The 56162-nt window shown below is 64.3% G+C and carries 54 protein-coding genes (2 of these 54 cut by a window edge); 36 read left to right on the forward strand and 18 right to left on the reverse strand.

The genetic code is table 11. The features are described from left to right. Both PSAL_RS14535 and rlmN read left to right on the forward strand, forming a co-directional pair. Positions 1-416: the 3' portion of an invasion associated locus B family protein gene (locus tag PSAL_RS14535; RefSeq protein WP_196222791.1), read on the forward strand. Its footprint begins 109 nt before the window's first position; the window shows 416 of its 525 coding nt (coding positions 110-525); the start codon falls outside the window, past its left edge; the stop codon is at positions 414-416. Positions 417-558: 142 nt separating this feature from the next. Continuing rightward, positions 559-1734 (forward strand): 23S rRNA (adenine(2503)-C(2))-methyltransferase RlmN, encoded by a 1176-nt coding sequence (gene rlmN / locus PSAL_RS14540; protein ID WP_119839441.1) that lies wholly within the window; start codon positions 559-561, stop codon positions 1732-1734. 108 nt (positions 1735-1842) lie between these two features. Here rlmN and PSAL_RS14545 read toward each other — a convergent pair whose 3' ends face one another. Then, on the reverse strand, positions 1843-2490 hold the full coding sequence (locus tag PSAL_RS14545; RefSeq protein WP_119839289.1) for a ChrR family anti-sigma-E factor: 648 nt from the start codon (positions 2488-2490) through the stop codon (positions 1843-1845). After that, on the reverse strand, positions 2487-3125 hold the full coding sequence (locus PSAL_RS14550) for a sigma-70 family RNA polymerase sigma factor (RefSeq protein WP_331274411.1): 639 nt from the start codon (positions 3123-3125) through the stop codon (positions 2487-2489). Before PSAL_RS14550 ends, PSAL_RS14545 begins: the two co-directional genes overlap by 4 nt. A gap of 175 nt (positions 3126-3300) precedes the next feature. Here PSAL_RS14550 and PSAL_RS14555 point away from each other — a divergent pair, with 175 nt between their 5' ends. From PSAL_RS14555 to PSAL_RS14570, 4 genes are all read left to right on the forward strand, one after another. Then, the gene (locus tag PSAL_RS14555) at positions 3301-4587 is read left to right on the forward strand and encodes an NAD(P)/FAD-dependent oxidoreductase (RefSeq protein WP_119839291.1); all 1287 of its coding nucleotides are present in this window, start codon (positions 3301-3303) and stop codon (positions 4585-4587) included. Beyond that, positions 4587-5345, forward strand: coding sequence for a DUF1365 domain-containing protein (locus tag PSAL_RS14560; protein ID WP_119839292.1), 759 nt, complete (start codon positions 4587-4589; stop codon positions 5343-5345). The genes PSAL_RS14555 and PSAL_RS14560 overlap by 1 nt, the downstream gene beginning before the upstream one ends. Continuing rightward, positions 5345-6502 carry an SAM-dependent methyltransferase gene (locus tag PSAL_RS14565; protein ID WP_119839293.1) on the forward strand — a complete coding sequence of 386 codons (1158 nt, stop codon included), beginning with the start codon at positions 5345-5347 and terminating at the stop codon, positions 6500-6502. The genes PSAL_RS14560 and PSAL_RS14565 overlap by 1 nt, the downstream gene beginning before the upstream one ends. A gap of 218 nt (positions 6503-6720) precedes the next feature. Continuing rightward, the gene (locus PSAL_RS14570) at positions 6721-7476 is read left to right on the forward strand and encodes an SDR family NAD(P)-dependent oxidoreductase (protein WP_119839294.1); all 756 of its coding nucleotides are present in this window, start codon (positions 6721-6723) and stop codon (positions 7474-7476) included. A 63-nt stretch (positions 7477-7539) separates the two neighbouring features. Here PSAL_RS14570 and PSAL_RS14575 read toward each other — a convergent pair whose 3' ends face one another. Next, the gene (locus PSAL_RS14575; RefSeq protein ID WP_196941863.1) at positions 7540-8241 is read right to left on the reverse strand and encodes a UTRA domain-containing protein; all 702 of its coding nucleotides are present in this window, start codon (positions 8239-8241) and stop codon (positions 7540-7542) included. After that, complete coding sequence (locus tag PSAL_RS14580) at positions 8238-9638, reverse strand: formimidoylglutamate deiminase (RefSeq protein WP_119839295.1); 1401 nt, start codon at positions 9636-9638, stop codon at positions 8238-8240. The genes PSAL_RS14575 and PSAL_RS14580 overlap by 4 nt, the downstream gene beginning before the upstream one ends. Positions 9639-9770: 132 nt before the next feature. On the opposite strand from PSAL_RS14580, the gene hutI reads away from it, so the two are divergent. The 15 genes from hutI (at position 9771) to PSAL_RS14655 (ending at position 24949) form a co-directional block, all read left to right on the forward strand. After that, positions 9771-10931 (forward strand): imidazolonepropionase, encoded by a 1161-nt coding sequence (gene hutI, locus PSAL_RS14585; protein ID WP_231388700.1) that lies wholly within the window; start codon positions 9771-9773, stop codon positions 10929-10931. Continuing rightward, positions 10928-12478: a histidine ammonia-lyase gene (hutH, locus tag PSAL_RS14590; protein WP_119839297.1), complete on the forward strand. Its 1551-nt coding sequence runs from the start codon at positions 10928-10930 to the stop codon at positions 12476-12478. The genes hutI and hutH overlap by 4 nt, the downstream gene beginning before the upstream one ends. Beyond that, positions 12465-13280, forward strand: a complete 816-nt coding sequence (hutG, locus tag PSAL_RS14595) for an N-formylglutamate deformylase (protein ID WP_119839298.1) — start codon at positions 12465-12467, stop codon at positions 13278-13280. Before hutH ends, hutG begins: the two co-directional genes overlap by 14 nt. Further along, the gene (hutU, locus tag PSAL_RS14600; protein WP_119839299.1) at positions 13273-14940 is read left to right on the forward strand and encodes a urocanate hydratase; all 1668 of its coding nucleotides are present in this window, start codon (positions 13273-13275) and stop codon (positions 14938-14940) included. The genes hutG and hutU overlap by 8 nt, the downstream gene beginning before the upstream one ends. A 79-nt stretch (positions 14941-15019) precedes the next feature. Then, complete coding sequence (locus PSAL_RS14605) at positions 15020-15835, forward strand: transporter substrate-binding domain-containing protein (protein WP_119839300.1); 816 nt, start codon at positions 15020-15022, stop codon at positions 15833-15835. A gap of 111 nt (positions 15836-15946) precedes the next feature. Continuing rightward, entirely contained in the window at positions 15947-16600 is a 654-nt protein-coding gene (locus PSAL_RS14610) for an amino acid ABC transporter permease (RefSeq protein ID WP_231388529.1), read from the forward strand. Beyond that, entirely contained in the window at positions 16600-17259 is a 660-nt protein-coding gene (locus PSAL_RS14615; protein ID WP_119839301.1) for an amino acid ABC transporter permease, read from the forward strand. The genes PSAL_RS14610 and PSAL_RS14615 overlap by 1 nt, the downstream gene beginning before the upstream one ends. An 11-nt stretch (positions 17260-17270) precedes the next feature. After that, positions 17271-18080, forward strand: a complete 810-nt coding sequence (locus tag PSAL_RS14620; RefSeq protein WP_119839302.1) for an amino acid ABC transporter ATP-binding protein — start codon at positions 17271-17273, stop codon at positions 18078-18080. Between the two features lie 284 nt (positions 18081-18364). Continuing rightward, entirely contained in the window at positions 18365-19474 is a 1110-nt protein-coding gene (locus PSAL_RS14625) for an isopenicillin N synthase family dioxygenase (RefSeq protein ID WP_196222792.1), read from the forward strand. A 164-nt stretch (positions 19475-19638) separates the two neighbouring features. Next, positions 19639-20718, forward strand: a complete 1080-nt coding sequence (locus PSAL_RS14630; RefSeq protein ID WP_119839444.1) for an ABC transporter substrate-binding protein — start codon at positions 19639-19641, stop codon at positions 20716-20718. Between the two features lie 2 nt (positions 20719-20720). Further along, positions 20721-21806: an ABC transporter ATP-binding protein gene (locus PSAL_RS14635; protein WP_119839304.1), complete on the forward strand. Its 1086-nt coding sequence runs from the start codon at positions 20721-20723 to the stop codon at positions 21804-21806. Next, complete coding sequence (locus PSAL_RS14640; RefSeq protein ID WP_119839305.1) at positions 21803-22777, forward strand: ABC transporter permease; 975 nt, start codon at positions 21803-21805, stop codon at positions 22775-22777. Before PSAL_RS14635 ends, PSAL_RS14640 begins: the two co-directional genes overlap by 4 nt. Further along, positions 22777-23580, forward strand: coding sequence for an ABC transporter permease (locus tag PSAL_RS14645; protein WP_119839306.1), 804 nt, complete (start codon positions 22777-22779; stop codon positions 23578-23580). The genes PSAL_RS14640 and PSAL_RS14645 overlap by 1 nt, the downstream gene beginning before the upstream one ends. A gap of 11 nt (positions 23581-23591) precedes the next feature. Continuing rightward, complete coding sequence (locus PSAL_RS14650; RefSeq protein WP_119839307.1) at positions 23592-24203, forward strand: cysteine hydrolase family protein; 612 nt, start codon at positions 23592-23594, stop codon at positions 24201-24203. Then, entirely contained in the window at positions 24200-24949 is a 750-nt protein-coding gene (locus PSAL_RS14655; protein WP_119839308.1) for a hypothetical protein, read from the forward strand. Before PSAL_RS14650 ends, PSAL_RS14655 begins: the two co-directional genes overlap by 4 nt. Here the strand turns inward: PSAL_RS14655 and PSAL_RS14660 are convergent. Next, a complete protein-coding gene (locus PSAL_RS14660) occupies positions 24942-25745 on the reverse strand; it encodes an MBL fold metallo-hydrolase (RefSeq protein ID WP_119839309.1) in 804 nt (267 codons plus the stop codon). The two genes, PSAL_RS14655 and PSAL_RS14660, sit on opposite strands and share 8 nt — an antisense overlap. 284 nt (positions 25746-26029) lie before the next feature. Between PSAL_RS14660 and PSAL_RS14665 the strand changes: the two genes are divergently transcribed. Genes PSAL_RS14665 through PSAL_RS14675 form a run of 3 tightly spaced genes read left to right on the forward strand, consistent with a single transcriptional unit; the run spans position 26030 to position 30086 of the window. Then, positions 26030-28279: a DegT/DnrJ/EryC1/StrS family aminotransferase gene (locus tag PSAL_RS14665; protein ID WP_119839310.1), complete on the forward strand. Its 2250-nt coding sequence runs from the start codon at positions 26030-26032 to the stop codon at positions 28277-28279. After that, positions 28276-29337, forward strand: a complete 1062-nt coding sequence (locus PSAL_RS14670) for a sulfotransferase family protein (RefSeq protein WP_119839311.1) — start codon at positions 28276-28278, stop codon at positions 29335-29337. The genes PSAL_RS14665 and PSAL_RS14670 overlap by 4 nt, the downstream gene beginning before the upstream one ends. Beyond that, positions 29334-30086 carry a WbqC family protein gene (locus tag PSAL_RS14675; RefSeq protein WP_119839312.1) on the forward strand — a complete coding sequence of 251 codons (753 nt, stop codon included), beginning with the start codon at positions 29334-29336 and terminating at the stop codon, positions 30084-30086. The genes PSAL_RS14670 and PSAL_RS14675 overlap by 4 nt, the downstream gene beginning before the upstream one ends. Here the strand turns inward: PSAL_RS14675 and PSAL_RS14680 are convergent. The 6 genes from PSAL_RS14680 to PSAL_RS14705 are packed head-to-tail and all read right to left on the reverse strand — an operon-like array spanning position 30083 to position 37478. Continuing rightward, on the reverse strand, positions 30083-32002 hold the full coding sequence (locus tag PSAL_RS14680) for a CocE/NonD family hydrolase (protein ID WP_231388530.1): 1920 nt from the start codon (positions 32000-32002) through the stop codon (positions 30083-30085). The genes PSAL_RS14675 and PSAL_RS14680 overlap by 4 nt on opposite strands. A 5-nt stretch (positions 32003-32007) precedes the next feature. Beyond that, positions 32008-33582: an ABC transporter substrate-binding protein gene (locus tag PSAL_RS14685; protein ID WP_119839313.1), complete on the reverse strand. Its 1575-nt coding sequence runs from the start codon at positions 33580-33582 to the stop codon at positions 32008-32010. Then, complete coding sequence (locus PSAL_RS14690) at positions 33579-34652, reverse strand: ABC transporter ATP-binding protein (protein ID WP_231388531.1); 1074 nt, start codon at positions 34650-34652, stop codon at positions 33579-33581. The genes PSAL_RS14685 and PSAL_RS14690 overlap by 4 nt, the downstream gene beginning before the upstream one ends. After that, a complete protein-coding gene (locus PSAL_RS14695; RefSeq protein WP_119839314.1) occupies positions 34649-35623 on the reverse strand; it encodes an ABC transporter ATP-binding protein in 975 nt (324 codons plus the stop codon). The genes PSAL_RS14690 and PSAL_RS14695 overlap by 4 nt, the downstream gene beginning before the upstream one ends. After that, a complete protein-coding gene (locus tag PSAL_RS14700) occupies positions 35620-36510 on the reverse strand; it encodes an ABC transporter permease (RefSeq protein ID WP_119839315.1) in 891 nt (296 codons plus the stop codon). The genes PSAL_RS14695 and PSAL_RS14700 overlap by 4 nt, the downstream gene beginning before the upstream one ends. Then, the gene (locus PSAL_RS14705; RefSeq protein ID WP_119839316.1) at positions 36507-37478 is read right to left on the reverse strand and encodes an ABC transporter permease; all 972 of its coding nucleotides are present in this window, start codon (positions 37476-37478) and stop codon (positions 36507-36509) included. The genes PSAL_RS14700 and PSAL_RS14705 overlap by 4 nt, the downstream gene beginning before the upstream one ends. Positions 37479-37650: 172 nt before the next feature. Here PSAL_RS14705 and PSAL_RS14710 point away from each other — a divergent pair, with 172 nt between their 5' ends. Beyond that, on the forward strand, positions 37651-38556 hold the full coding sequence (locus tag PSAL_RS14710; RefSeq protein WP_119839317.1) for a LysR family transcriptional regulator: 906 nt from the start codon (positions 37651-37653) through the stop codon (positions 38554-38556). Positions 38557-38581: 25 nt separating this feature from the next. On the opposite strand, the gene PSAL_RS14715 is transcribed toward PSAL_RS14710, so the two are convergent. Beyond that, on the reverse strand, positions 38582-39238 hold the full coding sequence (locus tag PSAL_RS14715; protein ID WP_119839318.1) for a TetR/AcrR family transcriptional regulator: 657 nt from the start codon (positions 39236-39238) through the stop codon (positions 38582-38584). Positions 39239-39489: 251 nt separating this feature from the next. Then, entirely contained in the window at positions 39490-39624 is a 135-nt protein-coding gene (locus PSAL_RS19320) for a hypothetical protein (RefSeq protein ID WP_269212580.1), read from the reverse strand. Positions 39625-39662: 38 nt separating this feature from the next. On the opposite strand from PSAL_RS19320, the gene PSAL_RS14720 reads away from it, so the two are divergent. From PSAL_RS14720 to PSAL_RS14735, 4 genes are all read left to right on the forward strand, one after another. After that, positions 39663-40766 (forward strand): ABC transporter ATP-binding protein, encoded by a 1104-nt coding sequence (locus tag PSAL_RS14720; RefSeq protein WP_119839319.1) that lies wholly within the window; start codon positions 39663-39665, stop codon positions 40764-40766. A gap of 119 nt (positions 40767-40885) precedes the next feature. Further along, a complete protein-coding gene (locus tag PSAL_RS14725) occupies positions 40886-41980 on the forward strand; it encodes an extracellular solute-binding protein (RefSeq protein ID WP_119839320.1) in 1095 nt (364 codons plus the stop codon). 93 nt (positions 41981-42073) lie between these two features. After that, entirely contained in the window at positions 42074-43774 is a 1701-nt protein-coding gene (locus tag PSAL_RS14730; protein ID WP_196222794.1) for an ABC transporter permease, read from the forward strand. A 3-nt stretch (positions 43775-43777) separates the two neighbouring features. Further along, positions 43778-44956, forward strand: coding sequence for an ABC transporter permease (locus PSAL_RS14735; RefSeq protein WP_119839322.1), 1179 nt, complete (start codon positions 43778-43780; stop codon positions 44954-44956). Positions 44957-45056: 100 nt separating this feature from the next. Here the strand turns inward: PSAL_RS14735 and PSAL_RS14740 are convergent, their stop codons facing one another. From PSAL_RS14740 to PSAL_RS14750, 3 genes are read right to left on the reverse strand one after another with little or no spacing between them, the layout of a single operon-like run. Next, on the reverse strand, positions 45057-45818 hold the full coding sequence (locus PSAL_RS14740; protein WP_119839323.1) for a LamB/YcsF family protein: 762 nt from the start codon (positions 45816-45818) through the stop codon (positions 45057-45059). 19 nt (positions 45819-45837) lie between these two features. Continuing rightward, positions 45838-46539, reverse strand: coding sequence for a hypothetical protein (locus PSAL_RS14745; protein WP_119839324.1), 702 nt, complete (start codon positions 46537-46539; stop codon positions 45838-45840). Beyond that, the gene (locus tag PSAL_RS14750; protein WP_119839325.1) at positions 46511-46801 is read right to left on the reverse strand and encodes a hypothetical protein; all 291 of its coding nucleotides are present in this window, start codon (positions 46799-46801) and stop codon (positions 46511-46513) included. Before PSAL_RS14750 ends, PSAL_RS14745 begins: the two co-directional genes overlap by 29 nt. A 200-nt stretch (positions 46802-47001) precedes the next feature. Here PSAL_RS14750 and PSAL_RS14755 point away from each other — a divergent pair, with 200 nt between their 5' ends. From PSAL_RS14755 to PSAL_RS14765, 3 genes are all read left to right on the forward strand, one after another. Next, on the forward strand, positions 47002-47355 hold the full coding sequence (locus PSAL_RS14755) for a hypothetical protein (protein ID WP_119839326.1): 354 nt from the start codon (positions 47002-47004) through the stop codon (positions 47353-47355). A gap of 61 nt (positions 47356-47416) precedes the next feature. Continuing rightward, positions 47417-48052 carry a ribonuclease HII gene (locus tag PSAL_RS14760; protein ID WP_119839327.1) on the forward strand — a complete coding sequence of 212 codons (636 nt, stop codon included), beginning with the start codon at positions 47417-47419 and terminating at the stop codon, positions 48050-48052. 102 nt (positions 48053-48154) lie between these two features. After that, positions 48155-49252 carry a site-specific DNA-methyltransferase gene (locus tag PSAL_RS14765; RefSeq protein ID WP_119839328.1) on the forward strand — a complete coding sequence of 366 codons (1098 nt, stop codon included), beginning with the start codon at positions 48155-48157 and terminating at the stop codon, positions 49250-49252. A 188-nt stretch (positions 49253-49440) separates the two neighbouring features. Here PSAL_RS14765 and PSAL_RS14770 read toward each other — a convergent pair whose 3' ends face one another. After that, on the reverse strand, positions 49441-50259 hold the full coding sequence (locus PSAL_RS14770) for a sulfotransferase family protein (protein ID WP_119839329.1): 819 nt from the start codon (positions 50257-50259) through the stop codon (positions 49441-49443). A gap of 143 nt (positions 50260-50402) precedes the next feature. On the opposite strand from PSAL_RS14770, the gene PSAL_RS14775 reads away from it, so the two are divergent. The 4 genes from PSAL_RS14775 (at position 50403) to polA (ending at position 55823) form a co-directional block, all read left to right on the forward strand. Then, the gene (locus PSAL_RS14775; RefSeq protein ID WP_119839330.1) at positions 50403-51980 is read left to right on the forward strand and encodes a DUF5928 domain-containing protein; all 1578 of its coding nucleotides are present in this window, start codon (positions 50403-50405) and stop codon (positions 51978-51980) included. Positions 51981-51990: 10 nt separating this feature from the next. Further along, positions 51991-52371, forward strand: coding sequence for an HIT domain-containing protein (locus PSAL_RS14780; protein ID WP_119839331.1), 381 nt, complete (start codon positions 51991-51993; stop codon positions 52369-52371). Positions 52372-52535: 164 nt separating this feature from the next. Continuing rightward, the gene (locus PSAL_RS14785; RefSeq protein WP_119839332.1) at positions 52536-52745 is read left to right on the forward strand and encodes a zinc-finger domain-containing protein; all 210 of its coding nucleotides are present in this window, start codon (positions 52536-52538) and stop codon (positions 52743-52745) included. A gap of 270 nt (positions 52746-53015) precedes the next feature. Continuing rightward, positions 53016-55823 (forward strand): DNA polymerase I, encoded by a 2808-nt coding sequence (gene polA, locus PSAL_RS14790; RefSeq protein WP_119839333.1) that lies wholly within the window; start codon positions 53016-53018, stop codon positions 55821-55823. A 227-nt stretch (positions 55824-56050) separates the two neighbouring features. On the opposite strand, the gene PSAL_RS14795 is transcribed toward polA, so the two are convergent. Further along, on the reverse strand, positions 56051-56162 hold the final stretch of the coding sequence (locus PSAL_RS14795; protein ID WP_119839334.1) for a hydroxypyruvate isomerase family protein. It continues 677 nt past the right edge of the window; only the last 112 of its 789 coding nucleotides appear in the window; its start codon lies beyond the right edge, outside the window; its stop codon occupies positions 56051-56053.

The raw sequence follows: 56162 nt of genomic DNA on the forward strand, positions 1-56162 counted from the left end.
GTGTTTTCGAGGAACCCGATCCCAAGGAATGCTGGGCTGTTTCCCAGCCCAAGGAAACAGTGAACACCCGCAACGGCCAGGTCGTTTCGGTCCGCCGGAGCGAGATCCGCTTGATGGCTTTCTTCCGACCAGGCGCGGAATTGGCCGGTCAGGTGGCCTTTACCGGCGGGTATCCCTTTGCGGATGGCTCCACGGTCAGCATGGCTGTGGATAACAAGACGTTCGAGCTTTACACGCAGGGTGAATGGGCTTGGCCGGCCAATGCCGGTGATGATGCGAGCATCCTTGCGGCGCTGAAAGCCGGCACCGATGCGGTGCTGACAGCGCGATCCGGGCGTGGCACGGTGACCAAGGATACCTTCTCGCTCATGGGGTTCACGGCAGCGGTCGAAGACAGCGCCTCGCGCTGCAAATAGGCCAGCGCGCCTTGCGGGTCGGAAAAGACGGGGCGTGCCGCAGGGCGCGCCCGCCTTTTCATGTGGAAAAGAATCCGGTATAGGCCATCCTTTCCCTCAACGGTCTTCCAGCAGGAGCCAGCAGATGAGCCAGGCCGACGGCATGGGCGCCAGCGCCCCGATCACGCAGGATGTCATGACGATCCCCCGGAAAGCTGCCGAGGGGCCGTTGAACCTTGTCGGTCTGACGCGGCCGGCATTGCTTGAGGCGCTGGTCGCGATCGGTACGCCGGAAAAGCAGGCCAGGATGCGGGTCAACCAGTTGTGGCAATGGATTTACCACTGGGGCGTGCGCGATTTTGCGCAAATGACCAACCTCGCCAAGGATTTCCGAGCCAAACTGGCCGAGAACTTCGTGATTGCCCTGCCCGAGATCGTGTCAAAGCAGGTCTCCGACGATAGTACGCGAAAATACCTTGTCCGCATCGCTGGTGGTCACGAGGTCGAGGTCGTCTATATCCCGGAGGCTGATCGCGGCACGCTTTGCATCTCGTCCCAGGTGGGCTGCACGCTGACCTGCTCCTTCTGTCACACCGGCACCCAGAAGCTGGTGCGCAACCTGACGGCAGGGGAAATCGTCGGCCAGGTGATGCTGGCACGCGATGACCTTGGCGAATGGCCGGTGCCCGGTGCGCCCAAGGATGAAACCCGCTTGCTGTCCAATGTCGTGCTGATGGGCATGGGCGAACCGCTCTACAATTTCGACAATGTCCGCGACGCGATGAAGATCGCCATGGACCCCGAGGGCATCTCGCTTTCGCGGCGCCGGATCACGCTGTCGACCTCGGGTGTCGTGCCCGAAATCGCCAAATGCGCCGAAGAAATCGGCTGCCTGCTGGCCGTCTCCTTCCACGCCACCACGGACGAGACCCGCGACAAGCTGGTTCCGATCAACAAGCGCTGGAACATCGAGACCTTGCTGAGCACGCTCAAGGAATATCCGCGCCTGTCCAACAGCGAACGGATCACCTTCGAATATGTCATGCTGAAGGATGTGAACGACAGCGATGCCGATGCCCGCCGGCTGGTCAAGCTGATCTCGGGCATCCCGGCCAAGATCAACCTGATCCCCTTCAACGAATGGCCCGGAGCGCCCTATCAGCGTTCGGACTGGACCCGGATCAAGGCTTTTGCGGATATCATCTACAAGGCAGGCTACGCCTCGCCCATCCGCACCCCGCGCGGCGAAGACATCATGGCCGCCTGCGGTCAGCTGAAGTCGGCCACTGAAAGGGCGCGTAAATCCCGTGCCCAGATCGCTGCCGAAACCGGCCTCTGACGCACCAGAGGTTTCCCTGTTTCAAATATCCCGGGGGGAGCGCCGCAGGCGCGGGGGGCAGCGCCCCCCTTTTCTGCGGCGCTTGTCGCGACCGCTCCCGCGCGGGACTCAGATCCGCAGGAACGGCTGGGCAAGCCGGGGCAGCAGCGAGGTAAAGCGCAGGCGTGCATCGGTCGCGGCAAGGCAGATACAGGCCGGACCAGGATCCGCAATCGGCGTATGTTCCAGAGATTCGTCGGCGATTTCCACGTCTCCGGGCCCGAAGTGTCCGGTTTCATCGTGGAAGGCGCCCTGAAGGACCATGGTCAGCTCGGTTCCGTTGTGGCCATGATCGGGCACGGCCATGCCGCCGGGAATATAAAGCAACCGGGCAGAACTCTTGCCGTTTTCGAACAGGATCGTCTGGCGCACACCCCCACCGGCGGCGCGCCAGCGCGGCGGTCTCTGCCCGAGCGCACGGGCCACGGGGCCGGGATAAATTCCCATGCGGCGATTGACCTGGGCCACTTCGTTGGGCGCCTCGGAGAGATTGTCGTCAAGCCGCGCCATCAGGGTGTCGAGCGCCCCTGCGGACAGGTCCTCGGTCTGGCCGGTCTCCAGCAAGGTGCCGCCAACGAATTGATGGGTTTCAAGCGCGGCGCGGCAGTGGTCGCACAGCGACACATGCGCGGCGACGACCATCTCGAACGCTTGCGGCAGCCGACCGGCGGCATAGGCGGCCAGCATGGAATCGTGGATATGATGGGTCACGGTCATGACCGCAGGTCCTTCAATTCGTGGCGCAACCGTTCCAGTCCAAGGCGGATGCGCGATTTGATCGTACCCATGGGCAGGCCGGTTGCGGCCTGAATCTCGCTATGGGTCAGGTCGCCCAGGTAGGCCCGCGCGATCATCTCGCGTTGCTCGGGACCCAGCCGCGCCAGGGCGTCACGCAGGCGCGCGCCTTCCTGTTGCAGACCCAGGATCTGGCCAGCATCGGCTTCGGGCGGGGTTTCGGTCTCGATTTCCTCGGGCAGAGGTCGCGCCGCCTTGCGGGCCAGGTCGACCTGCCGGTTGCGGGCGATGCGATAGATCCAGGCGGAAACCGGGGCGCGGGCAGGATCGAATTGCGCCGACTTGTTCCAGACCGCCAGCATCACGTCCTGAACCACGTCTTCGGCCGCAGCCCCGGACATGCCGGAGCGCATCAGCATCCCCTTGATCCGTGGCCCGAAAAAGCCGAACAGCCGGGCAAAGGCGGCACGGTCGCGGTCATCGCGCACGGCCAACATCCATTCGGTCTGTTCTGAACGCTCTATCTTGCGACCTCCGGCCTGGGGATTGCGGGCACAGGGCTGCGCGCCGGTCCGAAATTTCGGAGGCGCGACCCTTTCCAGCACTGTTGCAGGCATCTGACCGAGGTTCAACATGGTGAGGTTACGCGGGTCTGGCCGCCCCGGATCACATTTCGTCGGGATTTTTCTACCCAACGGGCCCGGCGACTGGCGGTGCGATTATTTCAACTTCGTGTGAACCGATCCGCGATACTTCCCGTATACACTCCGAAACCTGCGACAGGAGCCGCCCATGTCCTTCGATGCCCTTGCCTTCCGGCCCCAGCGTATCGCCATCATCGGCGGTGGCATTTCCGGCATGGCCTCGGCCTATATGCTGGCGCCGCATCACAAGGTGACACTGTTCGAAGCGGGGCCGACCCTTGGCGGTCACGCCCGCACGGTCACGGCGGGGCTGCATGGCGATCAGCCCGTGGATACCGGCTTTATCGTCTTCAATTATGCCAACTACCCGCATCTGACGTCGATGTTCCGCGACCTGCATGTGCCGGTGACCCGCAGCGACATGAGCTTTGGCGCCTCGATCGACGGGGGGCGGATCGAATACGGGCTGCGCAACCTCAGCGCTTTGATCGGGCAGAAACGCAACCTTCTACGCCCCGGTTTCGCCCGGATGGTGCGCGATATCCTGCGGTTCAACGCCCATGCGGAAACCGTGGCTAAGGATGACGAGACGACCGTGGCCGACCTGATGGAGACCCTGCAGCTTGGCCCCTGGTTCCGTGATTATTACCTGCGTCCGATCTGCGGGGCGATCTGGTCCACGCCCCCCGAAGGGATCGATGGGTTTCCGGCGCGTGCGCTGGTGCGCTTCTTCCGCAATCACGCGCTGCTTTCCGCCAGTGGTCAGCACCAGTGGTGGACGGTGCAGGGGGGCTCGGTCGAATATGTCCGGCGGTTGGAAACGCGGCTGCGCAGTCTTGGCTTGACGATCCGTACCCGCGCGCCCGTTGTCGGGTTGCACCGGGACGGACCGCTGCCGCGCCTCAGTCTGCCGGGCGCAGAGGACGAAACCTTCGATCAGGTGATCCTGGCCTGCCATTCGGATCAGGCGCTTCGGCTGCTGGCCCGCCCCCGGCCCGACGAAAAGGCCGCGTTGGCTGCCGTCGGTTATCAGGACAACCATGTGGTGCTGCACCGCGATGAACGCCAGATGCCGCGCCGCCGGGCCTGCTGGTCGTCCTGGGTTTACCGCGCTGACGAACAGGGCGGGGGGATCGGCGTGACCTACTGGATGAACAAGCTGCAAAATATCGATCCGTCCGACCCTCTGTTCGTCTCGCTGAATCCGCAGGAAGGCGGCATCGACGATGGCGCGATTTACGATCAGACGGTCTTTCGCCACCCTGTTTTCGACCGCGCCGCGCTGAAGGCGCAGGGGCAGATCGCCGCGATGCAGGGCCGCGATGCCACCTGGTACGCCGGGGCCTGGCTGCGTCACGGATTCCACGAAGACGGCTTCGCAAGCGCCGTGCGGGTTGCCCGCCAGCTTGATCCGCAACTGGTCGGGGCAGGCTGATGACGCGCATCCCGCAGATGGTCCGGGGCCAGACCACCCATTCCCGGCACGGTGCGGTGCAGCACAGCTTTCGCTATGGCGTGGATTATGTGCTGATCGACCCCGAAAACGACCGGACCCCCTGGCTGTTTTCGCGGCACGGGCGCAACCTCGCATCGGTCCGGGATCGCGACCATGGCGGCCCGCGCGGGCAGGGCCGGGGCGTGACCTGGTGCCGCGAGGTTCTCGCGGAGCGCGGGCTGACGGGCGAAGGGTTCGATCAGATCCTGCTGCTGACCCAGCCGGCCTTCTTCGGGGCGCTTTTCAATCCGGTGTCCTTCTGGCTGGTCTTTCGCGGCGAGGCCCTGATTGCCGCCATTGCCGAGGTCAACAATACCTTCGGGGATCGGCATAGCTATCTTTGCGCACATCCCGGTTTCATGCCTATCGACGCGCAGGATGATCTGCGTGCGCGCAAGGTTTTTCATGTTTCGCCCTTCCGCCAGATCTCGGGCGACTATCGGTTCCGGTTCAGCATCGGACTTGACCGGATCGCCATTCTGATCGCTCATGAGGACGGGTCCGAAGGCTTGCACGCCACCCTGACGGGTCGCCGCGAGCGCTTGACCAGCCGCGCCCTGCTGGCCAGCGCCCTGCTGCGCCGCCCGTTCGGGGCGCTGCGGACCATCGTCCTGATCTACCGGCAGGCGCTTGCCCTGCGTCTGAAGGGCGCGATTTATCGCCGCCGCCCGGCCCCGCCTGCAAAGGAGCTTTCCTGATGTCCTATCTTTCCGACCGCGTGAAACGCGATTTCCTGACCAGCTGCGAGGCCATCCAGACCGGCCGCCTGCGCCTTGTAACGCCCGAAGGCGTGACCCATCACTTCGGCGAGACAGGCGAAGAGGTCACGCTGATGATCCACGACTGGCAGGCAGTGACGGCCGCCCTGGCCCGTGGCGATGTCGGCTTCGGAGAGGCCTTCGTGCAGGGTCTCTGGGATACGAATTCGGTCGAGGGCCTGACCTGCCTGGCCCTGCAGAACCTGCGCCAGTTCGAGAAATTCGCCTATGCCAGCCCGCTGCAAAGCCTCAAGTTCCGGCTGGTCGACCGGGCGTTGCGGGCCAACTCCCGGCGTGGCGCGGGGCGCAACATCCGGGCGCATTACGACACTGGCAACGAATTCTTCCAGCTTTGGCTGGACCCGTCGATGACATATTCCTCGGCCCTGTTCGCGCCGGACGACGACGACCTGGGGCGCGCGCAGATGCGCAAGTACGACCGTATCCTCGACCGGGTCGGCGGCGGAGAGCGCCTGTTGGAAATCGGCTGCGGCTGGGGTGGGTTTGCCGAACGGGCGGCCGGGCAGGGGCGCGACGTGACCGCGCTGACGATTTCGCCGGCGCAGCGGGCCTATGCCGATGCGCGTCTGGACGGGCGTGCCGACATCCGTCTGCAGGACTACCGCGACAGCGAGGGGCGCTTTGACGGCATCGTCTCGATCGAGATGATCGAAGCCGTGGGCGAACGCTACTGGCCGACCTATTTCGAAACCCTGCGTGATCGCCTGACCGAAGGCGGGCGGGCCGTGGTGCAGGCGATCACAGTGCCGGATAGCTATTTCCCTACCTATCGCAAGGGCTCCGATTATATCCGTCAGCATGCCTTTCCCGGCGGCCAGCTTCTGTGCGACCAGGAGATCACCCGCGCCGCACGCGCGGCCGGAATGCGGGTCGTGGGGAATTTCGCTTTCGGTCAGGATTATGCCCGGACCTGTCGCACCTGGCTTGACCGTATGGAGGCCGAACGCCCCCGCATCCGCGAGCTTGGCCATGGCAGCGCCTTCCTGCGTAGCTGGCAATATTACCTCGGCATCTGCGCGGCCTCGTTCAGTGTCGGGCAGACGGATGTGGTGCAGGTCGAACTGGTGCGGGGCTGACGTAACGGCAGACCGGTTTGGCTCGGCCTCTGCGCGTGAAGCTGCCGAAGTTGCGTGTTTACAAGCGATTTCCCGCCGCAAACGACCAGTGCGGCGGGTTATTGTTGTAGCACTGTTAAATTCTTCGAAACTTAAATGATTGGGTTTTCGTGACTATTACGTCAGCGCGCTAGCTGAAGATTTCTTTATTGTCCTGATCGCCTTTCGGAGTACCATGAATGTTTCCACGACATACGCCGCGTCAGATTGACGGCAAGACTTACTGGATCATCGGAGCGAGCGAAGGCCTTGGGCGCTCTGTCGCTCGGGAAATGTCCCGCCTCGGGGCGCATTTGATCCTGTCCGCCCGAAGCGGAGAGCGTCTGAACAACCTCGCCGAGGAACTCGGTTCCGCTGAGGTTCTGGAAATGGATGTCAGTGACCCGGACTCGATCAGGGCGGCGTTGCAGCGCGGAAGTGAGGCCGATGGCCTGATTTATTGTGCTGGCAGCTACGACCCCATGACCGCGCAGGAATGGGATCCCGAAAAGGCCGAACAGATCGTCGATGTGAACTTCCTTGGCGCGATGCGCGTGCTGGGCCGTACGGTGCCGGGTTGGGTTGATCGCGGTTTTGGCCATGTGGTTCTGATCGGCTCGCTTGCCGGGTTCAAGGGTCTGCCGGGGGCCATCGGGTACGGGGCCAGCAAGGCGGCGCTGCGTCATCTGGCCGAAGATCTCTATATTGATCTCAAGGGCACCGGCGTGGATGTTCAGGTCGCGAACCCCGGTTTCTTCCGCTCGCGGCTGACCGAAAAGAACCGCTTCGAGATGAAGCAGCTCATGCCGATGGAAAAGGCCGTGTATCACGTCATGTGCCTGATCCGGAATCCCGAGCCGCGTCAGGTCAATTTCCCGGCGCCCTTCTCCTGGGTCTTTACCGTTCTGGGCCGTATCTTGCCGTTCCGTCTGTACGCGCGGCTGGTCAGCAGCTGATCTCAAGCCGGGTGCGGACAAGCGGAAGAGGCAATTGCGAGACTGGCTATCGTCGTATCGACCTCAGATACTTGTCCGCATCCGAAAGCCCGGTGCGTAAGTCATCCGGACCAGCGTGATCGGCCCCTGGTCATTCCAGGTCGACCGTTCGGCGGCGAACAGCGCAGTGCCCAGGCTGGTGTCGAAGGCATCGGCCAGGGCCGCATCGGCGGGCAGGGCGAAAAAGCTCATGTCGCCACCGGTATAGGGCGCGTTCTGTACCAGCCATTCATTGGCGCTGATCCGGGCGAAATCCTGATCCGCAAGGTCCGGTGCATTTGCCAGATTGATATAGCGTTCCTCATGGATATAGGGTCGCCCGTCTTCGTAATGCAGCGTCACCGTATGCAGCACCTCGGCCCCGTCGGGCAGGGGAAAGACGCCGCCCAGATGCGCCGGCAGTGGGCGGGTGCCGCGTTGTTGCAGGGCATGGTGATAGGTGCCGCCGCGTGCCTCGACCTCTTCCCGGATGATCGGGATGGTCAGGGTGGCCTTGTGCGGTGGGTTCACCGCGACCCGCGTGCCCGCCCGCCGGCGGCGATGCACCAGCCCGGCATCCGCAAGGTCGCGCAGGGCGCGGTTAACGGTGGTCCGCGCGCAGCCGAATTCCTCGGCCAGTTCGACCTCTCCGGGGATCAGTGCGCCGGGTTCCCAGACACGTTCGCGCACCCGGCGCAGAAGCTCGTCCCGGATCAGGATCCAGCTCTTGGCGTCGCGTGTGCTCACAGCTTCTCCCTCAGGGCGCGCATCCGGTCGCGGTAGCGGGCGCGGATCACATCGCCCCGGTGGTGGCGCCCATCCTGCACGATATGACGCCCCGCTGACCACAGATCGGTGACCATGGCATCGCTGCCGGCAAAGATCCACGCGTCCAGCAGGGCATCGCCGCGCCGTCCTTCGAGGTCAATCGCCTCACCATCCAGCGCCAGCAGATCGGCAAAGGCCCCGGTTTCGATCACGCCGGAGGTGCGCCCAGCCGCCTGCGCCCCGCCCCGCAGCGCGGCATCGTACAGCACTCGCCCCGTAGACTGCGTCGGGGTCGCCACGCTGGCCCGGCAGAGATCGCGCAGGCGCTGGCTGTATTCCAGGGTGCGCAATTCCTCGGACAGGGAAATGCGGATGTTGGAATCCGATCCTAGCCCGATCCGCCCGCCGGCCCCAAGATAGCTGACCCCGTTGAAGATCCCGTCGCCCAGGCTGGATTCCGTGATCGGGCACAGCCCGGCGACCGCGCCGCTTTGCGCCAGGGCCAGGGTTTCCGTGCCGGTCATCTGGGTGCAATGGATCAGGCACCATTGCGCCGTGATTTCGTGCCGGCCCAGCAGGTAATCGACGGGGCGCTGGCCATGAGCGGCCTCGACCTCGGTCACCTCGGCGACCTGTTCGGCCAGGTGCATGTGGATGGGGGTGTCGCCGGCAAGGGCGATCGCGGCGCTCAGTCCCTCGGGCGTCACGGCGCGCAGGGAATGGGGCGCGACGCCCAGAATGGTATCGCCCGGCAGCCCGGAAATCGCCCGACGGGCGGCGTCATGCAGTCGCGCGAAACGCTCCGGGTCATTGCCGAAGCGCACCTGACCGGCCCCGAGCACCCGTCCGTCGCACCCGCCCTGACTATAGAGAACCGGCAGCATGGTCAGGCCCAGCCCGGTCTGATCCGCCGCCGCCGCGATGCGCGCCGACATCTCGCCCAGATCGTCATAGGGCGTGCCGCCAGGCTGGTGGTGCAGGTAGTGGAACTCACCCACGGCGGCATAGCCGGCTTCGGCCATTTCGACCTGTACGAGGGCGGCAATGGCCTCGACATCCTCCGGTGTCAGCAGGTCGAGGAAGCGGAACATGATCTGCCGCCAGGTCCAGAAGGTGTCGCGCGGTTCCGGCCCGCGTGCTTCGCTCATCCCGGCCATTGCGCGCTGAAAGGCGTGGCTGTGCAGGTTCACCGGTGCGGGCAGGACCACGGCCCGGCGCGTGCCCTGCGGGGCGGCGCCCGGCGTGACTTCGGCAATCCGGCCCCTGGCATCGATGCGGATCAGAACGTCGCTTTGCCAGCCCTCGGGCAGCAAGGCCTGCCCGGCGAACAGGAATTCATCGCTTTGCTTGCCGGTCTCGCGGGTCGGGCTGGGCATCGTGCGAACCTCGTTGACAGGTAAATATGTCCATGCATAATTTCAAATACCGTGACTTAATCAAGTCCCAACAGTCCTGACCCCGAGGTTTTCGTGCCCCAACGCATATTCACCAACGCCCGACTGGCGACGATGGAGGCAGATGGCGCGCCCTATGGCCTGATCCCCGATGGCGCGCTGATTCTCGACGGCGACCGCATCCTGTGGTGCGGCGCGCAATCGGATCTGCCCGACAGCGACGCGCCCCGCGAAGACCTTGGCGGGCGGCTCGTGACCCCCGGCCTGATCGATTGCCACAGTCATGTCGTCTTTGGCGGCAACCGCGCAAAGGAATTCGAACTGCGGCTTCAGGGGGCGAGTTATGAAGAGGTCGCGCGCGCCGGCGGTGGCATCGTGTCGACCGTGCGGGCGACCCGCGCGGCAGACGAGGCCACCCTGCTGGCCGATGCGCTGCCCCGCGTCGATGCGCTGATCGCCGAGGGTGTCACCAGTCTGGAAATCAAGTCTGGCTACGGGCTGGATGTCGAGACCGAGTTGCGGATGCTGCGCGTGGCCCGCCAGATCGGCGAAATGCGCCCGATCACCATCTGTACCAGCTTTCTCGGGGCGCATGCGGTGCCCGAAGACTACAAGGGCCGGACCGATGCCTATCTGGATGAGGTCTGCCTGCCGGCCCTGCGCCGCGCCCACGACGCAGGCCTTGTCGATGCGGTGGACGGGTTCTGCGAAGGCATCGCCTTTTCCCCCGACCAGATCGCGCGGGTCTTTGACGTAGCTCACGCACTGGGCCTGCCGGTCAAGCTGCATGCCGAACAATTGTCCAACCTTGGCGGCGCGGCGCTTGCCGCAAGCCATGGCGCGCTGTCGGCGGATCATATCGAATACCTCGACGCGGCCGGGGTGCAGGCCATGGCCGGGGCGGGCACCGTCGCGGTGCTGCTGCCCGGCGCCTTCTATACCCTGCGCGAAACCCAGGCGCCCCCGGTCGACCTGTTGCGCGCCGCCGGCGTGCCGATCGCACTGGCGACCGATTGCAATCCCGGCTCCTCGCCTCTGGCTTCGCTGCTGCTGACGCTCAACATGGGCTGCACCCTGTTCCGCCTCACCCCGGACGAGGCGCTTGCCGGGACGACCCGCAATGCCGCGCGGGCCCTCGGACTGACAGATCGCGGCGTGCTGCGGGCCGGGATGCGCGCTGATCTTGCCATCTGGGATGTGTCCGAACCCGCCGAACTGGCCTATCGCATCGGGTTCAACCCGCTCTACCAGCGCATTTCAGGAGGCTGCGTATGAAGGATCTTACCCCCGGAGCCACCGATCTGGCCCAGCTCGAGGCGATCTATCGCGGGACCGGGCCGGTCCGCATCGACCGGGCCGCCAGGCCCGCCATCGACGCCGCGACAGAGGCCGTTCGACGCGCCGCACAAGGGGCCGAGGCCGTCTATGGCGTCAACACGGGTTTCGGCAAGCTTGCCTCGGTCAAGATCGCGCCCGAAGACACCGAGACCCTGCAACGCAACCTGATCCTGTCTCATTGTTCCGGCGTGGGTGCGGCGACGCCCGTCCCGGTCACCCGCCTGATGATGGCCCTGAAGCTGCTGTCGCTGGGGCGCGGGGCCTCGGGCGTGCGCTGGCAGGTGATGGAACTGATCGAGGGCATGCTGGCCGCTGACCTGATGCCGGTGATCCCGGCGCAGGGGTCTGTCGGCGCCAGCGGCGACCTTGCCCCCCTTGCGCATATGGCCGCCGTGATGATCGGCGAAGGCGAAGCCGTGCTGGACGGCGCCCGGATGCCCGGCGCGGAGGCGCTGCAAAAGGCCGGTCTGACGCCGGTGGTGCTTGGCCCGAAAGAGGGGCTTGGCCTGATCAACGGCACGCAGTTTTCCACCGCCCAGGCGCTTGGCGCGCTGTTCGACGGCTGGCGTCTGGCCGAGGCCTGCCTTGTCACCGCCAGCCTTTCCACGGATGCAATCATGGGCTCGACCGCGCCGCTGCTGGCCGAAATCCATGCCCTGCGCGGCCATCGTGGCCAGATCGAGGTCGCAGCCGCCATGCGTGGCCTGATGGAGGGCTCCGAGATCCGCGAAAGCCACCGCGACGGCGACAGCCGCGTGCAGGACCCCTATTGCATCCGCTGCCAGCCGCAGGTCGCCGGCGCCTGTATCGACTTGTTGCGCATGGCTGCCCGCACGCTTGAGATCGAGGCGAATGCCGCCACCGACAACCCGCTGGTGCTGGTGGACGAAGGGCGCATCGTCTCGGGCGGGAATTTCCATGCCGAGCCGGTGGCCTTTGCCGCCGATCAGATCGCCCTGGCCCTGGCCGAGATCGGCGCCATCGCGCAGCGCCGCGTGGCACTGATGGTGGACCCGACGCTGAGCTTCGATCTGCCGCCGTTCCTGGCCAAGGATCCTGGCCTGAATTCGGGTTTCATGATCGCCGAGGTCACGACCGCCGCGCTGATGAGCGAGAACAAGCATCTCGCCAACCCCTGTTCCACCGATTCCACCCCGACCAGCGCCAACCAGGAAGACCACGTGTCCATGGCCGCCCATGGGGCGCGGCGGCTGCATCGGATGGTCGCCAACCTGTCGCATATCCTCGGGGTCGAACTGCTGTGCGGGGCGCTCGGGATCGAATGCCGTGCGCCGCTGAAGACCAGCGCGACCCTGCAGGCCGCCATCGCCGGGCTGCGCGCGACCGTGCCCCCGCTAGAGGTTGACCGCTATCTGGCGCCGGATATCGAAAAGGCGGCGGAGATGGTCGCCAGCGGCGCGCTGACCGCCAGCGTCAGCTCTGCCCCGCTCATGACACTGGGGGACCACGATGCGGCCCGTTGACAGTTTCGCGGGCGATGGCCCGCTGGTGCTGGGCCTGCCGCATTGCGGAACCCATGTGCCAGACGACATCCTGGCCCGGTTCAATCCCACCGGCGCGGCGCTGGCCGACACGGACTGGCACGTCGACAGGCTTTATCGTGACCTGCTGCCCGGCGTGTCCTGGGCGCGGGCGAATTTCCATCGCTACGTGATCGACGCCAACCGCGATCCCGAAGGTGTCAGCCTTTATCCCGGCCAGAACACCACCGGCCTTTGCCCGACCACCGATTTCGAGGGCGCGCCGATCTACCTGCCCGGTCAGGAACCGGATGCGGATGAAATCACCGCGCGGCTGCACGCCTGGCACGCCCCCTATCACGCCGCCCTCCGGGGGCTGATCGACAGGGCGCTGGCGAAACACGGCGTGGCGATCCTGTTCGACTGCCATTCGATCCGGTCAGAGATCGCCTTCCTTTTCGACGGGGTGCTGCCGGATCTGAACCTTGGCACCAACGACGGCAAAAGCTGTGCCGCGCCGCTGCAGGAGGCCGTGACCTTGGTAATGCGCAAGGCGGAAGGGTTCTCGGGCGTGGTGAACGGGCGCTTCAAGGGCGGCTGGACGACCCGGCATTACGGCCAGCCGGGTACCGGCGTCCATGCCATCCAGCTGGAGCTGGCGCAAAAGACCCACCTGGCGCAGGAAGCCGCGCCCTTTGACTACGATACCGAAAAGGCGGCGCGGCTGCGTCCCGTGTTGCAGGCGATGCTGGAACAATTGCAGGCGCTGGCGCCCCACCTTGAAGAAGGAAAATCCCATGGCTGACCGCCGCCACAATCTTCGTGATGTCTTTGCGCCGACGGGGACCGAGCTGAATGCCAAAAGCTGGCTGACCGAAGCCCCCCTGCGGATGCTGATGAACAACCTGCACCCCGACGTGGCCGAGAACCCGCATGAGCTGGTGGTTTACGGCGGCATCGGCCGGGCGGCGCGCACCTGGGAAGACTTCGACCGGATCTGCGCCGCGCTGAAGGATCTGACCGAGACCGAGACGCTGCTGGTCCAGTCCGGCAAGCCCGTCGGTGTTTTCCAGACCCACAAGGACGCGCCCCGCGTGCTGATCGCCAATTCCAACCTGGTGCCCCATTGGGCCAATTGGGACCATTTCAACGAACTCGACAAGAAGGGTCTGGCCATGTACGGCCAGATGACCGCCGGCAGCTGGATCTACATCGGCACGCAGGGCATCGTGCAGGGCACCTATGAGACCTTCGCCGAAGCAGGTCGTCAGCACTACGGCGGCGACCTGACCGGCAAGTGGATCCTGACCGGTGGCCTTGGCGGCATGGGCGGGGCGCAACCGCTGGCGGCCGTCATGGCCGGGGCCTGCTGCCTTGCCGTGGAGTGCGACGAAACCCGGATCGATTTCCGCCTGCGCACCCGCTATGTCGACGCCAAGGCGACCGATCTTGACGAGGCGCTCGAGATGATCCGCCGCTGGACCGAAGCCGGCGAGGCGAAATCCGTCGGGCTGGTCGGCAATGCCGCCGACATCTTTCCCGAACTGGTGCGGCGCGGTGTGCGGCCCGATATCGTGACCGACCAGACCTCGGCCCATGATCCGATCAACGGCTACCTGCCGAAAGGCTGGACCATGGCGCAGTGGCGTGATGGCAGGGAAAATGACCCCAAGGCGGTGGAAAAGGCCGCCCGCGCTTCCATGCGGGAACATGTCGAAGCGATGGTCGATTTCTGGAACGCCGGTGTGCCGACGCTGGATTACGGCAACAACATCCGGCAGGTGGCGCTGGACGAAGGGTTCGAGAACGCCTTTGCCTTCCCCGGTTTCGTGCCCGCCTATATCCGGCCGCTGTTCTGCCGTGGTGTCGGGCCGTTCCGCTGGTGCGCCCTGTCCGGCGACCCCGAGGACATCTACAAGACCGACCAGAAGGTGAAGGAGATCATCCCCGACGATCCCCACCTGCACAAATGGCTCGACATGGCCCGCGACCGTATCGCGTTTCAGGGCCTGCCGGCGCGGATCTGCTGGGTCGGCCTTGGTCAGCGCCATCGCCTTGGCCTTGCCTTCAACGAAATGGTTCGCACCGGAGAGCTGAAGGCCCCGGTCGTCATCGGACGCGATCACCTCGACAGCGGGTCTGTCGCATCGCCCAACCGGGAAACCGAGGCGATGAAGGACGGTTCGGACGCGGTATCGGACTGGCCGTTGCTGAATGCGCTGCTGAACACCGCCAGCGGCGCGACCTGGGTGTCGCTGCATCATGGCGGCGGTGTCGGCATGGGCTTCAGCCAGCATTCGGGCATGGTGATCTGTGCCGATGGCACCGCCGAGGCGGACAAACGCCTTGCCCGTGTGCTTTGGAACGACCCCGCGACCGGAGTCATGCGCCATGCGGATGCCGGATACGAAATCGCGCTGGACTGTGCGCGCGAACATCAATTGAATCTTCCCGGAATCCTCTGATCCGCCAAACATACGTCCGGGAAGGGCGGATCATCCCCATAACAAGAAACCTCCCCCAACCGACAGTAGGAGACACGACATGAACAAGACGCTGCTGGGACTTCTGGCCGCCGCAGGCCTTGGCCTGACCGCAACCGCCGCTTCGGCCGATGTGCTTTCGGACATCATGGACGCAGGCAAGATCACCGTCGCGACGGAGATGCATTATGCGCCTTTCGATATCCTCGAAGACGGCAAGTACGTCGGGATCGACGCCGACATCTTTGCCATCATGTCCGAGAAGATGGGCGTCGAAGTCGAATATCTCGACCTGCCCTGGCAATCCATCCTGCCGGGTCTGGAAGCGGGCAAGTTCGACTTCGTCATCGCCCCTGTGACCATGACCGCCGAACGGATGGAGCGTTACAACTTCTCCCTGCCGATCGGCAATGCCACCGTCGCACTGGCCAAGAAGGCCGGAGACGACAGCATCATGACCCCCGAGGATATCGCCGGCAAGGCCGCCGGGTCGCAGAAGGGCTCGGCCCAGCTGGCCCAGCTTCAGGCGTTCTCCGACGGGCTGGAAACACCTGCCGATGTCCGTGAATATGGCAATATCGACGAAGCCCTGGCCGATCTGGCCGCCGGCCGTCTGAGCGGTGTGGCGAATTCGCTGCCGCTGATGGGCTATGCCGCCGTGCAGCGCCCCGGTGTCTTTGAACTGGTGCTGCCGCCCTTCGGCGATCCGAAGTACTTCGGCTGGGTCGCCGCCGGTGGCGACGAGACCACGACGCTGATCGCCAAGGTCAACGAAATCCTGCTGGAAATGCACGAAGACGGCAGCCTTGATGCGATCAACGAAAAATGGCTGGGCGCAGCACCCGAGCTGCCCACGACCATGCCCGAGGTCCAGTAAGGACCCCACCGGCGGGCCATCGTGCCCGCCGGATCCTGCCCTTTGCGGGCTTGTGGGGACGCCGGGTTTCCCGGTATCGCATGACGCCCCGCCCAAAGGACGAGCCTTGCCGTGAATTTTTCCTTCGACACGATCTGGCATAATCTGCCCTATCTGCTGGCCGCCGCGCGCTGGACGCTGATCATCTCTCTTTCCGGGATGGCGATTTCGGTGATCTGGGGCGTCTGCATATGTGCGGCGCGGATTTCCACCGGACGGGTGCTGCCACGGCTGGCCGCGCTCTATATCTCATTCTTCCGGGGCGTGCCGTTGCTGGTGCAGATCCTGGTGTTCTTTTATGTCCTGCCCTACGCCGGCCTTGATCTGCCGGCCATGGCGGCGGCGATCCTGGCGGTGGGGCTGTGTTCGGCGGCCTATTCCTCCGAGATCCTGCGCGGCGCGCTGCAGGCGATCCCCGCCGGTCAGAAAGAGGCGGCCATGGCGATCGGCATCCCGCCCCTGGCCCTGTGGCGCCGCATCCTGGTGCCCCAGGCGATCCGCATCGGCCTGCCTTCGCTGATCAACGAGCTGATCCTGCTGGTGAAGGTCTCGTCCCTCGCCTCGGTCGTCGGCATCGGGGAGTTGACCCGCGTGGCCCAGAACATCACCGGCCAGACCTATCGTCCGCTGGAAATCTACATCACCGCGGCATTGATCTATTTCGCCATCAATCTGGTGATCTCGCGCCTTGGCCTGCTGGCCGAAAAACGCCTGAAGGTGACGTGATGGAGCTTGACCTCTTCGTGCAATACGGGCCCGCGTTGTTGCAGGGCTTTGCCGTCACCGTGCTGTGCTGGATCGCCGGGTCACTGGGGGGTGTGGTGCTGGGCTTCGTGCTGGCCTGCCTCTACCGCTGGGGTCCGGTGCCGGTTCGCTGGGGGATCTACGGCTATGTCGAACTGATCCGTGGCACGCCCTTCATGATCCAGCTGTTCCTGCTGTACTACGGCGGGCCTTACGTCGGGTTGCTGCTGACGCCGATCCAGGCGGGTATCCTCAGCTTCGTGATCTATGGTTCGCCCTATTTCTCTGAAATCTTCCGGTCGGGCTTCAACGCCATTCCGCAGGGCCAGATCGAAGCGGCCCGCTGCCTCGGCATGGCCGAATGGCGCATCGTGCTGCGCATCACCCTGCCGCAGATGCTGGTGCCGATCACCGCGCCGCTGACCAACTTCTTCATCATCCTGACCAAGGAAACCGCGATCCTGTCCACCGTCACCGTGCCCGAACTGCTGTTCGAGGTGCAATCCATGACGGCCGAGACCTTCGCCTATGTCGAACCGCTTCTGGCGCTGTCCCTCTTCTACTGGCTGATGGTCACGGTCACCGCGCGCTTCGGCGCCTGGGTCGAAGCCCGCGCCACCCGCCACCTGCGCCGCGTCTGAAAGGAAGCTCCATGACCGATACCGCCCCGGATACCGGCCCCGACCCCCTGCTGAGCGTCCGTGACCTGTCCAAGAACTTCGGCGACTTCGAAGCCCTCCGGAAGATCACCCTGGATGTGCATCACAACGAGGTGCTCTGCCTGATCGGTCCCTCGGGGTCGGGCAAGAGCACGCTGCTGCGCTGCCTCAACTTCCTTGAACCCTATGACAGCGGCGAGGTCCGTCTGGAAGGCGAACTGATCGGCTGGCGCGAAGGCGGGGCGGTGCCGCGCCGCGCGCTGGCGGCCAATGCGCTGCGCCGTCAGCGGCAGGGCATCGGCATGGTGTTTCAGCAGTTCAACCTCTGGCCCCATATGACCGCGCTCGGCAATGTCACCGAGGCGCTGATGCAGGTAAAGGGCCTGTCCCGCGCCAAGGCGGCCGAAAAGGCCCGCGCCGCGCTGCAGAAGGTCGGGCTGGGTGACAAGGCGTACAATTTCCCCGCCAACCTGTCGGGCGGCCAGCAACAGCGCGTGGCCATCGCCCGCGCCGTGGCGATGGAACCCCGGCTGATGCTGTTCGACGAGCCGACCTCGGCGCTGGATCCCGAACTGGTGGGCGAGGTCCTGTCGGCGATGAAGGAAATGGCCGCCGAGGGCATGACCATGGTCGTCGTCACCCACGAGATGGGCTTTGCCGCCCATGTGGCCGATCGCGTGGCCTTTCTTGACGGGGGCAGGCTGGTGACGGTGACGCGCCCCGCCGAGATCTTCGGGGAAACCCCGAAAGATCCGCGAATCCAGCGATTCCTTCAGACCTATCGCGAGCGCAACGTCGTCTGACACCGCGCCCACAGGCGTCAGGCACAGGGCCGGGATCGCAGGATTCCGGCCTTTTTGCTGTTTCGCTGACCAATGGCTGGGCAGGTCGCCCCGATCATGGATCAAAAAATCATCATTTTCTCCGGCTTTCGTGCCGACCCGCGCGTGACAGGCGACAGGTGCGCGCGGCGCGTGAAGACTTATCCTCAGAAGGCGATGGCCGGGGACGACCCCGGATAATGCTGACGCACCCATCCAGAGACAGGGGACGACCCCACGACCAGAACCCGAAAGGAGTTAAGTTCGTGACCCGAGATCTGAAGGAACAGGCCGCACCCGCACGCGAAATTGCTGAAGACCAGAAGGCGCTGACCATCGACGATGCCACCCTGCCGGTGATCGACCTCGGTCCGCTGGCCGAGGGCACCCCGGAAGGCACTGCCGCTGTCGCCGCCGCGCTTGGCAAGGCGGCGCGTGAATCGGGCTTCTTCTACATCGTCAACCACGGCATCCCGCAGGAACAGGTGGATGCGACCTTTGCCGCCTCGCGCCAGTTCCACGAGATGACCCGCAGCGAGAAGATGAAGAACTGGTGCGGCTTCACCAATCATCATCGCGGCTATGTCCCTTACGAGGAAAACGGCTGGGATTTCCCCAAGACGATCAATTTCAACGAGGCCTGGGACATGTCCTACGAGGCCCCCGCAGACCACCCCGACCATGTCGCGGGCTGGCGCATGACCGGCCCGAACGTCTGGCCCGACATCCCCGGCTGGAAACAGACCGTCTCGGGCTATTACGACGCGGTCTTCGCCCTTGGGCTGACGCTGCTGGACACGCTGGCGCTGGAACTGGACGTCGACCCGAAAGAGCTGCGCCAGCATATCACCACGCCCTGTTCGCAGCTGCGCCTGCTGCATTACATCGCCAACGACATGCCCGCCACGAAGGAGATGATGGGGATCGGGGCGCATTCGGATTTCGAATGTTTCACCATCCTCGCCACCGGCGGCCCCGGCCTGCAGGTGATGAATGCCGATGACGTCTGGATCGAGGCCCCGCCGATCCCCGGCACCTTCGTCGTCAATATCGGTGACATCTTCGAAACCTGGTCCGGGGGCCAGTTCAAGTCGACCCAGCACCGGGTGATCAATTCGGGCAAGGAACGCTATTCCATGCCGCTGTTCTTCGGGCTGGATTACCACGCCGTGGTCGAGCCGCTGGAAAAGTTCCGCACGCCCGAGGCGCTGGCCAAGTATCCGACCATGCGCGCCGGGGAACATCTGATGCGGATGACGGCCAAGGGATTCCGCTACATGGCCGACGCGCGCGAAAAGGGGGTCTTTGTCCCGGACTACGAGATCCCGGATGAGAACCCGTTCAAACGCGAAGCCCGCCAGCCCGCGCAGGGATGACACCGGTGCTGCGCCGCCGATGAACAGGGCGGTCGTGCCTGACAGCCGAGGCCCTCCGCCAGCCCGCCCCTTTGCCAGCCCCCGTACCGGGCGGGCACCCACCAACCGACCATCGCCATCAAGAAGCAGGCCAAAGGCCGCATCATCACAGGGAACCCCAGGACATGACCATCAAGACCAACCTGAACCGCCGTACCTTTCTCAAGACCAGCGCTGCTGCGGCCGCGGCTTCGGGCCTTGCCTCGCCGCTGATCGCGCAGGACCGGGTGCTCAAGATCGGCTCATACGGCGGCTATTTCGAGGACAGCTTCAAGCAATATGTCTATCCCGGTTTCACCGAGGCGACGGGCATCACCGTGGAAAGCGTCACGCAGCCCAATTCGGCGGACTGGCTGATTTCGATGCAGCAGGCGGCCATGGCGGGCAATGTCCCGGCGGACCTGTCGCTATACGGGCGCGACACGCTGATCAAGGCCAGCCGGTCCGAGGGCCTGTTGTCCCCGCTGGACATGTCGATGGTGCCCGCGGCGGACAAGCTCGACCCCTATTTCGTCTACGAGGATGGCGCCGGCGTGCTGGGGGTCGGGGCGATGTCCTGGTTCTCGTCCATGGTGATCAACCCCGATGAAATCGACGCGCCGGAAAGCTGGGCGGATTTCTGGGACACCTCGGTGTTTGAACAATCCCTCGGGATCGTGCGCCGGTTCAACGGCGGCTTCATGGATATCGTCGCCGCGACCTTCTTTGACGGCGAGGAAACCTTTGCCACCAACGACGGCATCATGGCGATCATCGACAAGGCCCGCGAGCTGAAGCCGAACGTGGCGCTCTGGTGGTCGGCGGAAAGCCAGATGGAACAGGGGATGAAGAACCTCGACGTGGTGGCGGGCACCTATTACCACGATGTCGCCGGGATCATGGCGGCGGATGGCTTCCCGATCCTGTCGATGTTCCCGAAAGAGGGCTGCGTGCAGGACTACGGCTCCTGGTGTTTGTCGGGCCTGTCCGACAAGGGCGCCGAGGCGGCGGAATTCGTCAATTATTCCTCGACCCCCGAAGTGCAGGCAGTGATGTCGCGCATGATCGGCACCGCGCCGCTGCTGGCCCAGGCCGACACCGACCTGACGGACGAAGAGTTCGCCGCCGTCTCGGGCAGCCCCTCGATCCGGCCCGCCTATTCGGCCTATCTCGACAACGAGACCTTCATTCAGGAATCCTGGGACGCCATGCTGGCCGAGGGCTGATCATGGCCGACCTTGTCCTGAAATCCATCCGCAAGGACTTTGGCGCTTTTCGGGCGGTGGAAAAGATCGACCTGACCTTTCCACATGGCAAGCTGACGGCCCTTCTGGGGCCGTCGGGGTGCGGCAAGACCACGCTGTTGCGGATGATCGCGGGGCTGGAAGATCCGTCGCGCGGTCAGATCCTGCTGGGGGACGAGGATATCACCGCCCGCCCCGCCCATCAGCGCAAGTTCGGCATGGTGTTCCAGAACTTTGCCCTCTTCCCGCATCTGAGAGTGGCCGAGAACATCGCCTATTCGCTGGCCATCGAAGGGCTGGCAAAGCCCCGGCGTCGGGCCCGCGCGGACGAGCTTCTGGATCTCGTGCAACTGGCCGGCTACGGCGACCGCCGCATCGGAGAACTGTCCGGTGGTCAGCGTCAGCGCGTCGCCATCGCCCGTGCGCTGGCGCAGGAACCTTCGGTCTTTCTGCTGGATGAACCCATGTCGGCGCTCGACGCCAAGCTGCGCGAGGACATGCAGGTCGAATTGCGCCTGTTGCAGCAGCGGGTCGGGATAACGACCATCGTCGTCACCCATGATCAGCGCGAAGCCATGACCATGGCCGACCAGATCGTGGTGATGAGCAAGGGGCGCGCCGAACAGGTCGGATCGCCCAAGCAGATCTACGGCAAGCCTGCCAACAGTTTCGTCGCCTCCTTCATCGGCAAGGCGAATTTCCTCGCGGCCACGGCCGAATCCGGGGCCTACCGGCTGGGCGATTTCATGATCGAGGCACCGGAGGCGCGCGGTTTTACCTCCGGCTCGCGGGTCACGCTGGCGGTGCGCCCCGAAAACGTGGTGATCGACAGCGAGGGCAAACATGCGGGCAAGGCCAATACATTGCCCGCCGAGATCACCTTTATCCGCGATGTCGGCTCGACACGGGATTTCTATCTGACGACCCCGGTGGGGGATTTCATTGTCGAATACGGCGCCGGGGAAAGCCTGCCGCCGCTGGCCGTGGGCGACCGGCTGCCGATCTTTCTGCCGCCTGAGCATGTGCATGCCTTCCCGCGCGAAAGCACCCAAACAGGGGCCGCCGCATGAGCCTGAGCGCCGCCGCACCGGACCTGTCGCAGGTTCCCGAACCGGACCGCCCGCGCGAAGCGGCGCTGGGGGTCAAGCTGGGAATGCTGGCCCTGCTGGCGGTGCTGTGCCTCGTGCCCTTCCTGTTCGTCCTGACAATTTCCTTCGGGCACAAGATCGAAGGCGGCGGCTGGTCCTTCGGGTTCGAGACGACCCAGTACAAACGCTTTTTCCTGGGCGCGACCTGGCCCGAGACCTTTCAGGATCTCTACCTGCAAAAGCTGGGCTATTCGCTTTGGTTCGCCGCCATCGGGTCACTGGTCGCGGTGATGCTGGCCTTTCCCTTTACCTATTACCTGACGCGGCTCGGCAAGCGGGGTCAGACCGTCTGGCTGGTGGTGCTGCTGTCGTCGCTGTCCCTGTCCGAGGTCTTTATCGTCATGGGCTGGGACATCTTGCTGTCGGCGCGTTCGGGCCTTCCCGCCTTGCTGGATGGGATCGGCTTTACCGGGCTGATGAAGGATCTCGGCTGGTTCCAGTGGTTCCGCGACATCGGCCTGGCCAGCCCGCGGGCCTTCAAGTTCAAGACCTCGGGCTTTGCCACGGTGCTTTGCATGTCCTACCTCGTCTGGCCCTATGCGGTGATCCTGCTGTACCCGGCCCTGTCGCGCCTTGATCCCGCACTGATAGAAGCGGCGCGGACCATGGGGGCGCGACCCCGCAAGGTGATCAGCACGGTGGTGCTGCCGTCGGTCCGCCTGCCGCTGTTTGGCGCTGCGCTGCTGTTGTTCGTCTTCCTGCTGGGCACCTATGTCACGGTGTCGGTCTTTGCCGATCCCTCGCAGCACACGCTGGCGGTGTCGATCTATGATTCCGTGCGCGGATCGACCCTGAACGCGCCCTTCGGGGCGGCGCAATCGGTGATCCTGCTGATCACCGCCGGGCTGTTCCTGTTCGCGGGCCAGACCTTGTCGAAGGCGGGGGGCAAGTGATGCGACTATCCTGGACAGGGCGGATCTTCATGACGCTCAGCGGGCTGGTTCTGTTGCTGCCGATCCTGGTGGTCGCGGCCTCGGCGTTGAATGGCGGGCGCACGATGCTGTTCCCGCCGCAGGATCCCACGCTGTCCCGTTTCACCGAATTCTTCGTCTCCGAACCGATCTGGCGCACGGCGCTGGGCAATTCGGTGATCATCGCGCTGGGCTCTTCGGCGCTTGGGGTGCTTTTTGCCTGGCCGGCGGCCTATTTCCTGTGGAAGAAGGCCAGCGGCCTGTCCAAGGTCATCGCGGGCATGTTGGCGCTGCCCTTTGCGGTGCCGCCCATCGTCTTCGGCGTCGGGCTTGGCTTCATGTGGGCCTTCAGTATCGGGCTCGGGACGCTCTGGGCCGGCATCCTGAGCCATGCGGCGCTGTTTGCCGCGCTGCCGCTGGTGACCATCTCCATCGGGTTGCAAAGCATCGACCGGGCGCATCTGGACGCCGCCGCCACCATGGGCGCGACCGAGGCGGTTACCTTTCGCACCATCATCTTGCCGCAGACGATCCCCTACACGATCTCGGGGTTCTTCTTTGCCATGGTGCTCAGCTTCAACGAATTCATCGTGATGTTCTTCGTCTCCAGCTCGTCCTACGCGACCGTGACGCTGCAAATCTTCAATTCGCTGCGCAACGGCTTCACCCCGACCATGGCGGTGGCGGCGATCACCTTCATCGCGGTCTCCGTCACCGCCTTTTCACTGGTCGCGCGCTTCGGCGACCTGCCGCGCCTGATGGGTGCGGATCAATCCCGCACCTAGAGGAACTGCCCATGCCCCGTCAGCCCACCCTTGTCGGCAACACCGTCCTGCTGGTCATCGACATCCAGGCCTCGGCCTTCATGGATACCAAGATGGGCATCCCGGTCATGCCCGGCTACCGCGAGAACATGGAACGCGCGTTGAAGGTCATCGCCGCCGCGCGGGCGGTCGACATGCCGACGGTCTTCGTGCAGGAGATCCACCGCCGCGACAATATCGACTACGGGCGCGAGCTGGACGGAGCCGAGGGCATCCATTGCCGCGAAGACCACCCCGGCACTGCCCTGCCGGCCGAGATCACCGGCCAGCGCCCCGAGGATTACTTTGTGCCCAAGCGGCGCTATTCGGCGTTCTTCGGCACCGATCTGGAAATCCTGCTGAAGGGGCTGAAGGCGCAGACCCTGATCCTGATCGGCGGCATGACCGATGTCTGCGTGCATTACACCTTCGTCGACGGGCACCAGCACGACTACTTCTGTCGCGTGGTGGGTGACAGCGTCGGCGGGACCTCTCCGCAGGCGCATGAGGCCTCGCTGGCCGCGATGGAATACCTGCAAACCGGTGCCGTGATCGACACGGAGGCCGTGATCGCGCAGATACACGCGCTGCAAGAGGCGGCATGAGCGGGTTTTCCATCGCCGGTCACTGGCGACGCGAAAGCATCACCGGACCGGGGATGGAGGACCGCACGACGCGGGTCCATTGGCTGCAGGCCGAGGTGGGGTTTTGCGACATTCGCATCCCCTCTACCCGCCCGGATCTGGGCGGGGCCACCGCGCTGGCCGATCTGGGGGCCGAGGCGCTGCTGGAGCTGATGAACGGCTTCGGTTTCGCCGGTCAGGCCCGGCTTAAGGGCGCGCGCTGTACCTGGCATCGTCAGATCGCCTTTCACGGCACGCCCCCGGGTGCGGCCCCCGACATCGGCATCCTGCGCCCCGGCCCCGGTGGTCGCATGATCGAGGATGGCGCCGAGGGCGCCTATCGCGAGGTCTGGGGGATGCAGGGCACCGGCCCCTATGATCATGCGGTCTGGCAGGACGGGAGCCGCGCCTGTCTCATCACCTGGGGAGAGTGCGATTTCCTGCTCGCGATCGGCCGGATCGACGCGCCGGGCAGCCTGTCGCTGCGCCAGGCGTTGGAAGGCGGCGCGCGCCCTGAAACCGAACTGGCGGATTTTTTCGATGCGGAATACAGCTATGGCATCTGGCAGGACGCGGCAGGCGTGGTCAGCCTGTCGACCAACCCGCTGCGCGAAGGGCAGGCGATCCTTGCGCGCGGGGATCTGGTCGCCGGGCCGCTGCGCCTGAAACGCGCGGATTTCTTCGGGGTGGAGCGGGACGAAGTCTGGCATCGCGAGGCCGTCAGATAAGCCCCTGCGCCTGCCAAAGGTCCAGGTATTCATCGCAGATCCCGATCATCCGCGCGCGCCCGAAAGCCGGGTCATGGCCTCCGTGTACGAGGCTTGCGGGCAGGTCGCGCAACCGGCGCAGCGTGGCCGCATAGGCCGGCACGTCATAACCCGCCCCCTGCCACAGCAATGGCCCGTCATAGATCGCATCGGCGCTGAACAGCAGGCCCGTTTCGGCCTGCCATAGCCCGATCTGGCCGGGGCAATGGCCGGGCAGATGCAGCACCTCGGCCTGCCAGCCGCCAAGGTCGATCACATCGCCTTCGATCAGGGTGCCGGTGGCTGTGGCGCCCTTGAAATCATAGCTTTCCGGGTCGTAGCCCGCATGGGGCAGGGCGTCGATCAACAGCGGCCAGAGCGGCGGGTAGCCCGCTGTTTCAAAGGCCGCGACAAGGTCCGCGGGCAAGGCGCCGGCATCCAGCGAATAGGCAGGCGGGTTGGCCATGCCTTCGGCTTCGATCTCGTGGACAAGGCGGCTGTCGAATTCCTGCACAGCGCCGAAATGGTCGACATGGGTATGGGTCGTCAGGCAGGTCAGCGGCTTGGTCGGATCCTCGCGCAACCCGTCGACAAAGGGCCGCAGCGGCGCGACCCCCATGCCGCTGTCGATGATCAGATCGCGGCGTTCCCCTTCGATCAGGTACATGTTGGCGGAAAAGATCGGATGCACATGCGGTTCGGTCACCAGCGTCAGACCGGGGGACAGCGGCGTGGCGACATACCATTCGGCAGCGACGGGAAGATCTGAGGCGTTCATCGGGGTCTCTTTCATGGCTCTGACCAAAGCCTAGACCACCGCCCCGCCCGGCGGAAAGCACGTCCCCCGCCAACGCCTCCGCAGACCGGCATTTGGCCCGGGCCTGCCGCAGGATTGGCCTTTGCTGAAGTCTGGCCTTTGCAAAGGGCGCCGGGCTTGTCGCCTGCCATCTTCGACCGGAGACGGGGAAAGCGCACCATTCGGGGGCTTCTTTACGGTTCCTAAAGGTTCCAGGGGTCCGATACGGGGGGCCGCTACGGGCGCAACTGGCTGGAACAGTCTCTATGAGCTTCATCAGGAATGCTCTGCGCAGGGTCGCAGAGGGGCAGAATGTCGAGACCCCAACCGAAATGCGCCTGCCGCAGACCGGCCTCATGGGCTTTCGCGCCATGCCCGAGATCAGCGGGGATCAACCGGGTTTCGGGATGATTCTGGATCGGGTGGTCGAGGGTCAGAGCTTTGCCTTCTGCAAGCTGAACCACGGTTTCTGGGAACGGATGGCGCGGTTGGAGGCGGCCGGGCTTGTGCGGGACCGGATCGCGGCCCATCCGGGGGCGGAAATCGACCGCATGCTGGGCGTTTCGGGGACGTATTTCGCTGAAGGCGGGCTGATCGCGGACCTTTTGACGGCGCTTCAGGGGCCGGGGCCGCTCGATGATCGTCTTTACGTCGTGCCCAGCCTTGCGCCCTGGCCATATTCGGACCGGATCGAAGGCACGCCGTTGCAACCCCGGTCCGTTTGCGAGGGCCTGATCCGCTGGGCTGTGCCCAAGGCGCACCTGACGCGCAACACGCAGCTTGGCTTTACGGGACACGAGATCAAGACAGCCATGATCACCGGCGGCATTCGGCAGTTGGTCGATGCGCTGACCGGGCGTCATGTCATCTACCTGGGCAGCGAGGGCAACGCGGGGCTGATCGACCGGCTTGAGCCCGGTCGGCTTGATGTCGTGTCGTTGCACCCAACCCAGGCCCGTCGTCATCGCATGGACATGCGGGATCAACTTTTTGCTGCGCTGGAAGACGGGCAGCGCAGCCCCCGGCCTCCTGTCGTCATCGCCAGCGCCGGTGGGGCAATGACCTGCTGGCTGGCGATGCAGGCCAATGCCGCCTTCGAATCCCTGCAGTTCATCGACTTCGGTGGCGCGCTTGCGGCCTTCGATCCTCAGGCGGTGTCCCGGCTGAACTGGACCCGCGCCTGCCAGCGCCAGCTTGGTCGGTCCCTGCAGCAGGCGGGCCTTGCCAGCCCTGCGCTCGCTGCCATGTATGACCCGCCAGAGGGGCTGCGCGATCCGCATCTCGTGGCGCTGGCGCGGCGCGCCGGGGTGCCTGACCCGCGTTCCTGCGACGACCTGCCCGCCCCGATGCCCGATCTGCACGGTACGGCCCGGTCGATCCCCTTCATCGAGAACAAGATCTACGATCATCGTCGGCTGGAGGACCTGCTGTCCCTCTCGGTGGCTGCCAATCACCACGCCAACAATGGCCCGGTGGCCGCGCTGCTGGAACGCGCCGTGGCGCAGGTCGCGGGTCTGCCCGCGCATCGTCGCGTGGTCGCGGTCAGCAGCGGCACGGCGGCGCTGCACCTGGCCTGCGCCTTGCGCGAAAACCCCGGCCAGGGCGGGCTGCGCTGGGTTGCCAGTGCGTTCAATTTCTTTTCCTGCGCCATCGGTCCGTTGGCCGGAACGCGTATCCTTGATTGCACGCCAGAGGGGCGCTTTGACCTTGCCGCCCTGCGCCAGCTTCCGTTGTCGGACTATGATGGGGTCATCTATACCAATATCTTCGCGCAGCATTCCGACTGGGACGAGGTCGCCATCTTCTGCCGCGATCATGGCAAGCATTTCGTTGTCGATAATGCCACCGGCCTGCTGGACCGCCCCGCCAGCGCCCGCACCCCCGATGCCCCGGCCGAGGCGATCTCGGCCCACCACACCAAGCCCTGGGGTGTCGGTGAAGGCGGCTTTGTCATCTGTGACCGCGCGGACGAGGGGCGGACCCGTGATCTGGCCAATTTCGCCGCCCGCAGCACGGACCAGGGCGGTGAAGGCGGTTCCGATCCGCGTGGCCATGCAGGGAATTACAAGATCAGCGATCTGGCCGCCGCCGCGATCTTTGATCGCCTGGAAAGGATGCCCTATTGGGCGCGGTTCTATCGCTGGCAGGAACGACGGATGAAATCCCTGATGATCGACAGTGGCCTGCCGGTTCAGCCGCTGCCCGGCAATGCGCCGGTGCGCTCGCCCCGTGCCCATGGAGCCTTTGTCGCGCCCTGGCCCGTGGACCTGTCGGCGGCGTCCGGCCCGGTGACGATCCGCAAGTATTACCGCCCGTTGCGACCCGTTGCCCCGGACCGGGTCGCAACCCCGAATGCCGAGGCGCTGTTTGCCCGCATCTTCTGTCTGCCCCATGCGCCCGAAATGCGGCTGGTGGCGAACGAGGCGATCATCGCCCAGGTCGCGGCGATGGTCGGGCAGGGGGGCCCCGATGCATCGGCCGAAGGGCCGGACAAACATGAGGAGGCAAAGGGATGAGCCGCCTACTGGACGCGCCGATCATATTGCTCTGTTCGGAACGATCGGGCAGTAACCTGATCGCCCGGATCTTCGACGCTCACCCAGAGGTCTGCGCACCGGGGGCGGCGCATCTGTTCCGCGTTCTGGCAAGGGTCGCCGCCGCGCCGGGCGGTGCGGATCGCGACGGGCTGCGTCGTGCGGCGCTGGCCCTGTTCCGCGCCAAGGTCAGCAGCTGGCAGATCGATACGCTTTCGGATGCGGCGCTGGCGGCGGATCTGGGCAAGGCCGGGTCCGCGGCAGGCATGGCCGCGCGCCTCTACGCCGCCGAAGCCTCGGCCACAGGGCGTCGACACGTGCTGATCAAGGAGAACTCCGCCCATGATTTCCTGCCCCTGATCCTGGCGCAAAGCCGGACGCCGCGCCTGTTGTTCATGCTGCGCGATCCGCGCGACATGGCCCTGTCCTGGATCAATGGCGCGGTGATGCGCGGCGGTGCATTGCGGGCTGCCGACCGCTGGACCAGCGACCAGCGTGGTTTCCTGGCGGCGCTGGCGGCCCGGCCCACGGATATGCCGGCGGCCTTTCTGCGCTACGAGGATCTGCTGGCGCGACCCGAGGCCGAATTGCGCCGGGTCTGCGCGGATCTTGAGCTGGAATTCGCACCACAGATGCTGCGGTTCTCCGAAACCAGCCGGTCGGCGCGGGTCGATGCAGGGCGATCCTCCATGTGGGCCAATCTGGGCAAACCGTTGATGACGGGAAACGCGGGCAAGTTCCGCGATCATCTGGACGCCGACCAGATCGCCTATGTCGAGGCGCAGGCCGCCGCCTATCTGGGGATTTTCGGCTATGACCCGGTCAGTCCCGTGGGGCGGCCTTTTGGCAATCACGCGGATCTTGAAGCGCTGCGCACGGCCTTGCAGGCGCGCGAACCCTGGGAGAAACCCGCCTATCAGGCCCTGCCCGCGGAAGAGCGGCAGCGTTTCGAGGCCTGGTCGCAGGTTTACGCGGACCTCACAGGAGATCAGGCGCGAAACGCTTCGGGACCGGATGATCCCGGTCGCATGCGCGCGTGATCCGTACGGCAGGCCGCGCGACACGGATCGCGATCATGCAGCCCTACCTGTTTCCCTATCTCGGCTATTTCCAGCTTCTGCATTGCGTTGATGCCTTCTGGCTGCTGGATACGGTCAGCTTCATCAAGGACGGCTGGATGAACCGCAACGACCTGTTGCAGGACGGCCGGCGGATGCGGTTTACCCTGCCGGTCATGGCCGCCCCGCAGGGCACACCGATCCATGGGCGCCGCTATCATCCGAAGGCGAAACAGGCGTTGCAGCGGCTCGACCGCAGTCTGCGCTACGGCTACGCAAGGGCGCCGTTTCGCGCGCGCGCGCAGGGGCTTGTCGCCGCCCTGGCGCGCCATATCGAGCAGGCCGATGATGCGCCCGATTTCACCGAAACGACCGCATTTGCCCTGCAGCGCAGCTGTGATGCGCTGGGGGTGCAGACGCCGATCCATCGTGTTTCGGATCTGGCTCTGTCCCCGGACCTGCGCGGGCAGGACCGGGTCATCGCGATCTGCCGGGCGGCCGGGGCGACAGACTACGTCAACATGATCGGCGGCCGGGCGCTTTACGACGCTGCCGATTTCCGCGCCGCCGGGATCGGGCTGCGCTTTCTGCAGGCGGTCTGCCCGCCCCATGATCAGGGCGGGCAGGAATTCGTGCCGGGGCTGAGCATCCTCGACCTGCTGGCACGCCTGCCCGAAGACCGCATCGCCGGGATGCTGGCGCAGGGCGCGCTGATCCCGGCCGCGCCTTAGTCGAGGACCTGCAGTTCCAGGACCGATCCCGCGCCCAGATGCACCGTGTTGCGGGCCACGCGATGGCCGCGCGCGGTGCCCTCGGGGTCGCCGGTATTGGGGTTGATGTCGAACTTCGGAAAATTCGAGGACGAGATATCGAGCCGCAGCCGATGCCCCCTGGCAAAGCGGTTGGCGGTGGCAAAGGGCGTTATCGTGATGTCGAACGGGGTTTCGTCCGTCACTGGCTCGGGTGCGTCATAGCCCTTGCGATAGCGCACCCGGAAAATACCGTCGGTCAGGATCATCGCATAGCCGCGCGGATAATCGGGCGAGGGCGGATAAACATCGACCAGCTTGGCGGTGAAATCCGTGTCCGGCGCATCGGTGGACACGGTCAGCCGCAGGGTCACCGGCCCCGCCACCACCAGATCCTGTTCCAGCGGCGCGGTCTGGAAGCTGAGGACATCGCGTCGCGCGATCAGCGGCAGGCCGGGGCTGCGACAGCCGTAAAAGGCGCTGTCCTCGGTCTGATCGAAGGGGCCGCCGGTAAAGATCGGCTCGCCTGAAGTCAGGGCACCGCCGATGGTCGGCACCGGGTCTGCGGGGTCGTAGTGGTAGGTCAGCGCGCCTGTGTCCGCCCTGTCCCCAAGGCTCATGTCCGCGCACGGATATAGCTGCAGGGGGCGGGCCTCCGGCACCGGCCAGTCGGTGGTCTCGATCCAGGTGCCGCCATGATCCAGCCGGCCCTCGGGCGTCCTGGCGCCGCTGCCGCCGCCCATGACGAACAGGTGCACACGGGCGTCACGCGGGCTTTGCGTGCCGTCTTTCAGCCATTTGTCGAAATACTTCAGCCGGAAGCTGAGCCAGTCGTCGTCGATTTGCCCGTCAAAGGTCGCGCGGAGGCCGAAATCCACGTCGCCAAAGACCTGCCGGGACCGGTTGCCATGGGTCCAGGGCCCCATGATCAGGGTCAGGGGTCGCTGCGCATCGCCCTTCAGCCCGGCAAAGTTTTCCAGGGTGGAGCGGACATAGACGTCGTACCAGCTCGACATCAGGATGATCGGGATGCGGGGGAAGCTGTGGTAAAAGCCGGCGGCCCAGATGCCGGTCTTCTGCCAGAAGGGCCCGAAGGTGCCGTTCTGCCACTGGTCCAGCAGATAGCCTTCGTAATCCGGGTCCCAGCGGACGGGCGAACGCCCGCGCGTCCAGGGTGTGCGCGACATCCAGTCGGACAGGTTCTCGGCCTGGATCGCACGCAGGATGGCGGGATCGGCGGCGGCCAGGGGGGCCTCCAGCGCGCGGTTGTAGGCCCAGGTGGCCTGTTTCATTTCCAGCGCACCGCCCTGGCGGATGCCGCAGGTGAAGGCGTTGGAAAAGCCGCCCGAATCCACGGCCATGCAGGCCAGGCCCGGCGGGTTCAGGCAGGCCAGCGCCATCTGCGTATGGGCGTCATAGCTAAGGCCCATGGTGCCGATCCGACCGTTGCAGAAACTCTGCGCCTCGATCCAGACCATGGAATCAAAGCCATCTTCGGCCTCGTTCAGGTACTTGGTGAAACTGCCTTCGGAGCCATAGCGGCCACGGCAATCCTGCCAGATGACCACGTAGCCTTCGTCGACCAGCCGGCAGGCAAGTTCGGTGCGGGTGTAGGGCTGCGGGCGGGCCAGCGAAAATTCGGTGCGCGGGGTGCCGGCCTTGTCATAGGGGGTGCGTTCAAAGATCACGGGCAGGGGGGCAGGGTTCGGCCCGCCCCCCATATCCGCGGGGCGGAAGATATCCGTGGCAAGGTGGATACCATCCCGCATCGGGATCATCACGTCGCGGTGGACGACCACCCCCGGCCCGGCGGGTTCGGCCAGGGGCAGAACGACCGCAGACAGGTCCTCCGGGGTTCGGTCCCCCATGGCAGGGGCGGTTTGATCAGGGGTGGTCATCCGTGTCATTCGGTCGAGTTCACGTTCTGCGGCAGGGTCTGTTCGGACAGGCCCGCGGCGATGTTCAGCCCGTCCTTCAGGCCCCAATGCACCTTCTGCCAATACAGCGGCACGATCGGCGTTTCGGCAAAGACCATGGCCGTCACGTCCTGAAGCCTGGCATCCAGGGCTTCGGGATCGAATTCGGTCAGCGCCTCTTCCAGGGCCGCATCATAGGCCGGATCGCTGAAGCGGACGCGGTTGAAGGCGCCCATCCCGGCCTCCTTGTCGTAACTGTGCAGCAGGGCCTGCAGCAGCGGTGCCGAAGTGGGTGTCGAAGCCCCGAGCGAGAAGACGAAGGCGCCGTAATCGCCGGCCGTCGCGGCCTTGGAATAGACCGAATAGGGCAGCGCCTCGACGCCGTTCACCTTCAGCCCGCCCCGGGTCAGCATCTGGCCAAGCGCCTGTGCCAGGTCCGCGTCGCCGGGAAAGCGGTCGTTGGAGCTTGAGATCGTGATGCCGAAACCGTCGGGATAGCCCGCCTCGGTCAGCAGTTCATGGGCCTTTGCGACATCGGGCGTGTCCGGTGCCACATCGGGGTTATGTCCGCCAAGCGCCTCGGGGGCGAGTTGGCCGGCCGGGACGCCCGAACCGCCCAGAATCCGGTCGACGATCAGATCGCGGTCGATCATCAGCGACACGGCCTTGCGGACGCGGGCATCCTTGAAGGGGTTCACATCCAGCGGCGCGCCGGACAGGTCGGTCACGCCGGGCGCCTGATCAAAGCGCATCGAGAGGCCAAGATAGATCACCCGGCCCGAGGGGGTCGAAAAGACGCTCAGCCCATCGGTGCTTTCGACGCGGGGCACATCCTGCGGCGGCAGGGCATCGGCCACGTCGACCGCACCCGACAGCAGGGCCGCCACCCGTGCCGCGTCGTTCGAGATAAAGCGGATCTCGACATCCTTGAATTCCGGCGCGCCGCCCCAGTAATCCTCGTTCGCCGTCATGGTCAGGGTCTCGCCGGGCTTCCAGTCGCCAAAGACATAAGGCCCGGTGCCGATGGCCGCCGTGCCGCTGTTGAAATCTTCGCTGGCCAGACCTTCGGAGGCCGCCTTCGAGATGATGAAGACGCGCCCGATGTCCTCCATCAATGTCGGGGCCGGGCTGGCAGTGGTGATACGGACGGTCAGGTCATCGACCTTTTCCATCGTCGCCACGGCTGAAACCATGTCGGTATAGGGCGCGGGCGAATTGGGTACCTCGTCCGCGCGTTCCAGCGAATAGATGACGTCATCGGCGGTAAAGGGTGACCCGTCGTGGAAGGTCACGCCTTCGCGCAGGTGCAGAACCCAGGTCGTCGGATCGACCACGTCCCAGCTGGTGGCGAGACCGGGCGACACCTGCAGGCTGGGGTCGAAGCTGACCAGCCGGTCGAAGAACATGGTCGAGGTCATCTGGTTGTTGCCGGTCCGCGAGAACTGCGGGTCGATCGAGCTTTGTTCGGACGACCGTCCGATGGTCAGATCCTGGGCAAAGGCAGGGACCAGCCAGGAAGTCGAAAGCAGCGCCGCGATGGCGGCGGTCTTGACGAAAGTCATGTGGAAACTCCTTGTTGGGTCGGTTTCTTGTTGTTGATTGCGGGTTGTCCGGTGCCATCGCCGAGGTGGCAGGCGACCATGTGACCGGGTTGCGCGGGGCGCAGGGTCGGCCGCGTGGTCCGGCAGATGTCGATGGCAAAGGGGCATCTTGGGTGGAAGTGGCAGCCCGAGGGCGGATTGACCGGGGAAGGGATCTCTCCCTTCACGGTCGAAAAGCGGTGGCCGCGCCGGTCGATCCGGGGGATCTCTTCCAGCAGGGCCTGGGTATAAGGGTGGCGCGCGGCGTCGAATATCTGCGCGGTCGGCGCGCTTTCGACGATGCGGCCAAGGTACATGATCACCACCCGGTCCGAGATATAGCGAACCACCGAAAGGTCATGGCTGATGAACAGCAGGGTCAGAGACAGCTCCTGACGCAGGCGCACCAGCAGGTTGATGACCTGGGCCTGGATCGATACGTCCAGCGCCGCGATGCTTTCGTCGCAGACCAGGAAATCGGGGTTCACCGCCAGAGCGCGGGCGATGCCGATGCGCTGGCGCTGGCCGCCGGAGAACTGGTGCGGATAGCGGTTGGCCATGGCCGGATCCAGCCCGACCAGCCCCATCAGTTGCCCGACCAGCGCGGCGGTGTCGCGACGCGGCACGATCCCATGCAGGCGCGGGGCCTCGCCGATGATCTCGGCCACCTTCTTGCGCGGGTTCAGCGACGACATCGGGTCCTGAAAGATGATCTGCGTGGCCAGCCGCATGGCGCGGGCTTCGGCCCCCTTCAGGCGGGCGATGTCCTTGCCATCGCGCAGCACGGCGCCCTCCGTGGCGGGCAACATCCCGGCCACCACCCGGCCGAGGGTGGACTTGCCACAGCCGGATTCCCCGACCAGTCCGACGACCTCGCCGCGCGCGATCTCAAGCGTGACCTCGTCCAGCGCATGGACCACGGGCGGGTCCTTGGCCAGCCGGGCGCGGATCGCCAGCCGTTCGGCCATGTCGGTCTTGCGGCGGAACTGCTTGGTGACCCGGTCGACCTTGACCATGGGCGCAGAGGGGGAAGGCGTCATGGGGGCGGTCATGCGGGGGCCTCCTGCATCAGCGGATGGAAGCAGCGCCAACTGCGGGACTGATCGCCGGTTTCGGGCGGCTCTTCCTGACAGGCGGCGCTTGCAAAGGCACAGCGCGGGCGGAACGGGCAGCCAGCGGGGCGGCCAAGGGCCGGCGGGGCCTGTCCGGGGATCTGGCGCAGGGGCGCGCCGCGGTCGTTTTCCATCGGCAGGGACTCGATCAGCCCGCGGGTATAGGGATGGCGCGACTGGTCCAGCACCTGATCCACGCTGCCGCGTTCGACGATCCGACCGGCGTACATGACGGCGACTTTCTGGGCGAGCGCGGCGACCACGCCGAGATCATGCGAGATCCAGATCAGCCCCATGCCCATCTCGCGGGTCAGTTTCTGGACCTCGGACAGGATCTGGCTCTGGATTGTCACGTCCAGCGCGGTGGTCGGTTCGTCCGCGATGATCAGGTCGGGGCGGTGCAGCAGGGCGATGGCGATCGCCACCCGCTGGCGCATACCGCCGGAAAATTCATGCGGATAGGCGTCGATCCGTTCCTCGGGGCGCGGAATGCCGACCATGCCAAGGGCGTCGCGGGCCTGGGCGCGGGCTTCGGATTTCGACACCTTGCGATGGGCGCGCACGGTTTCGACCATCTGCGTGCCGATGCGCAGCACCGGGTTCAGCGTCATCATCGGATCCTGGAAGATCATCGCGATCCGGTCGCCCCGCAGGGCGCGCAGCCGGGCGGCCGAGGCGGCGCGCAGGTCTTCGCCTTCGAACAGGATCCGGCCCTCGACGATACGTCCGGGCGGATCGACCAGCCCCAGCAACGAAAAGCCGGTGATCGACTTGCCCGACCCGCTTTCCCCGACGAGGCCAAGGATCTCGCCCCGGTTCAGGGTCAGGTCGACGCCATCGACCGCGCGCACGGTGCCGTTGGGGGTCTCGAACCAGGTCTTGAGGTTGCGCAGCTCCAGAAGATTGCTCATTTCGCCAGCCTCGGGTTCAGGATTTCGCGCAGCCGGTCGCCGACGATATTGACGGAGAAGACAAGGATCAGAAGCAACAGCCCCGGATAGACCGACATCCAGTAGAGCCCGGCCAGCATGACCTGATAGCCATTGGCAATCAGCAGCCCCAGCGAGGGTTCGGTGATCGGCAGCCCGATCCCGAGAAAGCTGAGCGTCGCCTCGGCGGCGATGGCGCTGGCGATCTGGATGGTGCCGATGACGATCAGCGGCGGCAGGCAATTGGGCAGGATGTGACTGCCCATGATCCGCCAGGCGGGAATGCCGAGGCAGCGGGCCGCTTCGGCGTATTCCTTTCCGGATTCGACCAGGGCCGTGGCCCGGACCGCGCGGGCGAAATAGGCCCATTGCACGAAGACCAGCGCCAGGATCACCTTGCCGACCCCCTGGCCGAAGACGACCAGGATCATCAGCGCCACGAGGATCGTCGGAAAGCCCAGCATCAGGTCGACGAAGCGCATGATCACGCTGTCGACCACCCCGCCCCGATAGGCCGCCAGCAGCCCCAGCGCGGTGCCGACCGCCATGGCCAGCAGCCCCGCCGTGGCCCCGACCGCCAGCGATGTGCGCAGGCCGTATAGCATGGCCGAGAACATGTCGCGCCCCTGCCCATCGGTGCCCAGCAGATAGGTCATGCCGGTATAGCCCTGGCTCATCGGCGGCAGCTTGGAATCGAAGAAGTCGATCTCGGCCAGGTCATAGGGGTTCTGCGGCGCGATCATCGGCGCAAGGATCGCCGCCAGCAACAGGGTCAGGCAGATCAGGCTGGCGATGCTGGCCTTGGGGGATTTCAGGATGCCGCCGGCGATCCGCGCCGCCATGCTTTCGGATTTCAGCAGGGCGATCATTGCGCACGCCCCCGGATCCGGGGGTCGAGCGCGGAATAAAGCACGTCGACCAGAAAGTTGATCAGGATGAACATGGTGACGATGACCAGGATGTAGGCAACCACCACGGGCCGGTCGAGCATGTTGATCGAATCGATGATCAGCTTGCCGACACCGGGCCAGGCAAAGATCGTCTCGGTCACCACGGCAAAGGCGATCAGCGATCCGAATTCGATGCCGAGCACGGTGACGATCGGGATCAGGATGGTTTTCAATACGTGGACGAACAGGATGCGGCCTTCGCCCAGCCCCCGTGCCCGCGCATATTTCACGAAATCGAGCGGCATGGTTTCCTGCACGCCGGTCCGCGTCAGGCGGATCACCAGCGCGACCTGCGCCAGCGCCAGATTGGTGGCGGGCATCAGCAGATGGGTGAACCCGTCCCAGGTGGCATAGCTGGTGCGGACGCCAAGGATCGTCCCGGTCTCGCCCCGCCCGGTCGAGGGCAGCCAGCCCAGCCAGACCGAAAAGATCATGATCAGCATCATGCCCTGCCAGAAATTCGGCAGCGAGAACCCAAGGATGGAGCCGGTCATGATGCTTTCATCGCTGAGCGAACCGGGGCGCGTCCCGGCCCATAGCCCCAGCGGTATCCCGAGGAACAGCGACAGGAACAGCGCCGTGGTGACCAGTTCCAGCGTCGCGGGCAGCCGTTCGAAGATCACTTCGAGCGCGGGGCGATTGTAGACGAAGCTGCGGCCGAAATCGCCCTGCAGGGCGGAGGTCAGGAAGGTCCAGTATTGCACCGGCAGCGGCTGATCCAGGTTCAGCGAGGCCGCGACCTGGGCCCGTTCGGCCATGGTCGCATCCGAGGACAGCAGGATCTCCAGCGGGTCGCCGATGGCGTAGACGCCAAGGAAGACCACCAGCGAGGTGATGGCGAGGACCAACAGGGCCTGAAATACCCGGCGAAGGATGAAAACGGTCATGGGCGGGCCCGCCGGTTGCGGGCGGGCTGAACCTTTGGTGGTGACATGTGGCGTATGGCTTCCCTGTCGCGGGCCTGTTTGCCGGCCCTGATGAGGGAAAGCTTGCGGGACGATTCGAGTCTATGCAAGATTATGAAAATATGTCCCACGGCTATGCGTAAATGGAATAGATATGCAGCTTGTCCAGCTTCAGACCTTTCGGGCGGTGATCGAACACGGGTCGACTCAGGCGGCGGCCGAGTACCTCGGGGTCACGCAATCCGCCGTGTCGCGCCGGATAACGCAGTTGGAACAGCACCTTGGTCTGGACCTCTTCCGCCGAGAGAAAGGCCGGCTGGTGCCGACACGGGATTGCCGGCTGTTGCAGGGGCAGATCTTCGGCATGGTGGACCGGGGCGCGCGGCTTGGCGCGTTGGCGCAGGAACTGCGCAAGGGAAATTCCTCGGCCATAACGCTGCGGATTGCAGTGCCGTCCAGCCTGACCTTGTCGATCCTGCCCGGCATTCTGCGCGATTTTCTGGCAGCCAACGACCTTGTGCAGGTCGAATTGCACACCGGCCCCTATGACTCGATCGAACGGATGCTGTTGGATGAACGGGCCGAGATCGGGTTTCTTCGCATCCCCGTGCAGGCCGCGGGTCTAAGCGTCACCCCGGTGATCGAGGCCCGCACCGTCTGCGTCATGCCGAACGACCATCCGCTGACCGCGCGCCGCGAAATCTCGATCGCCGATCTGCGGGATGAACAGTTGATCCTGCTGGGGCGGCGCCGCGCCCCGCGCCGCGAGGTCGACGAAGCCTTCTGGGGCGCCGGCTTTACCCCCAGAGTCCGGGTCGAGGCGCATTCGGTCCTGTCGGCCTGTTCCCTGGTGGCCAATGGCATGGGGGTGACGCTGGTCAATGAATTGATGGCGCGGGATTACGACCATCTGGCCGTCACCCACCGCCCCGTCACGCCGGAATTGAACCACCGTTTCGCCTTTGCCCTGAATACCGAGATCCCGCTGTCGCAGGCAGGGCAAAGTTTCCTCGACCTGGCGACGGAGCGCTTGCAGAGTTTGTTGCAACCAACGGGTTGATCAGCGGAGCTGATTCGAAAAGGTCCTAGGTCAGGGCCTCGACCGGGGGCAGATCGGGGCGTGGACGCGACACCATTTCGGTGGCTTCCTCGGGCGGCAGCCCCGCCAGGCACAGCAGCCGGATCGCCGCTGCGGGCAGGGCATCCGAACCGGTTTCACCCCGATAGACCGCCAGACAGACCCCGACGATAGCATGGGTGGTCAGCATCCAGCTGAGCGCCGGGTCGCCAGAGGTAAAGCGACCGGCCCTGGCACCACGCGCCAGCAGGTCCGTGGTCAACGGTCCGATGCGGCGAAACATGGCATCCGCGACGATGCCGGAGCGGCCCAGAAGCTGCTTCCAGCGGGAATCGCTGGCGGCGGTTTCCAGGACCGTCATCAGCGCCACCGCATAGATATGCGCCGGATCGCGGAAGGACCGGGTCGCGGATTCCACCCGGATGGACAGATCCTGCATGATCTCTTCCAGCACCGCGACGGCCAGATCTTCTTTCGAGCGGAAGTAGTTGTAGACGGTCCCGGCGCCCATGTCGGCGCGGTCGGCGATTTCGAGCATGGTCGCCGCATCGATGCCCTTTTCGGACATCACGTCACTGGCGGCGCGAATCAACGCTTCGCGATTGCGACGTTGGCGGCGGGCTACGCGCCCTTCTTTTGGCGATTCGCCTTTTTCAACGCTCATAAGATAGTCCCCTTGAAACTGAACGTTATTCAAGGTTGACTGACGTCGCAAGTGAATGAGTGGCCGAACAGGCGCCGAACGTCGGAATGCAACGCAACCGCCGATGCCTGCCTAAATGCGGTGCAAACCAGCAGATCGGAAAAAATCACGAAATTTGTGCTGGTAAAGAAGGTTTTTCCAACAAATAGTGATGTGAAACAAAATCAGATCTGATTAATACTTGAACATGAATGATGTTCGGGTCTGACATATCAGGGATCAAGTGCATTTTCAGGGTGCATTCCGCCAAAGAAGACGTCGGAATGGCGCGGGGCGACGTCGCCGGGATCGGTGAATGCGCTAAGGTCGGACGCAAGGATCGCCATGCCGACAAGCCTACGCGGCATCGGACGATCCGCGAAGAAAAAGAAACGGGGAGCCGCAATTGGCATTAGATGCGAACAGCGAAGCATTCGTCGCCTTCGAACGGGTGCAGAAAAGCTATGACGGCGAAACGCTCGTCGTGAAGGACCTCAACCTCAGCATGCCGAAGGGCGAGTTTCTGACGATGCTCGGGCCGTCGGGGTCGGGAAAGACCACCTGCCTGATGATGCTGGCCGGATTTGAAACCGCGACCCATGGCGAAATCATGCTGGACGGCACGCCGATCAACAACATCCCGCCGCACAAGCGCGGGATCGGCATGGTGTTCCAGAACTACGCGCTGTTCCCGCATATGACGGTGGCGGAAAACCTCAGCTTCCCGCTGGAGGTGCGCAAGATCGGCAAGTCGCAGCGCGAGGAAAAGATCATGCGCGCGCTGGACATGGTGCAGATGGGCGAATTCGCCGGCCGTCGCCCGACCCAGCTTTCGGGCGGTCAGCAGCAGCGGATCGCCCTGGCGCGGGCCCTGGTCTTCGAACCGGAGCTGGTGCTGATGGACGAACCGCTTGGCGCGCTCGACAAGCAGCTGCGCGAGCACATGCAGTTCGAGATCACGCGTCTGGCGCATGAACTGGGCATCACTACCGTCTACGTGACCCACGACCAGACCGAGGCGCTGACCATGTCGGACCGCGTTGCCGTGTTCAACGACGGCCGGATCCAGCAGCTGGCCCCGCCGGATCGCCTGTATGAAGAGCCCGAAAACAGCTTCGTGGCCCAGTTCATCGGCGAGAACAACACGTTGGAAGGCACCGTCAAGGAAATCACCGGCGAACGCAGCTGCATGGTCGAACTGGACGGGGGCGAGATCATCGCCGCGCGTCCGGTCAACGTCAGCCAGCCCGGCGAGCGGACCCGCGTCTCGATCCGCCCCGAACGGGTCGAGATGGACCCGAGCCGCCTGCAGGACGGCGCCCACCTTCTGAAGGCCGAGGTGCTGGAATTCGTTTACATGGGCGATATCTTCCGCACCCGTCTGCGGGTGGCCGGAAACAGTGATTTTGTCGTCAAGACCCGGAATGCCCCGGATCAGGTCCGCTTGAAGCCGGGCGAGCAGGTCGAGATCGGCTGGCTTCCCGAAGACTGCCGAGCCCTGGACGCCTGACGACAGCAAGAGCACCCGCATCCGTCACCGGCGGATGCGGCCAATCGAGATCCCGTCCGTTCCGCCCGTAACGCAGGATCCGTTAAACCCAAAAAACGGGACAACTTGGGAGTTAAGACATGACACTCACGAAATCCCTTCTGGCTGGTACGGCCCTGGTCCTTGCGGCCGGTGGAGCCTCCGCTCAGGAGATGGCAAACGAGATGACGATCGTTTCCTGGGGCGGCGCTTATCAGAATTCGCAGCTGAAAGCCTATGTCGAACCCTACATGGAAGCGAATCCCGGCGTGACCGTCACCTGGGACGAAAGCTCTGCCGAGGCCGTCGCCAAGCTGCGCGCCATGAACGAAGCCGGCAACATCACCTGGGACCTGGTCGATGTCGTTGCAGCGGACTCGATCCGTCTGTGCGATGAAGGCCTGGCGATGGAATACGATCCCGAAGACCTGCTCGCCGAAGGCGATGACGGTTCCTCGGCGGAAGACGACTTCGGCGACCTGCTGGTCGACGACTGCTTCATCCCGCAGATCGTCTATTCGACCACCTTCGGCTACCGCAACGACATGGTGCCCGAAGGCGCCGATGCCCCGAGCGAGATCTGCGACGTCTTCGACCTGGAAACCTATCCGGGCAAGCGTTCGCTCGAGAAGCGTCCGATCAACAACATGGAATGGGCCCTGCTTTGCGACGGCGTTGCCAAGGAAGACGTCTATGATGTCCTCGGCACCCCGGAAGGCCAGGAACAGGCGCTTGCCAAGCTCGGCACCATCAAGGACGACGTGATCTGGTGGTCTGCCGGTGCGGATACGCCCCAGCTGCTGGCAGATGGCGAAATCTTCATGGGCTCGACCTACAACGGTCGTCTCTACTCGGTGATCGTCGAGCAGGACCAGCCTGTCGACATGATGTGGGACGCACAGGTCTTCGACCTGGACGGCTGGATCATCCCCGAAGGTCTGGACGATGCGCATCTGGCCCGCGTTTCGGACTTCGTGAAGTTCGCTACCGACACCCAGCGTCTGGCGGACCAGTCGCAGTATATCTCCTACGGTCCGGCGCGTCTGTCCTCGGCTCCGCTGGTGGGTGAAGACATGAAGCCGCATATGCCGACCGACCCGGAAAACGCCAAGAACACGTTCCTCTACAACTACGAGTTCTGGGCTGACTATCGCGACGACATCGACGCGAAGTTCCAGGCTTGGCTGGCTCAGTAAGGGCTTGATGCCAGGATATCAGGGCGGGCCCAAGGGCCCGCCCTTCTGCAAGAGGGTCCGCCGCGAGACCCCGGAAAATACGACAGGGATGATATGAGCGATACCACGCAGACAGGCCCTACTCCGGCCAGCCCCGCCGTGGGCGAGGCCACCGGCAAGAGGGGCGAGATGCTGGCGGCTGACGGGCGACCGCTGAAAAGCAGCCTGAACCGGGCGCTTAGACGCCAGAAACTGCGGGCTTTGGGTCTGATCGCACCCCTGCTGATCTTTGTGCTCGTCACGTTCATCGCGCCGATCGCGGACATGCTGTTCCGCTCGGTCGAGAACGATATCGTCTCCAACACGCTGCCCGGCACGGTCGAGGAATTGAACGACTGGGATGTTGCCACCTCCGAAACACCAGACGAAGCGGTGTACCGGGCGCTGTATTACGATCTTTTCCTGGCCGCCGAAGCAAAAGAGCACACCAAGCTCGGCTCGCGGCTGAACTACGAGAAAACCGGCCTGTCCTCCCTGTTCCGGTCTTCGGGACGTGGTCTCGACGACTTTGGTGACGACTACCTCGACCAGCTCGAGGAAATCGACGAACGCTGGGCGGAAGGCGCCTTCTGGTACAGCCTGATGACCGGCAGCGGCGAGGCCGATGAAAGTTACCTGAACGGTCGGGTGAGAACGCTCGAACGGATGACCACCGAGAACCTGCCCGGAGATGTCGGCTTTGCCCCCTCCGCGGAGATCGCGGCCCTGCTGCCCGAGACGACCCACGCCTACAGCGATTTCGCGTCCTACACGGCGCTGGTCGACGGTGATGTCGTTGCCGAGGAGGACCCTTGGGAATCGGTCTACGTCGGCTTGATGAACGATCTGCAGACAGCCGATCTTGCCGCCTATTCCGGCCCCGAGGTCGATGCCCTGCGCGCCGCGCAGGCGGCCGATATCCCGCTTGTGTCGGCGAAGGACTTCTTCGCCGAGGAAGACGAGGACTGGGTCGATCCGTCGGTCTGGAGCACGATCCAGACCTACAGCCCGAGATATACGCCGGGCTACTTCCTGAACTCGGTGGACATGCAGCTGACCCCCGAGGGCATGGAGATGCGCCCCGACAACGAACAGGTCTACATCAAGCTGTTCAAGCGCACGATGTTCATGTCGCTGATGATCACCGGCTCCTGCATCCTGCTGGGCTACCCGGTGGCCTGGTTGCTGGCGAACCTGCCGATGCGCAAGGCCAACCTGCTGATGATCCTGGTGCTTCTGCCCTTCTGGACCTCGCTGCTGGTGCGGACCTCGGCGTGGAAGGTGATGTTGCAGCAGCAGGGTGTCATAAACGATGTTCTCGTCTGGCTGGGGATGGTGGATGACATGAACCGATTGGTGATGATCAACAACCAGTTCGGCACGATCGTCGCCATGACCCACATCCTGCTGCCCTTCATGATCCTGCCGCTCTATTCCGTGATGCAGGGCATCCCGCCGACCTACCTGCGGGCCGCCAAGAGTCTTGGCGCGACCAACTGGACGGCCTTCTGGCGGGTCTATTTTCCGCAGTCGGTGCCGGGGATCGGCGCAGGCAGTATCCTCGTCTTCATCCTGTCGATCGGCTATTACATCACGCCGGAAATCGTTGGCGGCACCACCGGGACGTTCATCTCGAACCGGATCGCCTATCATATCTCCTCGTCGCTGAACTGGGGCCTTGCGGCCGCGCTCGGGACGATCCTGCTTGGCGTGGTCCTGTTGCTCTACTGGGCTTACGACCGGATCGTCGGCATCGACAACGTGAAGCTGGGGTAAGTCATGTCTCTTGTAGTAATCGAACCGAAACCCGTTTCCTTCGCCGCCCCGGTCGTTGCCGCTTTCGGTGCCTTCTTCGGCCTGTTCTTCGGCACGGCGCAGGGGTCGGGCCTGCTGGGCATCGTTCTGGGCGCCGTGATCGCCGGGGCGTTGGCCTACGGCGCGATCCTGTTGTTCCGGGATAACGAGAAGGTCGGGAAGTGGCTGTTCCTGGCGCTGTTCGCCGTGGTCGGGTTTGCCCTGAAGGGTATTTCCGGCGGGGTGATGGGCCTGTTGCTGGGCTATTTCTTCGGCCACGTGACCTTCTGGCTGGCTTCGGGGCGCTACCGCACGGCGCTGCCACCCTATGCGACGCCGGCGCAGGTGCTGTGGCATTATGCCTTCCGCACCATTGCCGGGGCGATCCTGGTCTTCCTGATCACGCCGATCCTGGTGGTCATGCCGCTGAGCTTCAACGCGCAGAACTTCTTTACCTTCACGCCGGAGATGCTGAGCTTTGATCCGGCGGGGTATTCGCTGAAGCATTATCGCGACTTCTTCACCAACAGCGACTGGCAGCAGGCGCTGTGGAATTCACTGCGGATCGCGCCGATGGCGACGATCCTGTCGGTCGGCTTCGGCACCCTTGCGGCCATCGGGCTGAGCCAGCCGCATGTGCCGTTCCGCCGCGCGATCATGGCGATCCTGATTTCCCCGATGATCGTGCCGCTGATCATTTCGGCGGCGGGGATGTACTTCTTCTACTCGCGGATCGGGCTTCAGGGCACTTATCTTGGTGTCGTCCTGGCCCATGCCGCGCTTGGCATTCCCTTTGTCATCATCACCGTGACGGCGACGTTGGTGGGTTTTGACAATTCGCTTACACGGGCGGCGGCGAACATGGGCGCGAACCCGGTGACCACCTTCTTCCGGGTGCAGATGCCGCTGATCCTGCCGGGCGTGATCTCGGGCGGGTTGTTCGCCTTCATCACCTCCTTCGACGAGGTGGTCGTGGTGCTGTTCGTCGGCTCGGCCGGGCAGAAGACCCTGCCCTGGCAGATGTTCATCGGGCTGAGGGAACAGATCTCTCCGACGATCCTGGCAGTGGCGACGATCCTTGTGGGGATCTCGATCCTGCTGCTGGCGACAGTCGAACTGCTGCGGCGGCGCAGCGAGCGGTTGCGCGGGCTGTCCCCGGGCTGATGAGGGTGGCAATTTTGGACGGGCAGGAGGGGGCTTTCGGCCCCCTCTTGTGCCTTTGGCACAATTCATCCCCCGAGGATATTTCCGACAGGGAAACGGTTCAGGTGAAGGGTGTGAAGGTGACACCGGCGGCGGCGAGGCGGGCGCGGATGTCGCGGGCCATGGCGGTGGCCGTGGGGCTGTCGCCATGGATGCAGATGGACTGGGCAGCAAGCGGGATGGGATCGGCGCCGACGACCTCCATCAGGCCGGTGTCGAGGAAGCGCAGCAGTCGCGCGGTGGCCTCTTCGGGATCGTGGATCATCGCGCCGGGCTGGCTGCGCGGGACAAGCTGGCCTTCGGGGGTATAGCCGCGGTCGGCGAAAATTTCCGACAGGGTGGTGAGACCGGCGGCCTTGCCCGCCTTTTCCAGCTCGGTGCCCGAGATCGCAAGCAGGGCGAGGTTGCCGGGCAAGGCGCGAATGGCGGCGGCGATGGCTTCCGCATGGGGGCGGTTGGCCGAGGCGTGGTTGTTGAGCGCGCCATGGGGTTTGACGTAGGTGACGGTGGTGCCGGCGAGGGCGGCCATGCCCTGCAGCGCGCCGACCTGAGCAGCGACGAGGCGGCCGGTTTCCCCGGGCGACATGGGGATCACTCGGCGGCCGAAGCCTTCGCGGTCGGCAAAGCCGGGATGCGCACCGATCCGGACGTCTTTTTCGGCGCAGAGGCGCAGCGAGCGGAACATGGTTTCGGGATCCGAGGCATGGCCCCCGCAGGCGATATTGGCCGAGGTCACGAGATCCAGCATGGCCGCGTCGTCGCCCATGGCCCAGGGGCCGTAGGCTTCGCCAAGGTCGGAGTTGAGGTCGATGCTGCGGGTCATTTGGGCCTCCTGCGCTGCGTCAGATCACCCGGATAACATCCTTGCCCACCGAAAGCACGTAGCCACGCCGGGCGATATTGCGGATCAGCAGCTCCGAGACGATCTGGTTGCCGAGCGTGTCGCGCAGCCGCTTGATCCGGGTGGCGCCGGCGGCCTCTTCGCAGTCGACCTCGGGGCGGCCGGAGATCATCGATTCGATCTGCACGCCAGAGAGGACATCGTCGTCCATCCGCGCTTCGGCCAGGACCGAGAGGGTTTCGATCGCGGCATCGGTCAGCTTGAAGCCGAGGTTGTTGAGATAGACCATCTTTTCATCGCGCGAGATCATAAGGGAGTTGACCTCGATCCCGGCGCGTTCGATCTGTGCCATGCGGCGGCTGAGGCCGAGCAGCAGGATCAGCGCACCGATGGCGGCAAGCAGCAGCGCCGTGGCGAAGATCAGCAGCACGAAGATCACCATGCGGTAACTGGACAGGGTTTCCGAAAATGCGGTCCCCGAGAGGGCGAGGATGTTCAGCAACTGCACCTCGGCCTGGGAGGTCAGATCATTGTCCACGAAGATGGTCTCGACGCGGGCATTGAAGGCATTGGCGTCGGGCAGGTTCAGGAACAGGAAGACCGCGGCGACCGCGAGGATCGCCACCACTGCGCCAAGGCCGATCGCGGTGACCCGCAGCGTGATGCGGCGCAGGTCAGAAGCGTAGAAAGTATTGTCCGGCATTGGCCTTCCTCTGCTCGAGCCCATCGGCCCCGAAGATGGAGACCAGATTGAGCAGCGTCCAGCCCGCTGCCGAGAGCTTTGCGCGTAGTTCCGCCTCGGCGGCGGCGGGGGCGCAGCTGGACAGCGCCACGACCCCGTAATGCAGCGCATAGGGGGCGTCGCGGCGGGCCTTGTAGTCGGCATAGCAGGCCCCCTGGCCCCAGGCCGGTGTGGCCAGCAGCAGCAGGATCAGGGCAAGGGCATGGCGGCGGGTATGTGTCATGGCGCGACTGTCCGCGATCCGGTGCGGTCTTTCAATAACGATGCGGGATCTCGGGCCGGATCGGGCGCTGTTATCGGATAACCGGCGACTGATATTGCGCGATTTCGCGGGGTTGGCCGAGGGTGGGCCATGCGGTTCGGATCCCTCGGACCTGCGCTTCGCCCGCCGATAGTGCGGGCCTCCAGATGAAAGGACGTGCCATGCGTCATCTTGCAGCCTCTCTTTTCGCGGCCGGTGCCCTTGCGCTCAGCCCCCTTGCGGTGACCCCCGCCCGCGCCGACCAGAACGCCGGAACCGCCGTCGCGACGGTGATCCTGGGCACGGCGGCGCTGATCGCCCTTGGCAAGGCGCTGGACCAGGGCGGTGGTCATGCAGGAGCCGTTCGCGCGCCGGCGCCGCGCCCGGTCTATCGGGCCCCGGCGCCGCGTCGGCCGCAGGTCGTTCACGTTCAGCCCCGCCGCGACCCGCCGCGTCGTGTTGAGTCCCGGCCGTCACATGGACAGCAGAACCGCGGCCCCCAGGATCGTCATGACGACAAGAACCGCAATCGCTAGGACGCGGCGGCCCCTGCCGCGGGACTTGCGCGGCAGGGGTGGGTCTGGGAAAACCGCTTTCATGAAGCCGCCCCGAACCCTGCCTGATTTCCACCACGAAAACGCCCTGTTCGATCAGGGCGTTTTGCGCGTTGCCGGGGTGGACGAGGTCGGGCGCGGCCCGCTGGCCGGGCCGGTGACGGCCGCCGCGGTGATCCTGGACCCCGACTGCATCCCCGAGGGGATCAATGACTCCAAGCGGCTTGGCCGGGGGCGACGCGAAAGCGTCATTGCCCTGTTGCGGCAATGCGCGCGGATTTCGGTCGCCCATGCCACGGTCGCGGAGATCGACGAGATCAACATCCTGCAGGCGAGCCACCTGGCCATGCGCCGCGCGGTTCAGGGGCTGAGCGAGCGGCCTGATCATGTGCTGGTCGATGGCAACCGGGTGCCGGTCGGGCTGAACCTGCCTGCGACGCCGCTGGTGAAGGGGGATGCCCGGTCCCTGTCGATCGCGGCGGCCTCGATCGCGGCAAAAATCGCGCGTGACGAAATCATGCGGGATTTGGCGCAACAGTTTCCCGGCTACGGCTGGGAAACCAACGCGGGCTATCCGACAGCGGCGCATCGGCGTGCTCTACAGGATCTTGGTGTGACCCCACACCATAGACGTAGCTTTGCACCGGTTCGCAATATCTTGTGTCGAGGGCAAAACTAACCGACTGATTCAAATAATTAAATTGACGGCGAATCATCCGTGACTCATCATTTGCCCATATAATCGAGCGCAACAAATGCGCCGTATTCGAGGCAGTACATCATGAAAACCACGGCAAAGGGGGCTTCCGCGCTCCCGTTGAATACGATTCTATCGGGCGATTGCGTGGAGGCGATGAACGCGCTTCCCGAGAATTCGATCGATCTGATCTTCGCCGATCCGCCCTATAACCTGCAACTGAAGGGTGATCTGCACCGGCCGGACAATTCGCGGGTCGATGCGGTCGACGATCACTGGGACCAGTTCGCGAGCTTCGAGGCCTATGACCGTTTCACCCGCGCCTGGCTGAAGGCTGCGCGCAGGGTGCTGAAGCCGAATGGCGCGATCTGGGTCATCGGCTCCTACCACAACATTTTCCGCGTCGGGGCAGCCCTGCAGGATGCGGGCTACTGGATCCTGAACGACGTGGTCTGGCGCAAGTCGAACCCGATGCCGAACTTCCGTGGCAAACGGTTTACAAATGCCCATGAGACGATGATCTGGGCCTCCAAGAACGAAGGCGCGAAATATACCTTCAACTACGAGGCGCTGAAGTCGCTGAACGAAGGGGTGCAGATGCGCTCTGACTGGGTGCTGCCGATCTGCAACGGCCATGAGCGCCTGAAGGACGACAACGGCGACAAGGCCCACCCGACTCAGAAGCCGCAAAGCCTGCTGCACCGGGTGCTGGTCGGCTCGACCAACCCCGGCGACGTGGTACTGGATCCCTTCTTCGGCACCGGCACGACCGGGGCCGTGGCCAAGATGCTGGGCCGCGACTTCATCGGGATCGAACGCGAGGAGGCCTATCGCAAGGTGGCCGAGGCGCGTCTGAAGTCGATCCGCAAGTTCGACAAGGAGACGCTTGAGGTTTCGACCAGCAAGCGCGCCGAGCCGCGCGTGCCCTTCGGGCAACTGGTCGAACGCGGCATGTTGCGTCCCGGAGAAGAACTGTTTTCGATGAACAACCGCCACAAGGCCAAGGTGCGCGCCGATGGCACACTGATCGGTGGCGACGTGAAGGGGTCGATCCATCAGGTGGGCGCAGCCCTGGAAGGCGCCCCGTCCTGCAATGGCTGGACCTACTGGTGCTTCCGCAAGGACGGCAAGACGATCCCCATCGACGTGCTGCGTCAGCAGATCCGGTCCGAAATGGGCTGAGGCCGCCTACCCGACATTCCGCAATGCCTGTACCGCCGCCTTCGGGCGGGGGCCACTTTCCCTGCCCTTCGGGGCAGGGCTTTTTGCTGTCAAAGCCCAAGGTCGGTGGCGACCGGCCATTCTGCCCGTCTGCCGCCTTTATGCCCTGTGATGGCGCCTGATCCCGCGTCGCCCGCAGACGGCATCCATCATTCGCCCAGTTTGGCGTGGACCTCGTCCAGATCGATCTCTCCGGTGGGCATCTTGTTGGCGGGGTTCTGGAAATCGTATTTGAACAGATTGAAATCGCGTTTGTAGATTTCATAGACCAGATGCATCGACAGGTCGTCGAAGTAATCTTCGACCGGATGCGCGCGTTTGGGCCCGTGGCCTTCGCTTTCGTTGAACCGCGGGATGCTTGCCAGGTCGACCTTGTGCGGTGTGTCGATGTGATCCAGAACGTCCTGCATCCCGGCGTTGAAATCCTCTGTCCAGAAGATCTTGTCGTAGCGGCCGCCATTGACGATGAAGGTCGAGACATGGCCAGCCATGCCCGACCAGTGAATGTCCGGGTCCATCGGCTTGCGCCAGCGGATGGTGTCACGCGCGAACAGCAGGAAGCGGCGGAAGCTGGCGATCTGGTCGAAGTCGGCCTTGCCGTCAGGGCCGCCGACCTCGATCCCGTATTTCTGCGTCACCAGCGGCACCAGGTTGCCGCGATAGCGCTGGCCATTGCGTTGGATGCCGCAAATCTTGTCGAAGAAGCTCGACAGGATGCGGGTGTAGGGATTTCGGACGCAGGTATAGGCATAGCTCTTGTGGCTGCGCGCATTGGCTTCAATCAGGGACTGGCTGTCGTCCCGTGACCATTTGTGCAGCCCCGTGACCGCATCATGGATGTCGCCGTCGAAAAATCGCCCATGATCCGAATAGAACATGATCTGGCCAATGGTAGAGCAGGCGCATTTGGGAACGACCCGGTACACCATGCTTTCGCTTTCCGTCATCCAGGTTCCTGGAAAACCCATACAGCCTTGCCTCCCGCGGGGCCGCCTGTGCGCGGCGTCCCTCTATCTGTCATAAAAAACCAAAGAAAATCCATTTTATCAATCGGTCATGGCGTATAAATCTAGCTGGAACTCATGTCATGGAAAGGCTTAAAGTTGCGCCAATGGCAAGGATTGCATTCATACTTCTCTGTCACAAGGACCCGGAAGGGATCATCGAGCAAGCCCAACGGCTGACTGCCGTGGGCGATTACATGGCGATCCATTTCGATGCCCGCGCCAAGCCTGCCGATTATCTGAAAATTCGCGCGGCCCTGAAGGACAATTCCAAAGTCGTCTTCTCGCACCGGCGGGCAAAATGCGGTTGGGGCGAATGGTCTCTGGTGCAGGCGACCCTTTATGCGGTCCAGGCGGCCGTTGCCGCGTTCCCTCGCGCGACCCATTTCTACATGTTGTCGGGCGATTGCATGGTGATCAAGTCGGCCGAATATGCCCATGATTTCCTTGATCGGGACGAGGTCGATTATATCGAAAGCTTCGATTTCTTCTCTTCGGGGTGGATCAAGACCGGTATCAAGGACGACCGTCTTGTCTACCGGCACTTCCTGAACGAACGGAAGCACAAGTTCTGGTTCTACAAGTCCCTCCAGTTGCAGCGCAAAATGGGTCTGACGCGCCAGATTCCCGAGGATCTGCAAGTCCAGATCGGCTCGCAATGGTGGTGCCTGCGGCGGCGCACCATCGAGGCGATCCTGGATTTCTGCGATCAGCGCCCGGACGTGATGCGCTTTTTCCGCACCACCTGGATTCCGGACGAGACCTTCTTTCAGACCCTGGTCCGCCATCTGGTCCCGACACCTGAAATCCGGTCCCGCACCCTGACCTTCCTGCTGTTCACCGATTACGGCATCCCGGTGACCTTCTATAATGACCACTATGATCTGCTGCTCGGGCAGGATTTCCTCTTCGCGCGCAAGATTTCACCCGCCGCGCATGAGGTGAAGCGCCGCCTCGGTCTGCTCTATGCGGCCAAGGGGGTGGATTTTCCGATCTCCAACGAAGGCGCCACCCTGTTCCATTTCCTGTCGGGGCGTGGTCGTGTCGGGCGCCGTTTTGCCTCGCGCTTCTGGGAAAAGGAAAGCTCTCTGGGGCGCGAGCGCGAGCTCCTGATCATCATCTGCAAGAAATGGCATGTCGCAAAGCGCCTGGCCGATCAGATCCGTCAAAAGACCAATATCCCGACGCTCGAATACCTGTTTCATGAAGAGGCCGCCGATCTGCCCGATCTGGGCGGCATCCAGTCGACGCTGGAAAAACGGACCCGGCACCGACGGGCGTTGATGCGGATGCTGTTCGATTATTACCAGACCGACCGAATGGTGATCTGCATGGATCCGTCGGGCATCGACCTGCTTGAGGACTTCTGCGGCGACCGTGCACAGACCCTGCTGCTGGACGTGGAGTGCGAATTCAGCGACGACTACCTGATCGGACACGCCAAACGTGTCGGCCTTGCGGGGGAACAGACGACGCAGGATACGCTCGACCGGCTGTTGCCGACGATCCGCCACGACATCACCTTCGAAGCCGACCGGATTCGCGACAGCGAATTCGAAAATCACCACCGGATTCGGGAAAGCCAGTCCAGCACCGAAAATGCGCCGGTCCTGGCGGATTTCCTGTCGACCGGCACAAGCACGGCGCAGGAAATCCTTGCGCTGGACCACCTGTTCACTGACTGAGGTGCGCCAAATGGCCTATTCCTATGACGAAAAGAACATCTTTGCGATGATCCTGCGCGGCGAGATCCCCAACAAGACGGTGATCGAGACCGCACATACCCTCGCCTTCGAAGACATTCAGCCACAGGCCCCGGTGCATATGCTGGTGATTCCCAAGGGCGCCTATGTCACCTATGACGATTTCGCGGCCCGTGCCAGCGACGCCGAAATTCTCGATTTCACCCGCACCCTGGCGAAGATCTGCGAAATGACCGGCGTTTCGGCGGATGCAGGGGACGGCTGCCGCTTCATCTCCAACGCCGGGACCCATGGAATGCAGGAAGTGCCGCATATGCATGTCCACCTCCTGGCCGGCCGCCCGCTTGGCCGTCTGCTCGACCCGGCGGGCTAGCGCTGCAACTTCGGCGGGCAGCGCAGGCGCGACTGCCCCCGAACCGCCCGTGACCTCCGCAACCGCGACACGCTGGAGGGGGCGTGACACGCCGCCATCTTGCCAGCGCCGGGGCTTTCGGTCTATCCCGACGCAGCGCGACAAGCCTGAAGAGGACAAGCCAGATGCCGATCGAAGCTCCCGAAACCAAGATCGTTGACAGCCACAAGGTCGCCTGTGACGGCGGCGAAGGGGCGCTTGGCCATCCCCGCGTCTGGCTGCATATCCCCGAAGACACCGGCTTCGTCGAATGCGGCTATTGCGACGCGCGATACGTCCTCAGAGGGCACGAAGGCCTGACGGCAGGCACCGAAACCCCCGCCTTCAAGGTCTGATTGCCCAAGCGCAGGGGCACCGAAGACGTTGATGATCCCCGAATTGCGCGCGACTGTGACCCGCGCGCCCCTGATCGTTTCCCTGTCTGAAATATCCCGGGGGAACGCGCGGAGACCGCGTTGAGCGGTCACCGCGCGTGGGGGCAGAGCCCCCGCGCGCCGCCCCCACCGTCTCTCCTGCGCCCTTCCGCTTCGACCGGTGCAACTGGCTGGCATCCGTCCGGGAAAGCTGAGATAACCGCCCAAAGAGACCAGAACGGAGAGGCCTCAATGGCATTCGGCAAGGGCTGTCACCTGCACCTGATCGACGGATCGGCCTTCATTTTCCGGGCCTATCACGCCCTGCCACCGCTCACGCGTAAATCAGACGGGCTGCCCATCGGGGCGGTCGCGGGCTTCTGCAACATGCTGCACCGCTATGTCGAGGGAAACACCGGCCCCGACGCCCCGACCCATGTGGCGGTGATCTTCGACAAGGGCAGCCATACCTTCCGCAACGACCTCTATGACCTCTACAAGGCCAACCGCGACGCCATGCCCGAGGATCTGCGCCCGCAGATGCCCCTGACCCGCGAAGCCACCCGCGCCTTCAATATCGCCTGCGAGGAAATCGAGGGCTACGAGGCCGACGACATCATTGCCACCCTGTCCTGCCAGGCCCGCGACGCGGGCGGCCGCGTCACCATCATCTCGTCTGACAAGGACCTGATGCAGTTGGTCGGCGGTGGCGTCGAAATGCTCGACGCGATGAAGAACCTGCGCATTGACTCCGAAGGCGTCGAGGCCAAGTTCGGCGTCGGCCCCGACCGCGTCGTCGACGTGCAGGCCCTGGCCGGCGATTCGGTCGACAACGTCCCAGGCGCGCCGGGCATCGGCATCAAGACCGCTGCCCTGCTGATCAACGAATACGGCGACCTCGAGACGCTTCTCGACAATGCCGGGAAGATCAAGCAGCCCAAGCGCCGCCAGTCCCTGATCGACAACCGCGCCCAGATCGAACTGTCCAAACGCCTCGTGACGCTCGACTGCAACACGCCGCTCGATTTCACCCTCGACGACCTCGAGGTGAAGGACGCCGACCCCGAGGTCCTGCTGCCCTTCCTTGCCGCGATGGAATTCCGCACCCTGACCAAGCGCATCGCCGAACAGATGGGCGCCGAGATCCCGGAAATCCCCGACACCCCCGCGGCCGAAGGCGCGGTGGTCGTCGCGGAAACCCCCGACGCACCACCCATCGAAGATTCGCGTTACGAGACCATCACCGACCCAGAGACCCTTGCGAGGTGGGTGGCGAGGGCTTGCGAGCGCGGCGTTCTGGCGATCGACACAGAAACCACCGGGCTTGACGAAATGCAGGTCGATCTGGTTGGCATCTGTCTGTGCATTGATGCCGGCCATGCTTGTTATATCCCGCTGCAGCACAAGGCCGAACAAGGCGGCGACGGCCTGTTCGGGTCCGATGACCTTGCGCCGGGGCAGATGCCGATCAACCTGGTGCTCGACATGCTGAAACCGATTCTCGCGGATGAGTCCGTGCTGAAGATCGGCCAGAACATGAAATACGATGCCAAGATCCTGAAGCGCTACGGGATCGACGTGGCGCCTTTCGACGACACGATGCTCATCAGCTACGCGCTGAATGCCGGGCTGCACAATCACGGCATGGATGCGCTGTCCGAACGCTATCTGTCGCACAAGCCGATCCCGATCAAGGAACTGATCGGGTCGGGCAAGAGCCAGATCACCTTCGACCGCGTGCCAATCGACAAGGCGACACGCTATGCCGCCGAAGATGCAGATGTCACCCTACGCCTCTGGCAGGTGCTGAAACCCCGCCTGCACCGCGAAAAGGTGACCAGTGTCTACGAGACTCTCGAACGCCCCCTGTCGCCGGTCCTGGCACATATGGAAATGCAGGGGATCGAGGTCGACCGCGACACGCTGTCCCGCATGTCCAACGCCTTTGCCCAGAAAATGGCCGGTCTCGAGGACGAGATCCGAGAGCTTGCAGGCGAGGATTTTAACGTCGGCTCCCCCAAGCAACTGGGCGAGATCCTGTTCGACAAGATGGCGCTTCCCGGTGGCAAGAAGGGCAAGACCGGGGCCTACTCGACCGGCGCGGACATCCTCGAGGACCTTGCGACGGAACATGATCTGCCGGGCCGGGTGCTGGACTGGCGCGCGCTGTCAAAGCTGAAATCGACCTATACCGACGCGCTGCAACGCTACATCAATCCCGAAACGGGGCGGGTCCATACCTCTTACGTGCAGACCGGGGCGAATACCGGCCGGCTCGCTTCGGCGGAACCGAACCTGCAGAACATCCCTGTGCGCTCGGAAGAAGGCCGCCGCATCCGCGAGGCCTTTGTCGCGCCGATGGGCAAGCTGCTGGTCTCGCTCGACTATTCCCAGATCGAACTGCGTATCCTGGCCCATGTCGCCGGGATCGAAGCGCTGAAGCAGGCCTTCCACGAGGGCCAGGACATCCACGCCGCCACCGCGTCGGAGATGTTCGGTGTGCCGCTGGAAGACATGACGCCGGATGTGCGCCGACAAGCCAAGGCGATCAATTTCGGCGTGATCTACGGCATCTCGGGCTTTGGCCTGGCGCGTAACCTGCGTATCCCGCGGGCCGAGGCACAGGGGTTTATCGACCGCTACTTCGAACGCTTCCCCGGCATCCGTGACTACATGGACGCCACGGTCGCCTTCGCGAAGGAAAACCTGTTCGTGCAGACCCTCTTCGGTCGCAAGATCCATACGCCGGAGATTGGCGCCAAGGGCCCCCACGCGGGTTTTGCCAAACGCGCCGCGATCAATGCGCCCATCCAGGGCACCGCCGCCGACATCATCCGCCGCGCCATGATCCGCATGCCAGAGGCAATCGAAGGCCTTCCGGCCCGGATGCTGCTTCAGGTCCATGACGAACTGGTCTTCGAGGTCGATGAAGGCGCGACCGATGCACTGGTCGCAGCAGCAAAGTCGGTCATGGAGGGCGCCAGCCTTCCCGCCATCAAGCTGGACGTGCCGCTGATCGTCGATGCAGGACAGGGCCGGAACTGGGCCGAAGCACATTGATCATCCGTCCCGGCGCGCGTCTTGCTGGCGTCGCATGCCTCCGGCGGGAGTATTTTCAGCCAGATGATGAAGAGCCTGTCTCCCCGTCATCTGGCTGGAAATACTCCGGGGGAGTCGCGCGCTAGCGCGGCGGGGGCAGTGCCCCCTTTTCGGGAGTATCACCTGAACTTTATGTCATTTTCCGCGGCACGCGTTCGTTGACAGCCCGCCGTCAGTTGGTTTCGCTGTCACGCCTGTTTCTTGAAAGCTCCGTCGTCCCCCTTAAGTCGCGCTAGCCAGCCGAGACCGTCGATAGTCTTGCCTGAGGGCCGGTAGTCCGCCCCGACCCAGCCAGCATAA

The sequence above is a fragment of the Pseudooceanicola algae genome (assembly GCF_003590145.2).
In the GTDB taxonomy this organism is placed as follows: Bacteria; Pseudomonadota; Alphaproteobacteria; order Rhodobacterales; family Rhodobacteraceae; genus Pseudooceanicola; species Pseudooceanicola algae.

Excerpts from the sequence above, each read along its gene's own strand:
- rlmN (WP_119839441.1), top strand. The coding sequence starts at position 559 with ATGGGCGCCAGCGCCCCGATCACGCAGGATGTCATGACGATCCCCCGG.
- PSAL_RS14545 (WP_119839289.1), bottom strand. The coding sequence starts at position 2,490 with ATGACCGTGACCCATCATATCCACGATTCCATGCTGGCCGCCTATGCC.
- PSAL_RS14550 (WP_331274411.1), bottom strand. The coding sequence starts at position 3,125 with ATGCCTGCAACAGTGCTGGAAAGGGTCGCGCCTCCGAAATTTCGGACC.
- PSAL_RS14555 (WP_119839291.1), top strand. The coding sequence starts at position 3,301 with ATGTCCTTCGATGCCCTTGCCTTCCGGCCCCAGCGTATCGCCATCATC.
- PSAL_RS14560 (WP_119839292.1), top strand. The coding sequence starts at position 4,587 with ATGACGCGCATCCCGCAGATGGTCCGGGGCCAGACCACCCATTCCCGG.
- PSAL_RS14565 (WP_119839293.1), top strand. The coding sequence starts at position 5,345 with ATGTCCTATCTTTCCGACCGCGTGAAACGCGATTTCCTGACCAGCTGC.
- PSAL_RS14570 (WP_119839294.1), top strand. The coding sequence starts at position 6,721 with ATGTTTCCACGACATACGCCGCGTCAGATTGACGGCAAGACTTACTGG.
- PSAL_RS14580 (WP_119839295.1), bottom strand. The coding sequence starts at position 9,638 with ATGCCCAGCCCGACCCGCGAGACCGGCAAGCAAAGCGATGAATTCCTG.
- hutI (WP_231388700.1), top strand. The coding sequence starts at position 9,771 with ATGGAGGCAGATGGCGCGCCCTATGGCCTGATCCCCGATGGCGCGCTG.
- hutH (WP_119839297.1), top strand. The coding sequence starts at position 10,928 with ATGAAGGATCTTACCCCCGGAGCCACCGATCTGGCCCAGCTCGAGGCG.
- hutG (WP_119839298.1), top strand. The coding sequence starts at position 12,465 with ATGCGGCCCGTTGACAGTTTCGCGGGCGATGGCCCGCTGGTGCTGGGC.
- hutU (WP_119839299.1), top strand. The coding sequence starts at position 13,273 with ATGGCTGACCGCCGCCACAATCTTCGTGATGTCTTTGCGCCGACGGGG.
- PSAL_RS14605 (WP_119839300.1), top strand. The coding sequence starts at position 15,020 with ATGAACAAGACGCTGCTGGGACTTCTGGCCGCCGCAGGCCTTGGCCTG.
- PSAL_RS14615 (WP_119839301.1), top strand. The coding sequence starts at position 16,600 with ATGGAGCTTGACCTCTTCGTGCAATACGGGCCCGCGTTGTTGCAGGGC.
- PSAL_RS14620 (WP_119839302.1), top strand. The coding sequence starts at position 17,271 with ATGACCGATACCGCCCCGGATACCGGCCCCGACCCCCTGCTGAGCGTC.
- PSAL_RS14630 (WP_119839444.1), top strand. The coding sequence starts at position 19,639 with ATGACCATCAAGACCAACCTGAACCGCCGTACCTTTCTCAAGACCAGC.
- PSAL_RS14635 (WP_119839304.1), top strand. The coding sequence starts at position 20,721 with ATGGCCGACCTTGTCCTGAAATCCATCCGCAAGGACTTTGGCGCTTTT.
- PSAL_RS14640 (WP_119839305.1), top strand. The coding sequence starts at position 21,803 with ATGAGCCTGAGCGCCGCCGCACCGGACCTGTCGCAGGTTCCCGAACCG.
- PSAL_RS14645 (WP_119839306.1), top strand. The coding sequence starts at position 22,777 with ATGCGACTATCCTGGACAGGGCGGATCTTCATGACGCTCAGCGGGCTG.
- PSAL_RS14650 (WP_119839307.1), top strand. The coding sequence starts at position 23,592 with ATGCCCCGTCAGCCCACCCTTGTCGGCAACACCGTCCTGCTGGTCATC.
- PSAL_RS14655 (WP_119839308.1), top strand. The coding sequence starts at position 24,200 with ATGAGCGGGTTTTCCATCGCCGGTCACTGGCGACGCGAAAGCATCACC.
- PSAL_RS14660 (WP_119839309.1), bottom strand. The coding sequence starts at position 25,745 with ATGAACGCCTCAGATCTTCCCGTCGCTGCCGAATGGTATGTCGCCACG.
- PSAL_RS14665 (WP_119839310.1), top strand. The coding sequence starts at position 26,030 with ATGAGCTTCATCAGGAATGCTCTGCGCAGGGTCGCAGAGGGGCAGAAT.
- PSAL_RS14670 (WP_119839311.1), top strand. The coding sequence starts at position 28,276 with ATGAGCCGCCTACTGGACGCGCCGATCATATTGCTCTGTTCGGAACGA.
- PSAL_RS14680 (WP_231388530.1), bottom strand. The coding sequence starts at position 32,002 with ATGACCACCCCTGATCAAACCGCCCCTGCCATGGGGGACCGAACCCCG.
- PSAL_RS14685 (WP_119839313.1), bottom strand. The coding sequence starts at position 33,582 with ATGACTTTCGTCAAGACCGCCGCCATCGCGGCGCTGCTTTCGACTTCC.
- PSAL_RS14690 (WP_231388531.1), bottom strand. The coding sequence starts at position 34,652 with ATGACCGCCCCCATGACGCCTTCCCCCTCTGCGCCCATGGTCAAGGTC.
- PSAL_RS14695 (WP_119839314.1), bottom strand. The coding sequence starts at position 35,623 with ATGAGCAATCTTCTGGAGCTGCGCAACCTCAAGACCTGGTTCGAGACC.
- PSAL_RS14700 (WP_119839315.1), bottom strand. The coding sequence starts at position 36,510 with ATGATCGCCCTGCTGAAATCCGAAAGCATGGCGGCGCGGATCGCCGGC.
- PSAL_RS14705 (WP_119839316.1), bottom strand. The coding sequence starts at position 37,478 with ATGACCGTTTTCATCCTTCGCCGGGTATTTCAGGCCCTGTTGGTCCTC.
- PSAL_RS14710 (WP_119839317.1), top strand. The coding sequence starts at position 37,651 with ATGCAGCTTGTCCAGCTTCAGACCTTTCGGGCGGTGATCGAACACGGG.
- PSAL_RS14715 (WP_119839318.1), bottom strand. The coding sequence starts at position 39,238 with ATGAGCGTTGAAAAAGGCGAATCGCCAAAAGAAGGGCGCGTAGCCCGC.
- PSAL_RS19320 (WP_269212580.1), bottom strand. The coding sequence starts at position 39,624 with ATGCCGCGTAGGCTTGTCGGCATGGCGATCCTTGCGTCCGACCTTAGC.
- PSAL_RS14725 (WP_119839320.1), top strand. The coding sequence starts at position 40,886 with ATGACACTCACGAAATCCCTTCTGGCTGGTACGGCCCTGGTCCTTGCG.
- PSAL_RS14730 (WP_196222794.1), top strand. The coding sequence starts at position 42,074 with ATGAGCGATACCACGCAGACAGGCCCTACTCCGGCCAGCCCCGCCGTG.
- PSAL_RS14735 (WP_119839322.1), top strand. The coding sequence starts at position 43,778 with ATGTCTCTTGTAGTAATCGAACCGAAACCCGTTTCCTTCGCCGCCCCG.
- PSAL_RS14740 (WP_119839323.1), bottom strand. The coding sequence starts at position 45,818 with ATGACCCGCAGCATCGACCTCAACTCCGACCTTGGCGAAGCCTACGGC.
- PSAL_RS14745 (WP_119839324.1), bottom strand. The coding sequence starts at position 46,539 with ATGCCGGACAATACTTTCTACGCTTCTGACCTGCGCCGCATCACGCTG.
- PSAL_RS14750 (WP_119839325.1), bottom strand. The coding sequence starts at position 46,801 with ATGACACATACCCGCCGCCATGCCCTTGCCCTGATCCTGCTGCTGCTG.
- PSAL_RS14755 (WP_119839326.1), top strand. The coding sequence starts at position 47,002 with ATGCGTCATCTTGCAGCCTCTCTTTTCGCGGCCGGTGCCCTTGCGCTC.
- PSAL_RS14760 (WP_119839327.1), top strand. The coding sequence starts at position 47,417 with ATGAAGCCGCCCCGAACCCTGCCTGATTTCCACCACGAAAACGCCCTG.
- PSAL_RS14765 (WP_119839328.1), top strand. The coding sequence starts at position 48,155 with ATGAAAACCACGGCAAAGGGGGCTTCCGCGCTCCCGTTGAATACGATT.
- PSAL_RS14770 (WP_119839329.1), bottom strand. The coding sequence starts at position 50,259 with ATGGGTTTTCCAGGAACCTGGATGACGGAAAGCGAAAGCATGGTGTAC.
- PSAL_RS14775 (WP_119839330.1), top strand. The coding sequence starts at position 50,403 with ATGGCAAGGATTGCATTCATACTTCTCTGTCACAAGGACCCGGAAGGG.
- PSAL_RS14780 (WP_119839331.1), top strand. The coding sequence starts at position 51,991 with ATGGCCTATTCCTATGACGAAAAGAACATCTTTGCGATGATCCTGCGC.
- PSAL_RS14785 (WP_119839332.1), top strand. The coding sequence starts at position 52,536 with ATGCCGATCGAAGCTCCCGAAACCAAGATCGTTGACAGCCACAAGGTC.
- polA (WP_119839333.1), top strand. The coding sequence starts at position 53,016 with ATGGCATTCGGCAAGGGCTGTCACCTGCACCTGATCGACGGATCGGCC.